Raw genomic sequence first — 57671 nt, forward strand, 5'->3', positions numbered from 1 at the left:
CCGCGACGGCGACCCCGAGCGGGTGCGTCTCGCCTTCGGCTCGGCCGATGCCGAGCACATCCACGACTGGCGCCGGCAGATGCGCTTCACCCCCGGCAAGCGGGCGGGGGGCGACTGGGAGTTCACCACCCCCAACACCCGCCTGCAGACGGCGACCCCCTCCCTGGTCAGCGTGCCGGGCAACGCGGCCTACGAGCTCTACGAGTATCCCGGCCGGTTCCTGTCGCCGGAGGCCGGCGAGGCGGCGACCCGCCTGCGGGTGCAGGCGACCGAGACCGACTTCGACCGCATCGAGGGCCGCTCGTCGGTGCGCGGCCTCGCGGCCGGGCACCGCTTCACCCCCTACGAGGTGGCGCACCCGGAGCACGTCTACGCGGCGCAGGTGGTGAGCCGGATCCTGCACCGGGCCGAGGACCCGACCTACGAGACGGGCGCGGGCACGCCGCATTACGAGAACGAGTTCGCGGTGATGCCCGCGCACCTGCCGGCSACGCCGCACCGGGGGACGSYGCGCCCGCGCATCGACGGGCTGCAGATCGCCCGGATCGCCGGCCCGCCGGGCGAGGAGATCCACACGGAYRCGTTCGGGCGSGTGAAGCTGACCTTTCCGTGGGACCGGCGGGCGAAGGCCGACGGGACCGACACCGGCTGGGTGCGGGTGTCGCAGAGCTGGGGTGGSGGCASCTGGGGCCAGCAGATCATCCCGCGCATCGGCATGGAGGCGCTGGTGGCCTACCAGGAGGGCGACCCCGACCGGCCGATCGTGGTCGGCATCGTSCCCAACCCCAACAATCCGGTCCCCTACAAGCTGCCGGCCAACAAGACCCGCATGACGTTCCGCTCCGACACCCATAAGGGCAAGGGCTTCAATGAGATGAGCCTGGAGGACGATGCCGGCCGGGAGAACATGTTCTTCCATGCCCAGAAGGACCACACCACCCGGGTGCTCAACGACAAGACCAAGCGGGTCGATGCCAACGAGGTGGCCTCGATCGGGGCGAACCGCTCGGTGGAGGTGGCCCGGAACCAGACCCACGAGATCGGCGGCTCGATGAACCTGACAGTGGGCGGGACCGGAGCCACGGCGGCCGCTCTGATGGCGCCGCTCGCCGGTATGGCCGGGCACACGGCCGGCCTGATGAGCCAGGCCGCGCAGGTCGCGGGTCTCGGCGGAGTGGCAGGCGAGGCGATGGGATTGATGGCCTCGGGCCTCGCTGGCTCCGTCCTGGGAATGCTCGGCGGAAGCGGTCTTCAAGCCAGGGATGGTGTGGTCAACGGGCCGAGTCCACGGGCGGACGCCGGCACCGCCCTGTCGCAGGCGGGCAGCGGCCTGGGCCAGGCTGCGGGCGGCCTGTTCTCGTTGCCGGGCATGATGAACACCMTCGTCGGATCGATGAGCATGCGCAGCGTCGGTGTTGCGGATGTCCAGCAGGTCGGCACCTCGAAGGTGACGCATGTCGGAGCGACGTTCCTGACGCAAGTCGGCAACTACTACAAAATCGCTGTCGGCGACGAATTCGTCATCGAGGTCGGTGCGTCGAAGTTCGTAATGAAGAAGGACGGCACAGTCCTGATCCTCGGCAAGACCTTCAACTTCATCGCCGACGATCACGTCCAGATCCGGGGCGCTCCGATCGACCTGAACTGAGCGGTCGGAGGATCCCGATGCAACTCGTCAACCGAACGGCCTTTTCCGCCTTCGCCTTCCGCCAGTTCGACCAGAACGGAGACCTCGACTGTGTCGTGTCGGTGCGGGGCACGTTTCGTTTCGAACCCGGCGGGACGCTCGCCGTGGCCGACCGGCAGGAGCCCTTCCAGTGGGAAGACGTCTACGACGGCGAGCCCCAACAGGGATCGCTGCTGCGTCAGGGCGATCTCGTCCCCTACAAGCCGGGCACCGACGTGACGCTTCTCGGGGACGCCGTGAACCCGAACCCGGATGGCGAACCCTTCGTCTGCCGCATCCGGATCGGCAACCAGATCGATGCAAGCCTTCGCGTCATGGGGCCGCGCCGCTGGCAGGCACGGACGCGCCGGACTTGGCGCGGGCTGCTCCAGCGCGATCCGCAGCCGGTCCTCGAAGGCTGGGACCTGAGCGGCCCGGAACCCGCCGCGCGCGTCCCGCTCACCTGGGCCTCGGCCGTCGGCGGGACGCTGCCCGGAGCGACGGGCGAGGTGCATCCCGACAACCCGCTCGGCCTCGGGCTCGTCGACCGCGCGCACTGTGATCATCGCGAGACCTACCCGGCCCCCACGATCGAGGCTGTCGATGCACCGGTCGAGCGCTGGAACGCATTGCCCGCCCCGGCCGGCTTCGGTCCCCTTCCGCCCTGGTGGCGCCCGCGTCAGCGTTATGCGGGCACCTACGACGAAGCATGGCTCGCCGAGCGCCACCCGCTGCTGCCGCGCGACTTCGACCCGCGCTTCTGGCAATGCGCCCCGACCGGGCTCGTCGCCACGCCGTGGCTCGCCGGAACCGAGGCCTTCRCCCTCGACAACCTGCATCCCGACGCGCCTCACCTGACCGGCRGCCTGCCGGGTATCATGCTGGGTGTCACCGCGCGGGATGACAGGGCCACGACGAAGCATCCGCTGGTCCTGGATGGCGTGCAGTTCGACCTGCGCRCGGGCCGCGACGCGGTTCTCCTGACCTGGCGCTGCCGCTTTCCGCTCCCCGAAGCGGAGCGCGCSGAGATCGTGCTGGCCGAGCGCGCCCGGCTGCGCAGGAAACAACCGGACGAGGAGGTCGCGGCATGAACGGGCCCGATCCCGATGATTCGTCCGGCGACGACTATGCCGGGGAGCCGCCGCGTCCCGATCCCTGGACCACGAACCGCCCGCTGGAGGGYATGCGCGACACGCACGAGGCGCGCGTCGTCTGCCTGTCGCCGGACGTGTGCCTGACGCCGCGGGGCTCGGCCCTGGTGCCGGTTCCCTACCCGATCGTGGACTACGGCGACCATTTCGACGGCTACGCGTCYTCGGTGCGGTTCACGGCGCAGACGGCGATGGTGCTGCGCTCGAGGACGACGCACGTGCACGGCGACGAAGCCGGCACGGGCGGCGGCGTGAAGTCGGGTACGCATCGGGACATCACCGAGCCGATCGGCCATGCGCCGCAGGTTCGGGCGGAGGGCTCGCCGGTGATCCGGCACCTCGACCGGTTCTGGATGAACCGGCGCAACACGGTGGGCGAGGCGGTCTACGTCAAGGACCAGCGGGCGCGACCGGCCCCTGAAGACGATGATCCGCTGCCCGGCTCGCTCCGCCGCGTGACCTGAGGACCAGCGCCGGCGGCAGGCTCCTGCCGGGCGAGCGATGACGGACCGATCCCGACGATGGCAGGAACAGCCGAACCGACTTGGAGCAAACCGCCACCCACGGCGTCGGCGAGCCCCAACCTGGAACGCTTGGGCAAGTGGGGACGGTGGCTGCTGAAGGGCGGTGGACCGATCGGCCGCGCGGCGACGGCGATCCTGGACTCGTCGCCGACGGCGATGCCGTGGTTCGACGAGGTTCCTCGAGACGATTTCGAGACGAGCCTGTTCGCCAAGGCACGGCAANCGACGGCGATCCTGGACTCGTCGCCGACGGCGATGCCGTGGTTCGACGAGGTTCCTCGAGACGATTTCGAGACGAGCCTGTTCGCCAAGGCACGGCAAYTGGAGGCGCAAGGCGTCGACAAGGACCGAATCCAGGACTGGTTCCGCGGCGAGAGGATGGCGCACGCCAAGACCAAGGCACAATCGGACTCGGAAGCGAAGGCCAAAGCGCAGGCGGCAGGGAAATCCGGCACCGTCCGGGTCACGCAGACGCAAATCCGGTGCTACAAACTAGATCGCCATCTAGGCGCCGACGCGAAAGAGAACAAAAAATTTACCAGAGAGGTCTGTCGCCAGCTCAAGGAACAGGAAGATGCAATCAACAAGATGACGCGGGAAGAATGGGAGGCTGCGCGTCAGCACTACAAAAAGTTCGGTCGAGACGGATCGGAGAAGGTGTTTCGCAAGAATGCGCAGCAAGATGCAATTGATGACTATACCAATCGCGGCAAATCCGTCGAGGAAGCGGAAAGACTTGCCAAAGAGAATCTTGAGCGCCAGTCGCCACTTCACGTTCCCGATCAGGTGCTTGGTGGCACCTTGTCGAAGATCCTTCGCATGGGGAACTCTCATGTCAACTCGATCATCGGCGGAGGTTGGCCCAGCCGATTGGCCGAGTTCGAGCGACATGCGAAAAGCTTGAAGCCTGGAGAGAAGATGAACGTGCGGCTTTGCGCCACGATCAAGGGGCAGGATGTCTGCAGTAATCGCGTATATTGATTGAAAAAATGAAAGTGAGAAAACAATGACGGCTGATAGATATAAGACCCTGTTCGATGAAGCGATCGAGCGGAAGCACCCCGAAATCTTGCGCCCATTTGAATATGGTGGGGGCAAAGCGCATGTTCCCGAAGTTCTGGCCTACATGTGGTCGAGGGTCGGCATCTCCATCTGGCTCAAAGGCACGTTCAGGACCTGCGACCCCGACATGGTCTGGCCGTCCATCGAAGATGCCCTCGAGGGCAAGAGCCTGCTGAACGCGGCCGATTGCGTGCCCTACCTCATCACGGCCTTCGGCAGTGTCTACGCCTGGAACCGCTCGCTCGGCGCGATCGAGTTCGATTTCCAGCGCGGCCGGATCACGATCCGCGCCGATCCTCGGGCCAAGGATCAAGAGGCGAGCCCTACCAAGTTCGTGACGCCGTTCCTGGCCGAGGAGGACAGTTACGACGACTACGACCTCTACGACGAGGCCGTGCGGAAGTTCGGGCCCTTGAACGAGGACCAGATCTTCTCGTTCGCACCGATCTTCGCCCTGGGAGGCCAGCCCAAGAAGGGCAACCTCATCATGACGAACGCCCGGGCCCACCTGGCGCTCCTGTCGCAGTCACAAGGGTTCGACATCCTTCACTTCGACCGGAAGCGGTATCCGGGCGGCTTCGAGCGAGTGGAATGATCTGACGCCACGAATTCGCGATCGAGGGCGATCTCGTCGTCCCTCGACCCGTGCCTGACGCCGCGGGGCTCGGCCCTGGTGCCGGCCCCCGACCCGATCGTCAACTACGGCGCCCATTTCGACGGCTACGCGTCTTCGGTGCGGTTCACGGCGCAGACGGCGATGGTGCTGCGCCGAGGACGACGCACGTGCACGGCGACGAAGCCGGCACGGGCGGCGGCGTGAAGTCGGGTACGCATCGGGACATCACCGAGCCGATCGGCCACGCGCCGCAGGTTCGGGCGGAGGGCTCGCCGGTGATCCGGAACCTCGACCGGTTCTGGATGAACCGGCGCAACACGGTGGGCGACGCGGTCTACGTCAAGGACCAGCGGGCGCGCCAGGCCCCTGAAGACGATGATCCGCTGTCCGGCTCGCTCCGCCGTGGGGCCCGACGATCGCAGGCTGGCTGGGCTGTGGTTTTCGCCATTCCTGACCTGGGTGTCTTGAGATCATGAGTGGGGGCAGTGCAGCACCTCCGGGCGGATCGGCAGGCGGTTGGGCAAATCCCCCGCCGGCAGCGCCGGCCAGACCGACCCTCGAACGCCTTGGCAATTGGGGTCGCATCATCGCGGGCTTGCGGTACGGTCCGTGGGTGACCGCCGCCAAGCTGGCCCTGTCGCCGACGTCTCTGGCGCCGGCATGGAGGGATGAGCTTCCCCAAGACGATTTCGAGCGCCAGCTTTTTCGGAAGGCGAGCGATCTCGAGAAGCAAGGGGTGCCGCAAGGCGAGGTGCAGGACTGCTTCGACAAGGAGCGTGCCGCGCGTCGGCGGCGGGACACCATCGTCGAGGAGAAGCAGTGTCCCAGGCCGATACCGCCGCCTCCTGGGACCGTTCGCATCAACAGGAGAGATCGGAAATGCCTGGTCGATGAATACAAGAAGCTTCTCAACGTCTGTGACGGCGACTCGCATCACATCGTTCCGGATATGGTCTACCGCCTGGGCGCGCGACCGAAAGGCGCCGGGATGAGTTCGACCGCCGATCGCATTCCGAATGCTCCGACGCTGAACGAGGGTATGGCGATCTGTTTAAGGAAGGCGCAACACGGAAGTGGCCTGGACGGCATTCACGCCGATCTTCGGAAATCGCTGAACGATCTTGGAGCGGACTATACGCCGTCGGGAACAGCGCCCCTTGGAGAAATCATTTCAGCAGCCAAGTTATCTATTCGTAATATTGAAGATTTTTCGGAAAGATGTAAGGATCTGGCGAAATAGAAATTCAGTTTTCAAATAGGACAAAGAGGTTTCGATTCGGAGCAGCCGGGTCGGACTCAGGAAAAACCGCTCCCGAGCGGGGCGGCGAAGAACGTCCTCCGACGCGGATACTATTGAAATATGTCTATGGAAAATGAAATGATCGATTGGAAACCAATGATAAACGCAGCCCACGCTACTGGTCGTGGACAGTTCTGCATCGCACTATGCGAATTGGAATATGATGATCCGTTCAGCGCGCTGCTCGATTACGATGAATCTTTCCCACAACCATGGTCGCGCACCGACATAGCACGAGAAATCTATTCTGTCACAGCCCCGGGAACCACAGAATATCCCGGATCTCGATTTGCTGCTCTTAGCAACGAAGGCGATGTTTACTGGGTCTGAGACCAAACGTCACTGGAGAAGATCCTCGGTGCAGGCGTGCAAAGTCCTGATGCTTCAGGCGCGGGTGCGCTCGCGGGTCTTGGGTTGATCGGAGGCCACCTATGGGCAGTCGGGCATGGCGCTCAGATCTATCGCAGGTCCGGCAGCCACCGTTGGGACAAGATACCTTTCACCAAAACGCCTAAGCTCGGCTTCGAGGTCGTGCGGTTTGGCCGTATCGTTAGCACCAACATTGATGACATATACGTTTCCGGAGTGTCTTTTCCGATGAAAGTCAAGATCGATAAAAAAACCCGGGAAGAGCTTCGTGAGAGCCGAAGCTGGGATGACTGGGACCGCGCTTACGAACTGGCCAGGAAGAACGCGCCGAGTAAGGGCCTATCCACGGAAGGACGGGCCTACCACTGGAACGGCGAAGCCTGGACAGAGATTCCGCTTCCAGGATCGAGCCCGTATGTCATCAAGGACATTTTCATCGAAACGCCCGACAAGGTTTGGATGGTCGGCAGTCGCGGCACCATACTGGTCGGAAATGCACGGAGTGGCTTCAGCAACGTAGGCTTTGCAGGCGACACCGAGACGCTCCTGTCGATCATCCGGTTCAAGGACAAGTACATTGTCGCGTCCGATTACGCCCTACACATCTTCGACGCCCACCATCTCACACCCCTGAAGCCGTGGCTGCGCCGGGGGGGAACACCGACGCCACTCAGGGTGCAGGCGGTGGACGACGTGCTGTTCTACTTCGACTACAAGCTCGGCGTTCATCGCTTCGACGGCATTCGCTGGGAGGAAATACCGATCCCATCCGAGTTGCTCGCGCGCGACTTCCGAGGCCTCATCGGGCGCGGACCGTGACACCCCGGCCCTGGCACCTGCGTCCTAGAGCGTTTTCGGGCTGCGCTGAATCGGGCGGGTGGGGTTCACGCGAAGCTGTTGGGCTGATTCACTGATCGCTCTGGAGGAGGAGCGACAGATGGGACGAGCCTACAGCCAGGATTTGCGCGAGCGGGTGGTGGCAGCCGCGGCAACTACCTCGCGCCGGCAGGCGGCGGCGCGGTTTGGAGTCGGCATCGCGACCTCGATCCGTTGGATGGCCGCGCTCACGACGACCGGGACGGTGGCCGTTCGTCCGCAAGGGCGGGCGCGCCGCTCGAAGCTCGATCCGCACGAGGCATTCCTGCGCGGCCTGATCGACACGAAGGTCGACATCACCCTGGAGGAGATGCGTGCCCGGCTTCGGGACGAGCACGATCTGACTGTCGGGCTTGGCACCCTGTGGAGCTTCCTCGACGCACGCGATCTCACCTACAAAAAAAAGACAGCTCACGCCGCCGAGCAAGAACGCCCGGACGTGAAGGCCGCGCGTGAGGCGTGGTTCGAGGGCCAACTCGATCTCGACCCTGCGCGCCTCGTGTTCCTCGACGAGACCTGGACCTCCACCAACATGGCTCGCACCCGCGGACGGTCGCCCCGTGGCGAACGGCTGCGCTCACCCGTGCCGCACGGCCATTGGAAGACCACGACCCTGGTGGCGGGCCTGCGCCTGTCCGGGATCGCTGCACCGTTCGTGCTCGACGGGCCGATCAACCGCGACACCTTCCAGGCTTACGTCGATCAGGTCTTGGTGCCTGAGCTTACCCCCGGCGACATCGTCGTCATGGACAACCTCGGCAGCCACAAGGGCCCGGAAGTGCGGGCGGCGATCGAGGCGGCAGGCGCGCGGCTGTTGTTCCTGCCGCCCGACTCGCCCGACTTCAACCCGATCGGGGGCTACCCCGACCGACGAGTCGGTTGGGGACCCCTCAGATGGCGTTCTCGAAGCTCAAAGCACTGCTCCGCAAGGCGGCCGAACGCACCGCCGAGGGACTATGGTCGGCCATCGGACGCCTCGTCGACACCGTCACACCCAACGAGTGCACCAACTTCTTCGCCGCATCAGGATACGAACCAGATTAAACCGAAAACGCTCTAGCGCGCTACGCAATCTTCAGTGGGAAAGGGAACGCTCCCCGTCGCGCATCGTGACGCTCGTCGCCTAAACCGCGCGCCCGGCCGAAGTCGGAAGACCACGCGGTCATCGACATCTCCGACTGCCGGGGATCCGTCGCGTTCGGACAAAGCGACGACTTCGGCGGATCGAAACGTTGCGAGGTCGATCGGTCGCCCTCACGGCTCCGGACCTCGATCCCGGACAGACCGTGAAGCACCGCGAACGCCGCCCGCAATCACGGGCGGCGTCGATCAGCGTTCGTCAGCCCTGGACCAGCACGTTCCGGAACTGCCACGGGTCGGTCTCGTCGATGTTCTCCGGGAACAGGCCCGGGCGGCCGGTCAGCGGGGTCCAGTCCGTGTAGACGCCGACCACTGGGCCGAGATACGGCATCTGCACTTCGAGGCAGCGGCGGAAGTCCATCTCGTCGGCCTCGACGATGCCGGACTCAGGGTTCTCGAGGGCCCAGACCATGCCGGCGAGGACGGCCGAGGTCACCTGAAGGCCCGTGGCGTTCTGGTAGGGGGCGATGCGGCGGGTCTCCTCGATGGAGAGCTGCGAGCCGAACCAGTAGGCGTTCTTCTCGTGACCGTAGAGCAGCACGCCGAGTTCATCGATGCCGTCGACGATCTCGGTCTCGTCGAGGATGTGGTGCTTCTCCTGGACGACGGCGGCCTTGCCGAACATCTCGTGCAGGGACAGCACGGCGTCGTCGGCCGGATGGTAGGCGTAGTGGCAGGTCGGCCGATAGGCGGCGCGCTCACCCTCCAGCACCGTATAGTAATCCGAGATCGACACCGCCTCGTTGTGGGTCACGAGGAAGCCGAACTGCGCCTGGGCCGTCGGCGTCCACGAGCGCACGCGGGTGTCGGCGCCGGGCTGGAGCAGGTAGATGGCGCAGCGCGACCCCTTCTCCTGATCGCGAGCGTTGTCCGGACGCCAGGTCTCGTGGGTGCCCCAGCCGAGTTCGGCCGGCTGGTTGCCCTCGGAGACGAAGCCTTCGACCGACCAGGTGTTGACGAAGACACCCCGGGGCTTCGGGTTCTTGGCGCGCTGGGTATCCCGCTCGGCGATGTGGATTCCCTTGACGCCGACTTCCTGCATGAGCTTCGCCCAGCCGGTCCTATCCGTCGGCTCCGCGGTCTTGAGGCCGATGTCGTTGGCGATGTTCAGAAGCGCCTGCTTGACGAACCACGACACCATGCCGGGATTGGCGCCGCAGCACGACACGGCGGTGGTGCCGCCGGGGCTGGCGGTGCGGGCATCGAGGATGTCCTGGCGCAGGGCATAATTTGTGCGGTCACCCTGACTCTTCGACTTGTCGAAGTAGAATCCGGGCCAGGGCTCGGCGACGGTGTCGATGTAGAAGGCGCCGAGCTCGCGGCACAGTTCCATGATGGCGCGGGACGAGGTGTCCACCGAGACGTTCACGCAGAAGCCCTGTCCTTCGCCCTCCGTGAGGAGCGGCGTCAGGATCGCGCGATAATTCTCCTTGGTCAGCGCCACCTGCTCGAAGCGCAGGCCATGCTGGTCGGCGAGCGCCTTGTGGGCATCGGACGGCTCGACGACGGTGAATCGGCTCTTGTCGTACGCGAAGTGGCGCTCGATCAGCGGCAGGGTGCCGCGTCCGATGGAGCCGAAGCCGATCATCACGATGGGTCCGGTGATGCGGCCGTGGACGGGCCAGGCGGTGGCGGCTTCGGTCATGGGCAGGCACTCCTAACAACTTGCTCGGGCGTCGCGATGCGCGCGGGTGGCCGACGCACCTAGCCGGCACAGATGACGCGCACGCGACGGGCTCAGTGGCGGCTGGCGTCCGGCGGGTCAACCACGTCCAGCTCGGTTCCTAAGGGAGCGTGAACCCGTCCATGCTCTCACCGCAGCCTTGCATCCCACTCGGCGGGATTGCGAGCCTCGGGACGTAAGCCGATATTGCACTGCAACAAAGCCGGAGGACGCGCCGCCCCATCGAACCCAAGGACCCCAGCCATGCTCGCAATCCTCACCGCAAACCTGCCCGCCCAGGCGGAAGAGCCCATCGACCGCGATCCCGGCATCATCACCCTGACCGCCGCTCTCCTGCGCGCCCTTAGCCGCCAGCGGGATGCCGCCTTCCGCCGCCGCTGCGATCTCGCCGGACAGACCAATCCCAATCGTTAGGACGAACCACCCCGACGTCAGGCTACCCGTCGTCGCGACGCCGCACCGGCGTCGCCGAAGGCCGGGGGCGGAGCGTCCGCATCGCCCCATGCGCCGGTCGCGCGCACGATGCCCTGGGTACCATCGAGGCCGCCCGGGCGGAGATTGAGCCCGAGGAAGCGCTCGCGCTCGAACGGACCCGGCATCGATAAGCCCGCCACGAGTTCCGGCGTGAAGCCGAAGCGCGCGTAGTACGGCGCGTCGCCGACCAGCAGCACGGCGCCGTGGCCGAGAATCGTCGCCCGTGTGAGCGCATGGCTCATCAACGTCGCACCGAGGCCATGGCCCTGAATTTCGGGATCGACCGCGAGGGGCCCGAGCAGGAGGGCCGGCCGGCGAAATCCGGCCTCGACGTGCCAGAGACGGACGGTGCCGCAGACATGACCGTTATACTCGGCCGTGAACGCGAGTCCCTCGGCCGGAAGCCGGCCTTCGCGCAGCCGCTCGGAGGTCTTCAGGCGTCGGGCAGCGCCGAAGCACAGGTCGAGGAGATGCTCACGGGCGAGAACATCGCCCGAACGTTCATGGCGGATCTGAAACAAGGCCACACCCTTTCCCGAAATCTGGGCGGGGGACGAACGATCCTCGCGTCGGGCACAGGCCCTCGGTTCGGGATGAGAACGCGGACGATCGAAGGTCGACCGTCCGCGATGCTGGTAGTCCGAATCAGATGACGAATTGCTGAAGGGGCGGGAAGCCGTTGAACGCCACAGCCGCGTACGTGGTCGTGTAGGCGCCGGCGCCCTCGATCAGCACCTTGTCGCCGATGGAAAGCGAGACGGGCAGGGGATACGGCACCTTCTCGTAGAGCACGTCGGCCGAATCGCAGGTCGGTCCGGCCAGCACGCATGGGCTCGTGCGATCCCCATCGTGATCCGTGCGGATCGCGTAGCGGATCGACTCGTCCATGGTCTCGGCCAACCCACCGAACTTGCCGATGTCGAGGTAGACCCAGCGAATCTCGTCCTCGGCTTGCGACTTCTTCGAGACCAGCACGACTTCGGCCTCGATCATCCCAGCATTGCCGACCATGCCGCGGCCCGGCTCGATGATGGTTTCGGGCAGGTGGTTGCCGAAGTGCTTGGTGAGCGCGCGGAAGATCGCGTCGCCGTAGGATTCCACGCCCGGCACCGCCTTGAGGTACTTGGTGGGGAAGCCGCCGCCGAGGTTGACCATCGACAGGGTGATGCCCCGGTCGGCGCACTCGCGGAAGATCGTGGAAGCGGAGGCCAGCGCGCCGTCCCAGGCTTCGGTGTTGCCCTGCTGCGAGCCGACGTGGAACGACACACCGTAGGCGTGCAGGCCCTGGCGGCAGGCATGCTCCAGCACGTCCACGGCCATCTCGGGCACGCATCCGAACTTTCGCGATAAGGGCCATTCCGCGCCTGCACCGTCGCAGAGGATCCGGCAGAACACCTGCACGTCCGCGGCCTCGACACCGGCGGCCTCGGCGGCCCGGGCGATCTTCTCGACCTCGACCTGGCAATCGACGGCGAACAGGCGCACGCCGAGCTTCAGCGCACGGCCGATGCAGCGCTCCTTCTTGATGGTGTTGCCGAAGGAAATCCGGTCGGCGGTCGCGCCAGCGGCGAGCGCCATCTCCACTTCGACCACCGAAGCCGTATCGAAGCACGAGCCCATCTCGGCGAGCAGCCGCAGCACTTCCGGCGCCGGATTCGCCTTCACGGCGTAGAACACCCGGGTGTCGGGAAGCGCGCGGGCGAAAGCGGTGTAGTTGTCGCGCACGACATCGAGGTCGAGAACCATCACGGGACCTTCGTCCTGGCCCATGTCACGGCGCGCGCGAAGGAAGTCGCGGATGCGATCGGTCATGCTGTTTCCAACCCACAGGTTCGCAAGCGCCCTCGCGTGGGGCGCGCTGTCGAATGTCAGGACGACGTCAGTCGTCCGGCGTCTGGGATCGATGCGACGCGGCGCGCGGCGTGCTTTGGAGACACGCTGTCGAGCGCGGGCGCAAACGCTCCCGGAAGCTGCCTTGGATTGGAAGGGAGATCCCCACCGCACGCCGGGCAAAGAGAAACAAGCCTCTTCGGTGCCGGCCTTTGGAGGGCCGACGAGACCAAAAAAGCCCGTTCGTCGTTGCTTTAAGCTGCGTCCCCCGTGGAGAGCGGGGTTCGCCGGTTTCGCCTCCGGCTGCCGGTTGTTGTCGGGGTCCGGTGTCGCCACCTGGATGCCGGCCGGAGGGAATCCACCCTATCGACCATCGATCCTTTAAGACCCCTGGCGGCTGTCCGGCAGTTGGCCGGATGCCCACCAACCGACACGCGGCCACAGGCACGTGCGAAATTGGGCAAGGGCGATATACGAGCATCGCGTTCCGGCGACAAGAAAAAACGCGGATCTTTTCGACGCGACAGGGTCGCGGACCGCGAATGTTGCACAAACGCCGCGTCGGCCTCCACGGCCTCTTTCCAAGCTCGGGCTGACGCGCCATCAAGCGGTCCATTCACCCTTCGACGGCCGTATCAGGGCGCAGGATCATGACAGAACCGAACCGCCGCGCCGTCATCACCGGTTTGAGCGTCACGAGTCTGGCCGCCATCGGGCTGCTCTCCGGTGCCGCGTCGGCACAACCGGGCGTGCCGCAGCCCTTTGGTTTTGCCGACGTGGAGCGGCGGGCCCGCGACTTGTCGAAAGTACCCCACGCCGCGAAAGCGCCGAACCTGCCACCTGCCATCGCCAGGCTCGACTACGATGCCTGGCGCGATATCCGCTTCAAACCCGACAAGGCGTTCCTGGGCGCCGAGGGCAGCCCGTTCCGGCTGCAATTGTTCCACCTCGGCTTCCTGTACGATCGACCCGTCACGGTGAACCTCGTGCGGGGCGGCGTCGCCACTCCCATCGCCTATCAGGCGAGCCTGTTCGACATGGGCCGGACCAAGGTCGACAAGCCCTTGCCGGTGGATCTTGGATTCGCCGGCCTACGCATCCACTCCTTCCTCAACAGCCCGAGCCTCCTCGATGAGCTCATCGTCTTCCTCGGCGCCAGCTACTATCGCTTCCTCGGCCGCGATGAACGCTACGGCCTGTCGGCGCGCGGGCTCGCGGTGAACGTCGAAGGCGAGGGCGGACCGGAGGAGTTTCCGGTGTTTCGGGAGTTCTGGGTAAGCATGCCGGAAGCGAACGCCGATGCCCTCGTCGTCGATGCGCTCCTCGACGGCCCCGGCCTTACCGGTGCGTTCCGGTTCACCGTGCATCCGGGGGACGAAACCACGGTGGCGGTGCAGACCACGCTCTATCCCCGCACGGACCTCACCACCCTCGGGCTGGCGCCGCTGACCTCGATGTTCTTCATCGGCGAGAACGACCGGCGCCATTCCGACGATTATCGGCCCGAACTCCACGATTCCGACGGTCTTCAGATCGCAGCCGGCAGCGGCGAGTGGCTGTGGCGCCCCCTCGACAACCCGAAGGAGCGGCGCATTTCGAGCTTCTTCGACACAGACCCGAAGGGTTTCGGCCTGCTCCAGCGCGACCGGCGCTTCGAGAGCTATCAGGATCTGGAAGCGGCCTACCATCGCCGGCCCGGTTACTTCGTCGAGCCCGACGGGGCCTGGGGGGAGGGGGCGGTGATGCTCATGGAACTGCCCACCGACACGGAGACCAACGACAACATCGTCGCCTGCTGGCGCCCACGCCAGCCCTACGCGGCCGGCGAGGCGGTGCGCTTGTCGTACCGCGTGCGCAGCGTCGGCGGCGACCCCCTCCATCCCGGGGCCTGCGTGGTCAACACCTTCGGGGCGGCGGCGATTGCCAGCGGCACCGCCAAGGCGGACGAGGTCAAGGGTGCGCTGAGCCGCCGCTTCCTCGTCGATTTCGCCGGCGGCGATCTCGCCTACTACGGCGCCGATCCGAGCCGGGTCGAGGTGATCGCCAGCGCATCGAACGCCAAGGTGACGGCGACCTCCCTCGTCGCCAATCCGCATACGGGTGGCCTGCGCGCGGCCATCGACGTCACGGTTTCCACCCCGGGTCAGGAAACGGATCTGCGGGCCTTTCTGCGGGCGGGGGGACGGACGCTCTCGGAAACCTGGGTCTATCCCTGGATCGCCGCGTGAGCGCGGCCTTGCCGTTGCTCGATACCGCGCCCGCCATCGCGATCCGCCCGGCGCGGATCGAGGATCTCGATGCGCTCGTCGCCCTCGAACATGCCGCTTTCTCCAGCGACCGCGCGGAGCGTCGGGCGATCCGTCACGCCATCCGCTCGCCCAGCATGACGGTTCTCGTGGCCTTGGCCGATGACGGGGAGGGGCCCGCGATGCTGGTGGGCGCCGCGACCCTGGAGCGCCGACGGGGCAGCCGCAACGCGCGGCTCTCCTCCATCGCCGTCTCGCCCGCGCGCGCCGGACTCGGGCTCGGCGGTCTCGTCCTCGATGCGGCGGAGGCGGACGCACGCGCCCATGGCTGCACGCACCTGCGCCTCGAAGTCCGCGCAGACAACGGCGCCGGCATCCGGCTTTACGAGCGCAGGGGCTACACGCGCTTTGCCGTGATCGAAGACTATTACGAGGACGGCATGGAGGCCTGGCGCTACGTCAAGGCGCTGTAGGCCGACGCGAAACGTAAAAACCCGCCCTGACGAAAGCCAGGACGGGTGTTGTGGACTTGTCATGCCCCGGCATCGCGCCGGAGCGGACGGATCAATCGCAGACTTCCTTCGTGACCGTCTTGCGGTCGCCGACGTCGTTTTCCTTCGTCACGGTCTTGGTGGCGCAGCCGTCGGCGCTCTCGCGGGTCTCGACGGTCTTGCGCTCGCTCGCGGGCCGCTCGACGACCACGTCCGGCGCATCGCGGCGGATGATTGTGGTCTCGGCCTGGGCCAGGGCCGGAGCACCGACGAGGAGCGCTAGGGTGGTGGCGGCGAAGAGGGTGTTGCGCATGGGGACCTCCGTGTCGAAAACGTCGGCATCCAACGACGAACCAAGCGGGACCGTTCCCCCGATCCGCCGCTGATCTTACGCAAACTTCTCGTTCTCGCGCAGGTCTCCCGAGATTCGGCGTGCTTCAACCTTCGATGCGCGAGAAATCCGCGACTTCCCGCGTCGCCGCCCGCAAGGCGTTGAGAAGGGCGAGGCGGTTTTCGCGCAAGGCCGGATCGTCCGAATTCACCGTCACCTTCTCGAAGAACGCATCCACGGGGGCGCGGAGCGTCGACAATGCCTGCATGGCGCCGGCGAAATCTTCCCGCTCGACCGCCGCCGAGGCGGCTGACCGCGCCGCCACGAGGGCTTCGGACAGGGCGCGCTCCTCGAGCTCGCCCCGTGCGGCGAGCGCCGCATCGGGCACGGCCTCGTAGGACCGTCCGTCCTTCTTCTCCTCGATCCGCAGGATGTTGGCCGCGCGCTTGTAGCCGGCGAGCAGGTTTTTTCCGTCGTCGGTCTCCAGCAACTTGCCGAGCGCCTCGACGCGGCGAACCACCATCAGGAGGTCGTCTTGTCCCGGCAGGGCGAACACGGCGTCGATGAGATCGTGGCGGGCGCCCTGGTCACGGAGGTAGACTTTCAGGCGGTCGGCGAAGAAGGCGAGTAGATCAGGAAGATACTGATCTTCCAGCTTCTCAGGAGCAGCAACACTCTTCTGGGAAAATCCGAAATCGGCGGTGTCGAAGTATTTCAGCAGCGGCAGTTTGACCTGGCGTTCATTGATAAGCCGAATGACACCCAACGCGGCACGACGCAAAGCATAAGGGTCTTTGCTGCCGGTCGGCTTTTCGTCGATGGCCCAAAAGCCGACGAGCGTGTCGAGCTTATCGGCGAGAGCCACCGCGACAGCGACGGGATCGGTCGGCACGCGGTCCGAGGGGCCGACCGGTTTGTAATGGTCCTCGACCGCCGCCGCGACGCTCGGGTTTTCGCCCTGCAAGGCAGCATACTTCCGGCCCATGAGCCCTTGAAGCTCGGGAAACTCTCCTACCATCTCGGTGACGAGATCGGCCTTGGCGAGGCGGGCGGCGCGCTCGGCGAGGTCGGGATCGGCTCCGACCAGAGGTGCCAGTTCGCGCGCGAGCGCCGCGATCCGCTTGACCCGCTCGCCCTGCGTGCCGAGCTTCTCGTGGAACACGATCGAATCGAGCTTCGGCAGCCGATCCTCCAACTCGATCGCCTTGTCGGTCTCCCAAAAGAACTTCGCGTCCGAGAGCCGCGCCCGCACCACCCGCTCGTTGCCGGCCGTGATGGCGAGCCCCCCGTCGCTGGCGACGAGGTTCGAGGTCAGGATGAAGGCCGGGGCGAGGCGTTCGGCGCCGGGCTCGCGCAGGACGAAACACTTCTGGTTGGCCTTGATGGTGGCGCGGATGGCCTCGGCCGGAATGTCGAGGAAGGCGGGGTCGAAGGTGCCGAGCAGCACCACGGGCCATTCCACGAGGCCCACGACCTCTTCGAGCAGGCCCTCGTCCTCCACGAGTTCGAGGCCGCGCGCGAAGGCGAGATCGCGGGCGTCGTGCAGGATGATGTCTTTGCGCCGATCGGCGTCGAGCACGACCTTCGCGCGTTCCAGGGCGGCGACGTAATCGTCGAAGCGGCGCACCTCGATGGCGTCCGGTGCGAGGAAGCGATGACCGTAGGTGGTCGTCCCGGCCACGATCCCGTCGACGTCGAACGGCACCACGTCGGGCGTCTCGGTCTCCGGCCCGAAGGTGGCGACGATGGACTGCAGCGGGCGCACCCAGCGTAAACTGCCGGGCTGAGCCGAAGCCTTGCCCCAGCGCATGGATTTCGGCCACGGAAAGCTGCGGACGATCTGGGGCAGGATCTCGGCCAGAACGTCGAGGGTTTCGCGCCCGGGCTTCTCGATGATGGCGACGTAGAATTCGCCCTTCTTCGGATCGGAGACGATGGTCGCCTGGTCGAGGCTGGCGAGGCCCGCACTCTTCAGGAAGCCCTGGACCGCTCCGTCCGGCGCGCCGACGCGGGGGCCCTTGCGCTCCTCACGCACGTCCTTGCCGCGGGGCGGCAGGCCGGCGACGTGAAGGGCGAGGCGGCGCGGCGTCGCGAAAGCCTTGGCGCCATCGTAGAGAAAGCCGCGCTCGACGAGGGCATCGGTGACGAGCTTGCGCAAGTCGTCGGCCGCACGCCGCTGCATGCGGGCGGGGATCTCTTCGGAGCGCAGTTCGAGGAGGAGGTCGGGCATGGGATCAGGCGGCGTCCGAGATGATTTTTCGAGGGTGTCGCTGGTGCGGCGGGAGCCGCCATCGACGTCGAGAGGCCAAGTCGCGGTGCGGCCCTCGGATCAGGCCGCGCCACCGCCGGCCGTCTTCAGATACGCGGCCCCGCAGGCCTTGGCGAGTTCGCGCACCCGCAGGATGTAGCTCTGCCGCTCGGTCACCGAGATCACGCCGCGGGCGTCGAGGAGGTTGAAGACGTGGCTCGCCTTGATGCACTGGTCGTAGGCCGGCTGCGCCATCCGGTGCAGCCCGGCCTCGCCCTCGGGGGCCCCGGCGTCGAGGTAGGTCCGGCAGGCCTTCTCCGCATCGGTGAACTGCCGGAACAGCATGGCGGTGTCGGCGGCCTGGAAATTGTGGCGCGAATATTCCTGCTCCGATTGCAGGAAGACGTCGCCGTAGGTGACCTTGTCGTCGCCGATGCCGCCGTTGAAATTGAGGTCGTAGACGTTCTCGACGCCCTGGACGTACATGGCCAGGCGTTCGAGCCCATAGGTCAGCTCTCCCGCGACCGGAGAGCATTCGACGCCGGCCACCTGCTGGAAGTAGGTGAACTGGCTCACCTCCATTCCGTCGCACCAACATTCCCAGCCCAGCCCCCAGGCACCGAGCGTCGGACTTTCCCAATCGTCCTCGACGAAGCGGATGTCATGGAGCTTGAGATCGACGCCGATGGCGTCGAGGGAGGCGAGATAGAGCTCCTGCAGGTTCGGGGGATTCGGCTTCAGGATCACCTGGAACTGGTAATAGTGCTGGAGCCGGTTCGGGTTCTCGCCATAGCGCCCGTCCTTCGGCCGGCGCGACGGCTGTACGTAGGCCGCCTTCCAGGGCTTCGGCCCCAGCGCCCGCAATGTCGTGGCCGGATGGAAGGTGCCCGCGCCCACCTCCATGTCGTAGGGCTGCAGGATCACGCAGCCCTGAGCGGCCCAGAACCGCTGCAGCGTCAGGATCAAGCCCTGGAACGAGGTCTGGGGCGCGAGATCGACGGCGCTCGACAGGTGGCTGGCGCTCGACATGGGCAATCCGGTCCGTGAAGGGGCCGCCAGCGTTTAAGAGGCGGGTCGGGGGTGTCAAGCGATGCCGGTGTGCGGGCGCACGCAATTTCGCCCCAATTCGGTCGGGTAGCCGGAACTGTCACGCTCACTGCCAAGTTGAGGCAACAATCAGGCAGTCTTCGCCGTCGCAGACCGACGGGCGACCATTTGGATCAACGCGCCATGCGCTCGTCTTTCGCAGTCTTCGCCGCCATCGCCGCCGCTTCGCTGGCTGCCACGCCCCTCGTGATGGGTGCCTCGAACGCCTTCGCGACGCAGGACTCCACCAACGTCGTCGCGATGCCAGCCCTCGTCACGCCCATCGACGTCGTCACCGTGCCGGCGCCGGTCCAGGCCGAGACCTGCACCCGCAAGGTTCGGGTGGTCTATGCGGGTTACGGTTCCGAGGGCTGCGCCCGCTAGAACCGCTGCAACGGCCGATCAGAGACCGTAGCGCGCCCATGCGGCGCGCTCCTCGATGACCGCCAGAGCCTCGGCGGCAAGACCGTCTGCCGCCAGACCGGCGGTGCTTCCGGGGTTCGCGCGCCGCAGCAGGCGGGCGACGAGTGAGCCGCGCTTCTCGGCCAACATGACGAGTTGGACATCCTCGCCGAAGCGCGCTCGAAGGGTCGAGCGCGCATCCCCCAACCCGTCGACGAGGCCGAGGCGCAGGGCCTGACGTCCGGTCCAGACGGCGCCAGTGAACAGGTTCTCGCCATTGAAATCGAGGCTCGGGCGCCGGCCTCGCACCAGGGTGGTGAACAGGTCCTGCACATCGGCCTGGATCTGCTTCAGTCTGACGATATCGTCGGGATTTTCTGGCCGGAACGGATCCAGCATAGCCTTGGCCTCGCCCTGGGTGTGGACGCGGCGCTCGACCCCGAGGCGTTCGATGAGGCGATCGAAGCCGAACCCCGCCGAGACAACCCCGATTGAGCCAATAAGGGACGTCGGATCGGCGACGATCTCGTCGGCTGCGCAAGCGATCATGTAGCCGCCGGACGCGGCGATGTCCTCGACGAAGGCGTAGACCGGCAAGCCCTTCTCCGCCGCGAGCGCCCGGATGCGCTGGTGGATGAGGTGTGACTGCGCCGGCGACCCGCCTGGCGAATTGATGACCAGCGCCACCGCCGCGACGTGCGGCATGGAAAAGGCCTGTTCCAGGGGACCGGCGAGCCCGGCAATGGAGAGCCCCGCCCGGAACGGCGAGGCGGCCCCGATGGCGCCGTTGAGGCGGACCACCGCCACCCGTGGCTTGCGCTTGCGCCAGCGCGCCGGAAGGAAGGCCCGCAGACCGGTCGGAATCGTGAGCGCCATCGTGTCTCGCTGGGATTTCGGGGAACCGGGCGCCGGATAGTCCAGTGCCGTTCCCGCAGAGATGGTGCGCCGATCGGGCTTCGCCAACGCGGCTTAGCAACGGCGACCCGTCGTCAATCCTGGCTCGGCCGCGTGCCGATCCAGGCCTTACCGGCGTTGAGTGCGGCCAGGATCGGCGTGAACGCGCCGTCGGCACCGTGCAGCACGAGGGGCGTCAGCAGGCTGAACGGCGCGCGGCTTCCCTTCACGGCGGTGATCAGGACCCGGATCGCCGGCTCCCCGGCCCGCGCCTGGACCGGCCGGACGCCGATGCCGCCGAAGCGTCCCCGCAGGGCGTCGAGGCAGTCCGGCAGAGCATCGGCCCGGTGAATCAGACCGAGATGCCCCCGGGGACGAAGGATCTCGACGCAGGTTCGCAGCCATCCGTCGAGTGAGCCCATCGGGAAAGTATGGGCGGCGGCCTTGTCGGCGATGGGAGAGATGCGGTGTCGGCCAGCCTCGAAATAGGGGGGGTTGGTGAGAACGAGATCGCAGCATTCCGGGACGAGGCCGGCGGCGCGGCGCGCGCCACCTTTGGCCAGGACGTCCGCCGCGACCACATCGACCCGACCGTCGAGACCGTTGAGCGTCGCGTTGAGGCGAGCGAGGTCCGCGAGGGCAGGATCACGCTCGACGAGGAGCATGCGGCAGGTCGGAGCACGCAACGCGACGGCGAGCCCCACCGCTCCCGTCGCCGCGCCGACATCGCAACACGTGGCACCCGGTGCGGGTCTGAGGAGCGCTGCCAGCAGCACCGCATCCGTGCCGGCCCGATGGGCGCCGCGGTCGGGCTGATACAACCGGAGGCGGCCGCCGAGCCACGCATCGGGGGAGCGCGGCTCAGGCGTCGCGCAGTTCATGGGCCAGACCCGCCTCCGTCAGCAGGCGGCGAGCCTGTACAGCGTGATCCGCCGGCACGAGGAGCCGGCGTGCGAAGGCCCCGATGGAGCCTTCCAGACCGCTCATGTGACCGTTGGCGACGAAGGCCGGAATCTCGGCGCTCGCGAGAAGGGATTCGGCGAAACCGATCAGGACGATGTCGTTGCTGCGGATGAGTTCGGTCATCGCGGTTCCTGGAGAGGGAGAACGGTTCGTCCCCGTTCCTTCCGGCCCTTGCGGCATGGTGCATGTTGCAGCGCCTCCGAGCCCATGCGATGGGGTGCCGCACGGAAGTCGGTCGCGCAAGACGGGGTTTGGTGTTCGGGTCGGCCGGTTGCGGCGCGCCCGCATCGAGCCTGTCGGGTTGGGAGGCAGCGGGGTTTGGGCGTCGTAATACCCTTGGAGGACACTCGTCCCGATCCGGAGGCGAGCCTGACGGACCTCGTGGCCCTCGTCGCCGCGGGGATGGAGCGCGTCAACGCGACCATCCTGTCGCGCACCGGATCGTCCGTGCAGATGATCCCGGAAGTCGCCAATCACCTGATCGCGTCCGGCGGCAAACGCCTGCGTCCGATTCTGACCCTCGCGACGGCGGACCTGTGCGCCTACGCGGGCGACGGGGCGGTCAAGCTCGCGGCCAGCGTCGAGTTCATGCACACAGCGACCCTGCTGCACGACGATGTGGTGGACGAAAGCGACATGCGTCGCGGCACCGTCGCGGCCCGGATCAAGTGGGGCAACGAGGCCAGCGTGCTGGTCGGTGACTTCCTCCTCGGTCAGGCGTTCCGGATGATGGTCGAGGTCGGCTCGCTGAAAGCCCTCGACATTCTGTCGGCCGCCGCCACGGTGATCGCCGAGGGCGAGGTGATGCAGCTCGCCGCCGCCAAGAATACCGAGACGACGGAGGACGAGTACCTCGCCGTCATCCGCGCCAAGACCGCCGAACTGTTCGCCGCCGCCTGCGAGGTCGGGCCGGTCATCGCCGAACGTCCCCGGGCCGAGCAGGCTGCGTGCCGCGCCTACGGCATGAACCTCGGCATCGCCTTCCAGCTCGTGGACGACGTGCTGGATTACGGCGGCACCAGCGCCAGCCTCGGCAAGAATGTCGGCGACGACTTTCGCGAGGGCAAGATCACCCTGCCGATCGTGCTGGCCTTCCGCCGCGGTACGGACGCGGAGCGGGTGTTCTGGAAGCGTGCGCTGGAAGACGGCGACGTCTCGGACGACGATCTCGCCACCGCGCTCGCGATCCTGCGCCGGCACCGCGCCCTCGAGGACACCATTGAGCGAGCCCGGCATTACGGTGCCATGGCCCGCGACGCTCTCGGGCTTTTCCCGAAAAGCCCGATGAAGCAGGCTTTGCTGCAGGTCGTGGATTTCTGCATCGCCCGCGCGCACTGAGCGCGCAGGCGGTGCGGAGCTTTCAGGCGGCGACCGCTTTCGGCAGCGTGAGTTGGTCCTTGCCGGTCTCCGCGATGACGATGTTGCCGGCAGCGTCAGACCATTGGGTCAGCAGGCCGTCCGTCGTCGCCTTGTTCATCGGTTTGCCGAACAGGTAGCCCTGCCCGTAGGTGCAGCCCTGATCCGCGAGCCAGCCGACGCTCGACGCGGTCTCGATGCCCTCGGCCGTGGTCGAGAGGCCGAGGCTCGATCCGAGGGCGATGATGGCATCCACGAGCTTGGCCCGATCCTCGCCGAGGGGAATCGAGGCCACGTAGCTGCGGTCGATCTTCAGCTTGTCGAACTGCAACTCGCGCAGGTGGTAGAGGCTCGAATAACCCGTGCCGAAATCGTCGAGGGCGATACGCACGCCGAAGTTCTGCAGGGATTTCAGGGCCACCCGCGCGGATTCCAGATCGTTGACCAGGGCGGTCTCCGTGATCTCGATCTCGAGACGGCCCGGGGCGAAGCCGGTCTCCGTCAGGATCGCGAGGATACGCTCCGGCAGCTGCTTGTCCTGAAGTTGCAGCGGCGAGATGTTGACGGCGAGTTGCAGGTGACCGGGCCACGACCGGGCGTCGGTGCAGGCCTTGCGCATGAGTGCCCAGCTCAGGTCGGCGATCATGCCGGTCTCTTCGGCCAGCGCGATGAACTCCGCCGGTCCCAGGAGACCCTGCTCGGGATGGCGCCATCGCGCAAGCACCTCGAATCCAATCAGCTCGCGGCCGGGGAGTTGCACCACGGGCTGGTAGAACGGCTCGATCTCGCCGCGCTCGATGCCGAGGCGCAGATCTGCCTCCATGCGGGCCCGAACCTTCAGGGCGTGGCCCATGTCGAGATGGAAGAACCGGAAGTTGCCGCGGCCTTCGCGCTTGCCCTGATACATGGCGACATCGGCGGCATGCAGGAGCGAGACGGCATCGGAGCCGCTCTCCGAGCCGAGGGCGATGCCGATGGTGGCACCGACCTCGACCCGGCTCTGCTCCCAGACGACCGGCTTCGACAGGGCGGAGATGATCTGCTGGGCGAACCGGGGAACGGCTTCGCTGTCCTCACCGTAGTCGATCATGACGACGAATTCGTCGCCGCCGAGACGCGCGATCAATCCGCCTTGCGGAACCAGGGCGCGCATCCGATCGGCGACGGCGCAGAGAACGGCATCACCCGCAGCATGGCCATGGACGTCGTTCACGGGCTTGAAGCGGTCGAGATCGATCAGGAGGACGGCGATGGCCGCCGATCCCGGCTTCGATAGACGACCGTCTAGGGTCTCCTTGAAGAACCGCCGGTTGGCGAGGCCTGTCAGCGCATCGTGCCGAGCGGCGGATTCCGCGCGATCGCGGGCGAAATCCCTGGCCATCATGGCCTGACGAAGCTTGAACGACTTGCGGATCGACGCGACCACCAGGCCGAAACTCATGCAGATCGCGAGCATGAGAAGGTCGTGGAGGTGATGAAAGGTCGTGAAATGCAGGAGGTAGTCGAACATCCCGAGCTGGGTGCCTGCAATCCAGATGCAGACGCCGATCATCATGAGGCACAGGGCCTCACGCAATTCCCCTTCGCCCCATGAGGCTTGCTTCATCTGACCCTCTGCCAATCCCGCAGAGTGACAGTGCCGACAAGACCCTTTCGTCTCGGTAAAAGACCGACTGTCCGGTGGACTTTGACCAATATTTCGTGGGCGATGGAACCGCTCTGCTAGCCTACCGTAGCAAGGACGGCTTCACCCACCATTGCGGATGACGGTCACGGATACGGCGCGCGGCCCGTACCGCGGCGGAGCGATCGACAAAGAGGCCGAACACCGTCGCACCCGACCCGGACATCCGCGCCAGTCGACAACCGGCCTCGACCGACAGGGCCTGGAGCGCCTCACCGATCACCGGGGCGAGACCGAGGGCCGGCGCCTCGAGATCGTTGCGGGCCGGGCCGATCGACGCCACCACCGCCTCGGCATCTGCGCCCTCGGCGATCTCCGGATGCGGCCCGGGTCGATACCGCTCACCCACCGTCAACCCCAAGGCGCGGAAAACCGGTGCCGTCTCGACGGGGATGCCGGGGTTGATGAGGATCGCCGGGAGGGGAGCGATCCCAAGGGCGGCCCCAATGGTCTCGCCAGCCCCTCGCATCATCCGGGCCCGGGGATCGAGACAGACGGGAACGTCGGCGCCCGTCGCGCGCGCGGCGTCCAGAAGATCGGGATCCGTGGGGTCGAGGCCGTTGCTGCGGCCGAGCAGCCGCAGGGCAGCGGCCGCATCCGACGAGCCGCCGCCGATGCCCGCCGCCACGGGGAGGCGCTTGACGAGATGGAACGTCCCGAGTCGAAGACCGGGCCGGCGCCTAGAGAGATGACGGGCGGCCCGGATCACCAGGTTGTCGTCGAGGGGGCCGGCCGGACCCGCCGTCGGCCCCGACACTTCGAGGGCGAGCGCTTCGCCCGGATGAAGCGACAGGGTATCGCCGGCGCCGGTGAACGCAACGAGGCTTTCGAGCTCGTGGTAACCGTCCCCGGCGCGGCGCCCGAGAACGTGCAGAGTGAGATTGATCTTCGCCGGAGCGCGGGTGACGAGGATTGGCACGGGCTCTCGACGGCTGTTCAGGGGATCGGGGCGCCGGTCTGGCCCTGCGCCCCTGCCCACGTCAAGTCCGATGCCGTGACGGACTTGATCAGCCGCCGCTCTTCTTGTCGGCCGCGCCCGGAGGCTCGCTCGGAGCCGGAGCGCCCTTGGGCAGTTCGGGATTGGCTTTCCCCTCGGGCGGATTCTCGGCCGTGGCGGCCGGCTTGTCGAGTTCCGGCAGGCCGTCCTTGAGCTTGGCGTTGATCTTCTCGAGTTCCTCCGGCTCGGGGTTCAGATCCTTGGCGTGCTGCCACTGGAACTTGCCCTCGAGACGGCGGCCGGCGCGCCAATAGGCATCGCCGAGGTGGTCGTTGATCGTCGGGTCGCCGGGCTTGAGCTCGATGGCCTTCTCCAGCTCACGCATGGCTTCATCCCAACGCCCGAGGCGGAAATAGGCCCAGCCAAGGCTGTCGATGATCATCCCGTCGCGCGGGCTGGCGTCCACGGCCTGCTTCAGCATGGTGAAGGCTTCGTCGATGTTGATGTTCTGGTCGACCCACGAATAGGCGAGGTAGTTCAGGACCTGGGCGCGGGCACCCGGCTGCGAGGCCGGCACGAGTTCCAGAGCCTTCTTCAGGTCGGCCTCGGCCTTACTCCACTGCTTGGCCCGCTCGTAGGCCGTTCCGCGGAAGTAGAACGTCGTCCAGTAGTTCGCCGCCGGCTGGTCGCCGATGAGGGCAATGGCGCGGCTGTAGGTCTCGGCCGCCTCTTCGTACTTCTTGCGCGAGCGCTGAACGTTGCCGAGCGCCGTGATCACGTCGATGTCGTTGGGATGAGCCTTCATGGCTGCATCGAGGTGCTGGATCGCCTCGTCGCCCTTGCCCATCTGCTCGAGATTGAGCCCGATCTGCACGTCGGCATTGAGGCGCAGCGGCGAGTTCGCCGGGATCTGGGCATAGGCCTCGTTGGCGCGCTCCGGCTGCTTCATCCGGTCGAGGATGTCGGCCAGGGTCAGGCGAGCCAGGGCGTGCTCGGGTGCGAGATAGAGGGCGAGGCGCAGATAGACCACCGCCGGCAGTTCGTCGCCCTGCGTCGAGCCCGCCGAACCGAGCCCATAGAGCACCTCGCCGGCTCCCTCCTGCGCCGTATTGACGAGGCGGGTGAGGGGCTTGCCCTCCTTCAGCTTGGTGAGCGCATCGCGAACGACGGGATGGCGTGGCAACAGCTTGTCGAACTCGGTGTAGGCCTGGATCGCCAGATCCGTGCGCCCCGCCTGAGCCTCGAACCGCGCATAGGCGTCGACCACCCGGAGGGTGTTGCGGTCGCCGTCGTAGGCCGCCTTGAGACGGCGCTCCGCCTCGGCCTGGTCACCAGTCAGCGCCGCGATCAGGCCAGCGTGGTAATCCCGGAACGTGTTGTAGGTTCGCTCGCCCTTGAGCTTGTTGATGGTCTCCTGGGCGCGCTTGCCGTCACCGGCCCCGGCGAAGGCCCAGGCCGTGAGGAGGGTGCCGGTGAGATCGGCGGCGGCACCCCGGCCGCTGCGGGCGAAGTTCTGACGGGCCTGGGCGAACTGACCGGCCTTGATCTGCCGGACGCCGAGCGCGAGCTGAGCGAGACCGTTGGCACCGTCGCGGGTCGTCAGGCGCTCTGCGGCGCGGAACGCGTCCGGTAGGGACCCGTCGGCCAGGAGCGACACGAAGGCGCGCTCCAGCAGTTCGGCGTTGCGCGGGTCGGCCTTCACAGCCTCGCGGTAGAAGCTCGCCGCCGCCGCCGTGTCCTTCGAGGCACCGGCGATGTAAGCCGCGAGGAAGTTGCCTTCCAGGGATTCCGCGGGCTCGAACTCCGGCAGCGGCGTCGATTCACGTGGTTGCGCCGCGTGCGTCGGCACAGTCGCCGCGAGGCAGAAAGCGAGGGCCGACAGGGCTCGGCGAGTCGCGGCGTTTCCGTTCATGGGCACCGTTCAGGGCTTCTGCGCACCGGCTCGATCGGGGCCGGCGCTCGATCGGGCGGGACACTGAACTCTTCCCATCATCCCTGCAAGGCATAAGGATGCCGCCCCGAGCGCGGGGACGGCGACCCCAAGGCCTCACCCATCCCTCCCGCGCGGCGATCACATATTTGGGTAGTTCGGACCGCCCGGGCCCTCCGGCGTCACCCAGTTGATGTTCTGGTTCGGGTCCTTGATATCGCAGGTCTTGCAGTGGACGCAGTTCTGCGCGTTGATCTGGTAGCGCACGCCGTCGCTCTGGGCCGCATCCGCCACCCACTCGTAGACGCCGGCCGGGCAATAGCGCGCCGACGGTCCGCCGTAGACATCGTGCTCGGATGCCTTCTGCAGGTCGAGGTTCTTCACGTTGAGGTGGGGCGGCTGATCCTCCTCGTGGTTGGTGTTGGACAGGTACACCGACGAGAGGCGGTCGAAAGTCAGCTTGCCGTCCGGCTTCGGGTAGACGATGGGCGTCACCTCGGCGAGCGGCTTGGTACAGGCGTGATCCGGCTTGCCGTGCTTGAGCGTGCCGAACAGGGACGTCCCGAGCAGGGTGTTGGCCCACATGTCGGCGCCGCCGAGGCCGACACCCACCAGGGTGCCGTACTTCGACCAGAGCGGCTTGACGTTGCGCACGCGCTTGAGGTCCTGGCCGATGGCGCTGTCGCGCCAGCCGTTCTCGTAGGCGGTGAGTTCGTCCCCCTGGCGGCCGGATTCGAGGGCCTGCGCGATGGCCTGCGCCGCCTGCATGCCCGAGAGCACGGCGTTGTGCGATCCCTTGATGCGCGGCACGTTCACGAAGCCGGCGGAATCGCCGACGAGGCAGCCGCCGGGGAACACGAGCTTCGGCACCGACTGCCAACCACCCTCCATGATGGCCCGCGCGCCGTAGCCGATGCGCTTGGCCCCCTCGAAGGTCTCGGCGATCATCGGGTGCGTCTTGAAGCGCTGGAACTCGTCGAACGGCGACAGGGTCGGGTTCTCGTAGTTCAGGTGCGTGACGAACCCCACCGAAAGCAGGTGGTCGTCGAAATGGTAGAGCCACGAGCCGCCGCCGGCCTTGTTCGGCAGGGGCCATCCCATGGTGTGCTGGACGAGGCCAGCCTGGAACTTGTCTGGGCTCAGCTGCCACAACTCCTTGACGCCGAGACCGTACTTCTGGTGGTCGCTGTCGGCGTTGAGCTTGAATCGGTCGATGAGCGTCTTCGTCAGGGAGCCGCGGGCGCCCTCTCCGAAGATCGTGTACTTGCCGCGCAGCTCCATGCCGCGGGTGTAGTCGTCCCGTGGCTCGCCCGAGCGGCCGATGCCGAGATCGCCCGTGGCGATGCCGACCACCACGCCCCGGTCGTCGTAGAGCACCTCGGAGGCCGGAAAGCCCGGGTAGATCTCGACGCCGAGCGCCTCGGCCTGGGCGCCGAGATACTTCGTCACGTTCGACAGCGAGCCGACGAAGTTGCCATGGTTGGACATGAATTTCGGGAAGAACAGGTTCGGCATCGTCAGGCCGCTGTTCTTCGTCAGGAACATGAACTCGTCGCGCTCGACCGCGGTCTTCAAGGGCCGGTCTGGATCGGTGCGCCACGCGGGCAGGAGGTCGTCGAGGCCCGCCGGATCAACGACGGCGCCCGACAGGATGTGCGCGCCGACCTCGGACCCCTTCTCGACCACCACGATGCTGACGTCGGAGGACAACTGCTTGAGGCGGATGGCGGCGGCGAGGCCCGCCGGCCCGGCGCCGACGATCACCACGTCGAAATCCATCCCCTCGCGTTCGGGCAGCGCCATTCCGTCATCCTCCTGTCACGCCCGCCGTCCGGCGGGTCCCGTGAATTGGTTCAGATCACTCTCAACCGATTCCAAGATGGGAACGCAAGCGGCCTGCGCTCCCTGCGCGGTGTCGTGATGAAGAGTCGCGCCGTGCGAAAGCGGAGGATCGGGTCGCCGGGACGCCGCGCCCCCGTTGTCCACAGGCGACGAACACGCCACATCTCACCTCATGACTGCGAGCGACGAACGCCAGCGTGATCTCATCGCCGCCCTCGACTTCCATGTCGCGGCGGGGGTCGATCTCATGCTCGACGAGCACCCCCACGACCGCTTCTCGGAAGCGGATGCCCCGGCACGTCCCATGGTGTCGACGCTGGAGCCAAAGCACAGCCCCCCCCTTGAGCATTCTGCGCGACGGGAGCCCGCCGCGACGGCGCTCAGTCGCGAATCGCCGCCACGCGGCGAGGCGCCTCCCCAAGCCGGGACCTACGGCCAATCCGCCGCTGCCCGTCCTGGCGAAGCGGCCGGCGATGCGCGGGCGCGGGCAAAGGACGTCACGTCCCTCGGGGAACTGGAAGCGCTTCTCGGCGGCTTTGACGGCTGTCCGCTCAAGTTCACGGCAAAGAACCTCGTCTTCGCCGACGGCAATCCGGCAGCGAAGCTCATGTTCATCGGCGAAGCGCCGGGCGCCGACGAGGACCGGGTCGGTAAGCCGTTCATGGGCCGCTCGGGCAAGTTGCTGGATCGGATGATGGCGGCGATCGGCCTCGACCGGACGAGCGCCTACGTGACCAACATCGTGCCGTGGCGCCCGCCCGGCAACCGCAACCCGACGCCCCAGGAGGTCGCAATCTGCAGGCCGTTCATCGAGCGGCAGATCGAACTCGCGGCGCCCGACCTCATCGTCTGCCTCGGCAGTCCCTCCACCCAGGCGATCACCGGCACCAAGGACGGGATCCTCAAGGCGCGGGGCCGGTTCTTCCCCTACCGGGTCGGGGATCGCGAGATCCGCGTTCTGGCAACCCTCCATCCGGCTTACCTGCTGCGCCAGCCGCTGCAGAAGCGGCTGGCCTGGCGAGATTTTCGCACCCTTCGTGCCGCCCTCGACGGCAAGGCCTAACCTCGGTACGGAGACCCCAAGCGGAACTGTATGTGACAGGCGGAGATTACTTCGCAGGGGTGGCGTCCGTCCGCGGTCCGGAACGAGTGGTGAGAGCACATGCGCTGGGAAGATTTCCGTAGTTCGGACAACGTCGAGGACCGTCGCGGCGAAGGTGGCGGCGGGGGCGGCTTCCCGGGCGGCGGCGCCGGCGGACTCGGCATCGGAACCATCGTCATCCTGTGCATCATCGGCTGGGTCACGGGCATCAATCCGGCGGTCCTCATCGGCGGGGCCGAGCAGATGACCGGGGGCGGGCGGCCGCGGCAGGAGCAGGTCGACCCTCAGACGCAGGCGCAGCGCAAGACCAAGCCAACGGACGAGAGCGGGCGCTTCGCCGCCGCGATCCTCGGCAACACCGAGGATGTCTGGCGTGAGATCCTTCCCAATCAGACCGGCAAGCAGTACCGGCCGACCGGCATGGTGCTGTACACCGGTGGCACCCGCAGCGGCTGCGGCTCGGCCCAGGCCGCCATGGGGCCGTTCTACTGCCCGCTCGACAAGAAGGTTTATCTCGACACGTCCTTCTTCAAGGAAATGGAGCAGAAGTTCGGCGTGAAGGGCGACTTCGCCTACGCCTACGTCATCGCTCACGAGGTCGGGCACCACGTCCAGGACGAGCTCGGCATCCTCGGCAAGGTCCAGGGCCGCCAGCAGGCCGCATCGAGCAAGGTCGAGTCGAACCAACTCTCCGTGCGTGTCGAGCTCATGGCCGATTGTCTCGCCGGCGTATGGGCCAAGAATTCCAACGACAAGTACAATTCCCTGGAGCCGGGCGACATCGAGGAGGCGATGAACGCCGCCAGCGCCATCGGCGACGACAGGCTGCAGAAGCAGTCGCAGGGCTACGCCGTGCCGGACTCGTTCACACACGGGTCGTCGGCGCAGCGCCAGCGCTGGTTCATGACCGGCTACAAGAGCGGCCAGACAAAATCCTGCGATACGTTCCGGGCCGCCCGGAACTGAATGCCCTCGGAGGTCACGAACGCCATGGTCGCATCCGACAAGACCCGCAGCTTCGTTCCCCTCGCCATCGCGGTGCTCACCGTATCGGACACGCGTTCCCTGGACGAGGATCGCTCCGGCGACACCCTGCGCGACCGCCTCACCGCGGCCGGTCACACCCTCGCGGCCCGTGCCGTGGTACCGGATGAGGTCGAACGGATCCGCGGGCAGGTCGATGCCTGGTCACGGGATCCGGCGGTGGACGTGATCCTCACCACGGGCGGGACGGGCTTCACCGGGCGCGACGTGACGCCGGAGGCCATCGAGCCGCTGTTCGAGAAACGGATGGACGGATTCTCGGCGGTGTTCCATCGGATCTCGTATGACAAGATCGGCACCTCGACCCTCCAGTCGCGGGCGACGGCGGGCGTCGTGAACGCCACTTACGTGTTCGTGCTGCCGGGCTCGCCCGGCGCATGCCGGGATGCCTGGGACGGCATCCTGGCCGCCCAACTCGATTACCGGCACCGGCCCTGCAACTTCGTCGAGATCATGCCGAGGCTGGACGAACATCTCCGGCGCGGAGCATCCATCACGGTCTGAGACGGGGCCTTAAGGAAGGGCGTGCATGGAGATGCACGCCCTTCCGCGTTTTCAGGCTGCTTTGCGGGCGGCCGCGTCGCCGTAGAACGTCCCGCCCCGCTCGGCCATGGCGAGGAGATTGTGCGGCACGGCGAAGCGTGGTCCGTGCTTGGCCTCCAGCCCCTGCGCCAGGGCCACGAAGGCCTTGGCGCCCATGAAATCGATGTACGACAGGGCGCCGCCGGTGAACGGGGCGAAACCGAAGCCGAGGATCGAGCCGACATCGGCCTCGCGCGGATCGGTGACGACGCCTTCGCCGACGGTGCGGGCCGCCTCCAACGCCTGGACCACGAGGAGGCGCTGCTTCAGTTCCGTGAAGTCGACGGCCTCCGCATCGACATGGGTCGCCTGTAGATCCTTGAGGCCGGGCCACAGGCGCTTCGGTGCCCCGTCCGGATAATCGTAGAAGCCACGCTTGTTCTTGCGCCCGAGGCGGCCCTCGCCCTCGACCAAGGTGGTGAGGAGCGCCTTCTGCGCCGGATCGATGGACCCGGCGCCGAGTTGCGCCTCCGTCGCCTTGACGATCTTCAAGGCCAGATCGACTGCCACCTCGTCCGTGAGCGACAGCGGTCCGACCGGCATCCCGGCCTGCCGTCCGGCATTCTCGATCATCGCCGCCGGGATACCCTCGTTGAGCATGGTGTGGCCTTCGAGAAGGTAGGCCCCGACGCAGCGGTTGGCGAAGAACCCGCGCGCATCGTTGACGACGATGGGGGTCTTCTTGATGGCGCGGGCGAAGTCGATGGCCGTGGCGAGGGCCGTGTCGCCGGTCTGGTCGCCCTTGATGATCTCGACGAGCATCATCTTTTCCACCGGCGAGAAGAAGTGGATGCCGACGAAGTTCTCCGGCCGCGCGGACGTCTTCGCGAGGCCGGTGATCGGCAACGTCGAGGTGTTGGAGGCGAAGATGGCGTCGGGACGGATCGCAGCTTCGACCCTGCCGATGACCTCCGCCTTCACCGCCGGATCCTCGAAGACCGCTTCGATGATGAGGTCGCACTCGGACAGGGCAGCGTAGTCCGCACTCGTCGTGATGCGCGCGAGGAGCGCATCGCGGTCTGCCGTCTTGGCCCGGCCCTTGTTGATCTGGTCGGTGACGAGCTTATGGGCGTAGGCCTTGCCCTTCTCGGCCGCCTCCGTGGACTGATCGACCAGCACCACGTCGAGGCCGGCATTGGCCGAGACGTAGGCGACGCCCGCCCCCATGAAGCCGGCGCCGACGACGCCGATCCGCTTCACCGCGGTGGGGGCGACATCCTTCGGCCGACGAGCCCCCTTGTTCAACTCGCCCATGGACAGGAACAGGGTGCGGATCATCGCCGCCGCTTCCGTGGACCGCAGGATCTTGGCGAAGTATCGGCTCTCGACCCGCAGGGCCAAGTCCATGGGCAGCTGCAATCCCTCGTAGACCGCGCCCAGGATCGCCTTGGCCGCGGGATAATTGTCGTGGGTCTCGCGACGGTAGATGGCATTGGCGGGCGGCCAGGTCATCATTCCGGCGGGCGAGTACACCTTGCCGGACGGCGCCTTGAATTTCGGCACGTCCCACGGAGCCACCGCCGAGCCGCCGCCGAGGATCCAGGCCTTGGCCTTCGCCACGATCTCGTCCTTGCCCGCGACCTCGTGGACGAGGCCCATGTTGCGAGCCATGAGCGGCCGGATCTGCTCGCCCTTGAACAGCATCTGCAGGGCATCGCCCGTCTGCATCAGGCGGGGCACGCGCTGGGTGCCGCCGGCGCCCGGGAACAGGCCGACCTTGATCTCCGGCAAGCCCACGCGGGTCTTCGGATCATCCGACAGGACGCGGTGATGGCAGGACAGCGCGAGTTCGAAGGCACCACCGAGGCAGATGCCGCTGACCGCCGCCGCGAAGGGCTTGCCGCAGGTCTCCAATTTGCGAAACAGCAGGGTGAGCTTTCGCGACTCCTCGAAGAAGTGCCGCATGGCTTCTTCCTCGCCGCGCTCGACCTTGAGCGCCTCGAAGGCGCGGCCGAGCCCCTGAAGCATGGTGAGATCGGCGCCACCGGAGAAGTTGTCCTTCCCCGAAGTCATGACGCAGCCCTTGATGGCGGGATCCGCCACCACCGCGTCGATGACAGCGTGCAGGTCGTCCATCACCGCATTCGTAAAGACGTTCATCGAGCGGCCAGGCATGTCCCACGTCGCCAGCGCAACACCGTCGGCATCGGTCTCGAAACGGAAATTGGTGAGATCCATGGCTGATCCTCGGGTTTGGGGTGGCCTCGGGCTGGCTGCCTTAAGCCAAAATCAAAACTTAGGGGTGCAGTCGGGTGGAGTAGGGGCCCATGCGAACCTTCAAGGGATCACGATGACAGGACGGATCGGCTGCCAGGGTTGCCGCGAGGGCGCCGAGCTCGATTTCACCTTCACCATGGCGTTCCAGCCGATTCTCGACATCGAGACGGAGCGCGTCTGGGGCTACGAAGCGCTCGTTCGCGGCACCGGCGGTGAATCCGCCGGTTCCATTCTGGCCCGCGTGACCCCGGAGACGGTCTACCGCTTCGACCAGGCGGCACGGGTCAAGGCGATCGAGTTGGCGGGCCGTCTGTTCCCCGCAGACGACTGGACCAAGCTGTCCATCAACTTCATGCCGAACGCGGTCTATGAGCCCGCAGCCTGCATCCGCTCGTCCCTGGAGGCCGCACGCCGGGCCGGATTCGCCCATGATCGGATCATGTTCGAGTTCACGGAGAACGAGAAGTTCCGCGATACGGCCCATGTCACCCGCATCGTCGCCGAGTACCGCAAGCAGGGCTTCCTCACGGCGCTCGACGATTTCGGCGCGGGCTTCGCCGGCCTGAGCCTGCTGGCCAACTTCCAGCCTGACCTCATCAAGATCGACATGGATCTGTTGCGCGGCATCGATACCGATCACCGTCGACAGATCATCGTCGGCGGCCTCATCGGGATCGCCCGGGGCCTCGGCTTGGCCGTGATCGCCGAGGGTATCGAGACAGAAGCCGAGTTCGCGACCCTCCGGGGCCTCGGCGCGACGCTGTTCCAGGGCTACCACTTCGCGCGGCCGCATCTCGAACACCTCCCGGCCGTGGCCGGTTTCCCGACCCACGTTGCGTTCGCCCAAGAACTTGCGTTCGCCCAAGACGTTGCGTTCGCCCGAGACATGGTCGCCTGAGCCGCCCGACCGGATTGGGCGAACCCGATCCAGTCCGCCCGGGTGGCGTGGGGTCTCGGTCATGGGCGAGGCCGACACGGGTGCCGGCGTGTCCTAGCGTGCCGGCATCGGCAGGGGCGGCGCGCCGGCCTTGCTGTCCCCCGCCTGCGCGATGGCGAGCATGTTGAGGAGCTTCGTCACCGAGGCCTGCGAAATCGCCGTGACGCTCGACGCCGGGTCGGCGTTGACCGCCTGGAACTTCTGGTAGGTCTTGTCGTCGTAGATGCCGCTGAGGTGCTTGAGTTCATCCAGGGTGAACTTCTCGGCGTAGGCCTTCGACAAACCCTCGATCATCACCTCGCGCTGCTTGTCGAACTCGGCGCGCACTTCCTTGCGCACGGCCTCGGCCTTGTCCTCGGGCATCGACGCGACGGTCTTCTCGAGGGCGCCGGTGAACCCGGTCTCGAGGTTCTTGATCAGGGTCTTCTGGACCAGATCCTTGGCCACCCCGACGCGGTCGGAGGCATCGTCCGCGCGGGCACTGAGCGGCAGGCACAGGGCGGTGGTCAGGCACAGGGTGGCGAGCAGGCGCGTCATCGTGGCGTTTCTCCCGATTGTTCTAGGCTTGCGCGCCATCGCGAAGAACGCGACGGGCGCCGCCGTCTACCAATGTTTCGAAGGGTTTGTCGCCCCGTGGCCGGGACCCGGCATCACACCCGTTCGATGATGGTCGCCGTGCCCATGCCCGCGCCGATGCAGAGCGTGACGAGGGCGCGCTCCTTCCCGGTGCGCTCCAGCTCGTCGAGGACGGTCCCGAGGATCATCGCCCCGGTGGCACCGAGCGGATGCCCCATGGCGATGGCGCCGCCGCAGACGTTGACCCGCGCCGGATCGAGGTCGAACGCCTGCTGAAAGCGGAGCACGACGGCGGCGAAGGCCTCGTTGACCTCGAACAGGTCGATGTCCGACAGGCTCAGGCCCGACCGCGCCAGCACCTTGCGGGTGACGTCGACGGGGCCGGTGAGCATCAGGGCCGGGTCGGAGCCGATGTTGGCGAAGGCACGGATCCGCGCCCGCGGCCTCAGGCCCGCAGCGTCGCCGGCCTCGCGCGAACCGATGAGCACGGCGGCCGCTCCGTCGACGATGCCCGACGAGTTGCCGGCATGGTGGACGTGGTCCACGGCCTCGACATCCGGGTGGGCATCGATGGCGACCGCGTCGAAGCCGCCCATCTGCCCCATCTGGACGAAGGACGCCTTGAGCTGTCCGAGCGACTGCATGTCGGTCGTGGGCCGCATGTGCTCATCGGTGGCGAGCAGGGTGATCCCGTTGATGTCGCGCACCGGCACGACGGCGTTGCCGAACCGCCCCTCGGCCCACGATGCGGTCGAGCGCTTCTGCGACTCGACGGCGTAGGCATCGCATTCGGCGCGGGAGAACCCGTACTTCGTCGCAATGAGGTCGGCCGACACGCCCTGGGGCATGAACCAGGACTTGATGGCGATGGCGGGGTCCACGGGCCAGGCGCCGCCCGAGGCGCCGAGGCCGACGCGGCTCATGGATTCGACGCCGCCGCCGATGGTCATGTCGTGCTGGCCGGCCATCACCTGGGCCGCGGCGAAGTTCACCGCATCGAGGCCCGAGGCGCAGAAGCGATTGATCTGCACACCGGGAACGTGAGTGCCGTAATCGGCCACGAGGGCTGCGGCACGGGCGATGTCGCCGCCGGCCTCGCCGACGGGATCGACGCAGCCGAGGATCACGTCGTCGACGCGCCTGGTGTCGAGGCCGTTGCGATCCTTGAGGGCACGCAGCGTGATCTCGGCGAGGCGCAGGGCCGTCACCTCGTGCAGCGCGCCATCGGGCTTGCCGCGACCGCGCGGGGTGCGGACGTGATCGTAGATATAGGCCTCGGGCATGCGCGCTTCCTTGTTTCCATCCTCCCTCCGCGGGGAGGGCGGCGAACGTCAGTGAGCCGGGCGAGGGGAGCGCGACATCTCCAGGGACGGCGCTCCCCCCAGCGACCCGGCCTTTCCGGCCGGGCCACCCTCTCCTGCAGAGAGGAGAGGCAACGGCGCCTTCTTAGAAAGCCTCGGCGCTCAGCGCCATGGTGGTTTCGGCACCGGCCTTGATTCGAACGAGCCGCATGGCCGTCTCGGGCAGCATCCGCTCCATGTAGAACCGCCCGACGACGAGCTTGTCGGCCATGCGGCTGGTCGCCGCCTCGGCCTGCTTGGCCAGCGCCGCTTTGGCGATGCGCGCCCACATGTAGCCCATGGCGACGAGGCCGAGGAGGTGCATGTAGTCGGTGGCACCCGCTCCCGCATTGTCGGGCTTCGAGAACGCGTTCTGCATGAACCACATCGTTGCGCCCTGCAGGTCGTCGAGCCCGGCCTGGAGCGGCGCCGCGAAGGGTTTCATGCCCTCGTCCTCGCCGTGATCCTTGAGGAAGGTCTGGACCTCGGACAGGAAGCCCATCATGGCGCGGCCGCCATCCTTGGGAAGCTTGCGCCCGATGAGGTCCATGGCCTGGATGCCGTTGGCGCCCTCGTAGATCATGGCGATGCGGGCATCGCGCACGAATTGCGACATGCCCCATTCCTCGATGTAGCCGTGGCCGCCGAAGAGCTGCTGGGCCTCCACGGCATTGGCGAAGCCCCGATCGGTGAGCACGCCCTTCACCACCGGGGTCATCAGGCCCATGTGGTCCTCTGCGCGCTGCCGCTCGGCCGCGTCCTCGGAGCGGTGGCCGATATCGGCCTGTAGCGCGGTCCACAGCACGAGGGCGCGACCGGCCTCGTTGAAGGCCCGGATCCCCATGAGGGTGCGGCGGACGTCGGGGTGGACGATGATCGGATCGGCCACCTTGTCGGGGGCCTTGGCACCGGTGAGGGACCGGCCCTGCAGGCGGTCCTTCGCGTAGGCCACGGCGTTCTGGTAGGCGACCTCGGACTGGCCGAGGCCTTGGACGCCGACGGCGAGGCGGGCCTCGTTCATCATTACGAACATGGCGTTGAGGCCGCGGTTCTCCTGGCCGACGAGCCAGCCCTTGGCGCCGTCGTAGTTCATCACGCAGGTCGAGTTGCCGTGGATGCCCATCTTGTGCTCGAGGGAGCCGCACGAGACCGGGTTGCGCTCACCCACCGAGCCGTCGGCGTTCACGAGGAATTTCGGCACCACGAAGAGCGAGATGCCCTTGGTGCCCGCCGGTGCGCCCTCGATGCGGGCGATGACGAGGTGCACGATGTTCTCGGACAGGTCGTGCTCGCCGGCCGAAATGAAGATCTTCGTGCCGGTGAGATTGAAGGAACCGTCGCCGTTCGGCACCGCCTTGGTCTTGAGGAGGCCCAGATCCGTGCCGCAATGGGGCTCGGTGAGGTTCATGGTACCGGTCCAGGCGCCCTCGACCATCTTGGGCAGGTACATCGCCTTCTGCGCGTCCGAACCGTGGACGAGCAGCGCCGCCATGGCACCCTGGGTCAGGCCCGGATACATGCCGAGCGCCAGGTTCGCGCCGGATACGAACTCCGAGATCGCCGTGTTGAGGGTATGGGGCAGGCCCTGTCCGCCGAACTCCTCCGGTACGGACAATCCCATCCAGCCGCCGGCCGCGTAGGTGTCGTAGCCGGCCTTGAACCCCTTCGGCGTGGTGACACCGGAATCGGCCTGGCGGGTACAGCCCTCGCGGTCGCCGACGGCGTTCAAGGGGGCGAACACCTCCTCGGCGAGCTTCGCCCCTTCGCCGAGGACGGCCTCGACCACGTCGGGCGAAGCATCGGAGAAGCCCCGGAGATTGCTGTAGCGTTGGAACCCTAGAACGTCGTTCAGAAGAAACAGAACGTCCTCGACCGGCGCCTTGTAGCTCGGCATCCCACAGCGTCCTTCCCTGGTCACGGCGACACGCGCATCCGACCGGATCGCGGTACCGCTCGATGGATGGTTCATATCTAAACCATCCTGAGGCGAGCGGAAAGAGGAAACGGTCGGGAAACCGAATGTCGAAGTCGGCCGCGGCGCGGCTTCGGAAGCGGCTTCGGTTAACCCGCTATTTACCAAGAAAGTTAAAGGTCGGGTCAGACGATCCGACGTGGACCCGCGCCATCATCCGCCGGGGGCCGGCGCCGCGCATCGAGACCGGACCTCGCCGCATCAGGTTAGACGATGACACGCTCCGCCCCCATCGATCTCGACGGCTTCGACCCGGACATCCTCGACGCCGCGCGCGATGTAGCCCGGCGGGCCGGCGTCCCCGTCGAGACCTGGATCGCCTCCATCGTCACCCCGGATGACGTGGCCGCGCCGCAACGCGACGCTTCTTCCGGAACGACCCGGGAAGCCCCCGCCACACCGTCCGGCGCGTCCCCCGCCAAAGCACCCCGACAGGGGACTGCGAAGGCGAGTCGCGAGAACCCGTCGAAGCCGGCACCGAAGACCGCGCCGCCGGCGCCACTCCCCGACGCAAAGCCGGCGCCCGGCGCCGAGGCCGCCGAAGCGGGCTCCGAGGCGCCCGCGACCGCAACGCCGACGCCCGACGTGACGGCGCAGGCGCTTGCGGAGATGATGCAGCGCCTCGATGCCATCGATCGACGGATCGCTCAGGAGCAGACGGCCACGCAGGCGGCGGCCAGCCGCACCATCGCCGACCTCCAACGACGCGTGGCGGAACTCGGCGAGCAGGTCGTCGCCCCCCGTCCCATCGGTCGGCGCGGCCGTTCGGCCGCCCTCGAAGTTCGGGATGCGGTGAGCGAGATCCGCCAGCGCCAGCGCGAACTCGATACCGGCCCTGCCCCCATTGCCACGGTCATCGGTGAACTGCGCAGCGAGACCAGCCGCCTGCGCGCCTCCCTCGACGGCGTGGCGACGGGCCATGAAGTCGGCGTCCTGGAGGAGGCGATGCACGCCCTCGCCACGGGCGTCGACGGCGCCCCGGCACAGGCCGACCTCTCCGCCGTGACGGCCCCCCTCGATCGAATCCGTGCCGAGGTCGGCCGCTTGTGCGGCGACACGGCCCGTGAGGTGCAGACCCGCCTCGCCGCCGACCTCGAGACCCTCGGAGCGCGGGTCGATGCCGTCCTGAGCAACGGCCCGGACGCCTTCGCCGATCGCGAGGCCCTCGACGAACTCTTTCGTGAACTCCACGACATCCGCACCGCAATCGCGGGGCTCGCCGCGCCCGAGCGCATCGAGACCCTGGCCTCCGGCGTCGCTGCGATCAGCGCCGAGATCGCCCGCCTCCAGACCGGCGTCGGGGCCGATTCGGGCGTGGCCTCACTGCGTCCTCTGCTGGAGGAGATCCGTTCGGGGTTGAACCGCCCCGCACCGGGCGGCCTCGAAGACCGGATCGACGCCATGGCGGCGAAGCTCGACGCCCTGCGCGACGGCTCCGCCCTGAATGGCGGCCCGAACTCGGACGCGATCATCCATCGGATCGATGCATTGTCGGCGAAGGTCGATGCCGTCCACGTCAACCCCGTCGGCGACCTCATCGAGCGTCTCGAAGGCCTCGGCGCGACCCTGCGCCGGCCCGTGTTGCCGGACGGCGACCTGGCGGCCATCCACGGTATGCTGCACGACCTTTCCGTGAAGGTCGACCGCATGGGGACGTCGGACACCGTCTCGGCGGAGGGGCTCGATTCCCTCGAGCATCAGGTTCTGGCGCTCGCCGCCCGTATCGACACCCGCGACAGCGACCCGGCCCTCGCCGGTTTGGAACGCACCATGGGTGACCTGCTGGCTCAAGTCTCCGCCCTGCGCGAGGAAGCGCCGCTGATCGAGCGGACCGGCCGCCACGGATCCGTCGAGACCCAGACGGATGGGAACGACCTCGTTCGCCTCCAGGCCGGCCTCGCCGACCTGCGCGACCAGCAATTCGCGTCCGAGCAGCGCCTGCAATCGACCCTGGTCGGAGTCCACTCGATCCTCGAACGCCTTGCCGGACGGGTCGGATCGACCGAATCCGGACCGATGTCGTCCGAGACGCAAACACCGGCCGAGCGTCTCCTCGGCACCGGTGGCATGCCCCCGACCAAGTCTGCGGCCAGATTCGCCGGCAAGCCGATCGCGCGAGCGAGCGTCCGCCCGACGGAACGTCCCATCGCCGACGCCGTTCTGGGCGACCTTCCCCTGGAGCCCGGGGCCCGGCGGCCCGGACGCGACCCGATCACCGAGGACGCGGAGCCCAACGCGTCCGCCGCCCTCGACGGCGACATCAAGTCCAGCTTCATCGCCGCCGCTCGTCGCGCCGCTCAGGTGGCGCAGGCGGAGGCATCCGGTACCGTGCAGGCGCCCCGTGCCCGGCACGGCTCCGATGCGTCCTCCTCGAGCGAGGCGGTCGCGTCGGCTCCGCTGAACGCCCGGTTCGCCCGCCTGCGCGCTGAACTCGATCGCCGCCGCAAGCCCCTGCTTCTCGGGCTCGCCGCCATCATCCTCGCCCTCGGTGCGCTTCAGGCCATCGGAACCCGAGGCCCGGCCCGCGAGACCGTCGCCGCATCGGCGGAGGCCCCGAGGACCGAAACACCCGCGGGCGCAGCCTCCGGCCTCCCGGACCCGGTCACCACCCAGTCACTCGCCGATCCGGCCTCGCTCAAGGAAGAGGTGGCCAAAGCCGACGCCACGAAGACGGATTCGACGAAGACCGACCCCGCCCGGGTCGATGGTACCAAGGCCGAAACCGTCCGATCGGGCACGAACCGGATCGTCCCGCAGGTGACTGCGATGGCGGCCCTGTCGCCCGATCTCACCGCCGTTCCGGCAAACTTGGCCTCCCTGCGTCAGGCCGCCATCGAGGGCGATGGCACGGCCGTCTACGACCTCGCCGCGCGCTTTGCCGACGGGCGCGGCGTGACGCGCGACCTCGCCCTGTCGCACAAGCTCTACGACAAGCTCGCGCAGGCCGGCTACGCGCCGGCCCAGTACAAGCTCGGCGGGCTCCATGAGAAGGGACTCGGCGTGCCCCGCGACCTCGCCCAGGCCAAACTCTGGTACGGACGCGCGGCGGAGCAGGGCAATGCCCGGGCGATGCACAACCTCGCGGTGATCCACGCGGAGACACCCACGGCCTCGGGCAAGCCGGACTACACCACGGCGGGGCAATGGTTCCGGCGCGCGGCCGAGTACGGCCTGCGCGACAGCCAGTACAACCTCGCGGTGCTCTACGCCCGCGGCCTCGGCGTGCAACAGGACCTCCAGCAATCCTTCCTGTGGTTCTCCGCTGCCGGTGCGCAGGGTGATGCCGACGCGGCCAAGAAGCGTGACGACGTGGCGGCCAAACTCGAACCGAAGGACCTCGCCACGGCGCGGGCCCTCGTCGCCGCGTTCAAGGCCAAGGTGCCCGATCCGGCCACCAACGAGGCCCCCACGGCTTCAACTGCGCCTCGGACGATGACCCTGCTCGGGGCGACGCCCCCGGCTCCGGTCACCCCGCCGCGACGCAGCTGAGAATTGTCACAACGCGTCCATCCTGTCGCGCGTGCGGGTATCTGCCGCCTTTCCTCGGGCGCCCCGAGGCGTTTGGATGGCGGATGCTTTCTCGCGGACGGCGGGGGCCGGCCCGAATGGGATTCACGGATGACGGGAGGGCCGAGGGTGCGGGTGACGACGGTGCCACCGGCGGCGGTGATCCTCGGGATCGCCGGCCTGATCCCGTTCCTCGGCTTCGCGTTTCTCTCCGTCAGCGGTGGCAATGCGGGCTTGAGCACCATCGGCCTCGATCCGCGCATGGTGTTGTCCACCTACGGGGCGGTGATCGCTTCGTTCCTCGGTGGAATCCGCTGGGGCGCCGCTGCGGCACGCGGCGGTGGCGGGGCCGATTACGCCATCGCCATCGTGCCGTCCCTCCTGGCCTGGGCGGCCCTGGCCATGCCGGCCCCATGGGACTTGCGGACGCTCGGCTGCCTCGTCCTGGCCTGGGGCTTCATTGATCAGGATCTTCCCCGCCGCGGCCTCGTGCCCGTGTGGCTGGGCCGTCTCCGGCTCGTCCTGTCGGTCGTGGCCGGGGCGTCCCTCCTCGTCGCGGCGTAGAACTCCGGTGTTAGAGCTTGTCGTCGGCTTCCGCGAGAGCCGATGGGAGAAACGGTGCCTCGCGTACCCTGACGATCAGTCCTTCGCCAGCATGGACTTCCCGATGGCGAAGACCCGCCCATCCCCCAGGAGATGCGCGGTGAAGCCCGCCGGAAACAGCGGCTCGAACACCGGATTGCGCACGTTGAGACCCCCCGCATAGGCGCCGAAGGCCGGCATGATGAGGCGGCGACCGTCGGTGACGAAGCAGCGGCGACGCACGGCCCGACCCCGCATGGCGACCTTGCCGCACGGATGCAGGTGACCGGACACCTCGCCGTCCACCGCGTCGGGGGTCGGCTCGTGGCGGAGCGTGAGGCCGCCGAGCGTCAGGATCTCGGCGTAGCGCCCGCCCACCCCCTCGGTCACGGCGTGATCGTGGTTGCCGGCGATCCAGACCCAGTCGCGCCCCTCCTGCAGGGCCGCCACCATGGCGCGGTCGCCCGGCTCCATGCGATCCGGCCCGCGCGCATCGTGAAACGAATCGCCCAGAGCCACGACGCGGGCCGGGTCGAGGCGGGCCACCACCTCGTGTAGACAGGCCAGGGTCTCGCGGGTGTCGTAGGGCGGCAGGAACTGGCCCGAGCGCGCCGCGAACGCCGAGCCCTTCTCCAAGTGGAGATCGGAGACGATGAGGGTGCCGTGGGCGGCCAGCCACAGGCCGCCGCACAGGTCGAGGGTGAGGTGTTCGCCGGCAAGCGTCAGGCCGGGGGCCTTCGTGGTCTTCTCGAGTCGTGCGCCGAGCGCCAAAACCGCATCCTCGTCATCGGGTGAGCAGGGCGACACGTCAGCCGAGCGCCTCTTCGAGAAGCTGCGCCTCGGCCTCGGCCAGGATCTCGTCCGCGCCCTCGCCGTAGACCTTCTCCCGCCCGATTTCGAGCATGACGGAGACGGACAGGGGCGAGACGCGGTCCAAGGCCTTGTGGACGATTCGCCCCTGGATGCGCCTCAACATCACACCGAGGCGCTTCACGTCGAGGAGTCCGGTTGCCGCATCCTGCCGCGCCGCGCGCAGGAGCAGGTGGTCGGGCTGGTGCTTACGCAGGACGTCGTAGACCAGATCCGTGGACATGGTGACCTGGCGCCCGGTCTTGGCCTGCCCCGGATAACGGCGCTCGATGAGCCCCGCGATGACGGCGCATTGCCGGAATGTGCGCTTCATCATCGCCGATTCGTCGAGCCATGCCTCGAGATCGTCGCCGAGCATGTCCTCGGCGAACAAGGCTTCGAGGAAGTCCGACCCGGTGGCGATGCGCGCGCTGAGATCGCGGGTCATCCAGATGGCGATGCCGTAATCGTTGGCGGCGAAGCCCAGAGGCCGCATCCGTGCGCGCTCCAGGCGGCGGGTGAGGAGCATGCCGAGGGTCTGGTGCGCGAGCCGCCCCTCGAACGGAAACGCCGTGAGGTAGTAGCGCCCCGAGCGCGGAAACGTCTCGACCAGCAGGCCCGTCGGGCCGGGCAGCACCGAGCGGGTGCGCTGCTGGACGAGGTAGTCCGAGACCTGTTTCGGCAGGCGGTCCCACTCGAACGGATCGGCGATCATCGCCCGCACCCGCGCGGCGAGGAAGGTCGAGATCGGGAACTTGGCCCCGGCATAGGACGGGATCGCCGGGTCGGTGCCGGGTCCGGCACGGGTGGCGAGCGCCTCGTCCTCCGTGAGGCCTTCGAAGCGCAGGACCTCGCCGGCGAACAGGAAAGTGTCGCCGGGGGTCAGCGTATCGGCGAAATCCTCCTCGATCTCGCCGAGGACCCGCCCGCCGCGCGGCAGCACGGCGCCGGGGCGTGCCCGGTTCGCCCGGGCGAGGCGGACCTTCACCTTGGCCGACTCGACGATGGTGCCGACGTTCATCCGGTATTGCTGCGCCGTGCGGGCGTCCCGCACCCGCCACAACCCGTCGGGACCGCGCAGGATCTTGGCGAAGCGTTCGTAGGCCCGCAGAGCGTAGCCACCGGTGGCGACGTAATCGACCACCGCCTCGAAATCCTCCCAACTCAGGGTAGCGTAGGGGGCGGCCGAGACGATCTCGTCGTAGAGCCGGAGCGGGTCGAACGCGTCGGCACAGGCCATGCCGAGGATGTGCTGGGCGAGCACGTCCGGGGCGCCGAGGCGCGCATCCGGCGTGTCCTGCGCGGCGGCCTCGACGGCGTCCAGGGCCGCCTGGCATTCGAGGATCTCGAAGCGGTTGGCCGGCACGAGATAGGCCTTCGAGGGCTCGTCCATGCGGTGGTTGGCACGGCCGATGCGCTGCATGATCCGGCTCGCCCCCTTCGGCGCGCCGATGTTGACCACGAGATCGACGTCGCCCCAATCGATGCCGAGGTCGAGGGTCGCGGTACAGACGATGGCGCGCAACTGGCCCGCCGCCATGGCGGCTTCGACCCGGCGGCGCTGGGTGGCGTCGAGGGAGCCGTGATGCAGCGCGATCGGATACGACTCCTCGTTGATCCGCCAGAGTTCCTGGAAGGTGTACTCGGCCTGGAGCCGGGTGTTGACGAAGACCAGTACCGTGCGGTGACGACCGATGAGATCGTAGATCGCCGGCATCGCCTGCCAGGCGGTGTGACCGGCGAGCGGGAGCGTGAGCCCGGTGTCGAGCATGTGAAGGTCGGGCGCCGCGCCGCCCCGTACGACGACGAGGTCGGCCATGGGAGGCTCGGGCACGCCGGCTTCGTCAGCACCACCGTGCTCCCGCTCCTGGAGGGAGAGGGTTGGGGACCCGCGCTCGTCCGCCGAGGCGTGGCGCTGCGGCACGAGATACCGCCGCAGATCGTCCGGCTCCCGTACGGTGGCGGAGAGGCCTATCGCCGTCAGGCCCGGGCTGAGCCGGTGCACCCGCGCCAAGGCCAGGGACAGGAGGTCGCCGCGCTTCGACGTCACCAGGGCGTGCAACTCGTCGAGCACGACGCAGGACAGATTGGAGAAGAGTTCGGACGCCTCGCGGTGAGCGATGAGGAGCGCAAGCTGTTCGGGCGTGGTCAGCAGGATGTCGGGCGGTCGCTCGACCTGCCGGGTGCGCTTATGGGACGGCGTGTCGCCCGTGCGGGTCTCGACACTGATCGACAGGCCCATCTCGGCAATCGGTGCTTCGAGGTTGCGGGCGATGTCGACGGCGAGCGCCTTCAGGGGCGAGATGTAGAGGGTGTGCAGGCCCCGTGATTTCTTTGCCGGCGGACGTTCCGCCAGGGCCGTGAGGCTCGGCAGGAAGCCCGCAAGGGTCTTGCCGGCGCCCGTGGGGGCGACCAGCAAGGCGGAGCGACCCGCGCGCACGATGGCGAGCAGGTCGAGCTGGTGCGGGCGGGGTGTCCAGCCGCGCGCGGTGAACCAATCCGCGAACCGGTCGGGCAGGACCTCGGGCAGCGCATGGTGCGGGGGGGTGGCGCTCAGGCGAGGGCCATGAGGAAACGATCGATGAGCTCCAGGGCCCGCTCCGTCAGGGCACCGGGATAGCGCACGAAGACGTGGCACCCACCGGGATAGATCGCCGTATGGCCGCCATTTCCGGCAGCGGCCCAGCGCGACGACATGTAGAGGGTGTCGTCGAGGAGGGGGTCGTGGGTGCCGACGGTGAACAGGGCCGGGGGCAGTCCGGCGAGGTCGGCGTAGAGCGGCGACACGTCGGGGCGACGGCGATCGATGCCATCCCGAACGTAGTCGTTGGCGAAAGTGGTCAGATCCTTGGTGTTCACCACGAGGCGCTCGTCGCCCCAATTGCGCACGCTCGGGGTCAGGCCGAGGTCGAAGAACCCGGCATTGAGGTTGGCACCCCGGAAAGCGCGCGGCAGACCGTGCCGGTCACGCAGGCGGAGGAGGGTCATAACGGCGAGATGGGCGCCGGCCGATTCGCCACCGATGGTGAGGGCCGTGATGCCGAGTTCCGCCCGACCCGGACCGGCGAGCCACAGGGCGGCGGCCTCGCAATCCTCCAGGGCCGCCGGATAGGGGTGCTCGGGCGCGAGCCGATACTCGACGGACAGACAGACGAAGCCGCAGGTGTCGGCAATCCGCTCAAGCCACGGGTCCTGCTCGTCGGCAGCGCCCCAGACCCAGCCGCCGCGATGGATGTGCAGATAGGCGCCGCGCGCCTTCGGCCACTTTCTGGCATCGGGGCGGATCATGCGAAGCGCGAGCGGACCGCCCGGCCCGTCGATGGTCACCGTTTCGGCTCGTACGCTGCGGGGCATGGCCGGCGAGGCCTTGGTGCCCTGGCGGCGGCGTTCGCGGACCGCCGCGATGGGGATCGACCACGGGTCGGCCTGGGCCGCATGTGCCGCGATGATCTCGGCGTTGAGCCGTTTGGTGTCCGGATCGATCGTCGCCGGGTCGAACAGGGCGTGGTCGATCATGAATCGCTTCGTTTCATCGTAAAAAGAGGTCGTTCCAACTTGGACCGCGCAGCCGGCATTGCCACCTGGGCTATCGACAGCAACCCGCCTAACGCCCGAGCGTCCGTCCGGTTTCGCCAAAGTGTGTCGATTCGGTCACGCTTCCGCCGGCTTCGGGGGGTTGAGAGACCGCATTCGCCGCGCGCCGCAAGGAAACCTTCGCCCGATGAGCCTCGATCACGATCCGCGCCGCCCGCAGCCGTTTCCCGGCCAGCCCTATGCCGGCGCCTATCCCGAACCGGGTCGTCGCTCGGCCCTTCGCCGTTTCCTCGGCGGTTCGCCGGCGGCGGTGTTCGCCAAACTGCTGTTCCTGTCGATCCTGGTCGGCGCCGTCATGGCCATGCTCGGGGTGACGCCGGGCCTGCTGTTCTGGCACGCTTACGATGCCGTTCGAGCCCTCGTCGATCTCGGCCTCGACACCTTCCACGATTTCGGACGCTGGATCCTGGCCGGCGCCGTGGTTGTGGTGCCCCTCTGGCTGCTGTCGCGATTCTTCGCCGTTTCGAAGTGAGGTCAAGAACGAAGAAAGGCCGGCGTTTCCACCGGCCTTTCTCGAATGCCCGCTCGTGAGCGAACCGTTCAGCGAACCACGATGACCTTCGCGCCGACCTTGGCGCGGGTGTAGAGGTCGGCCACGTCGTCGTTGGTCATGCGGATGCAGCCCGACGAGACGGCGGTGCCGATGGTTTCCGGCTCGTTGGAGCCGTGGATGCGGTAGATCGAATTGCCGAGATACATGGCGCGGGCGCCGAGGGGGTTCTCAAGGCCGCCCTTCATGAAGCGCGGCAGATCGGGACGGCGACGCAGCATCTCGGCCGGGGGACGCCAATCGGGCCATTCGCGCTTCATCGTGATGGTCTGAACGCCGCCCCAGGTGAAGCCGGGCCGGCCGACGCCGACGCCGTAGCGCAGGGCTTGGCCGTCACCGAGCACGTAGTACAGGCGACGCTCGGCCGTGGAGACTACGATGGTGCCGGGGGCGTAATTGCCGGAATAAGCCACCTGCTCGCGCTGGATCGCCGACATCTGCGGCACGGCCGAGGCCATGGGGTCGGCCGGCGACAGCGATGCGTTGGAGGTCGGCACGGCGACGACGGCCACCGGCTCGGCCTGCGGGCGCACCCGCAGGACCAGGGCGTTGTCCAGGGGCTGGCGGGTTAGAGGGTCGATCTCGTAGGCGGCAGCGGGCGATGCCCACGCGCCAAGCGCACAGGCGAGCCCGGTGAGGGCGGGGGCGAAACGGCGCATCGGGGCCTCTCGAGGGCAGTCGGAAATCACGGCGATCAGCTCGACGCACGGTACCGCGCGAAGAATGCCCAAGACGTAAACGCTGGGGTTTCAAAGCCAAGCTCTATCCGCGGTGCAGCATCGCTTGCCGCGACGTCGTGACTCCATGGCCACAGTGTGGCGCCTTGGCCGTAAGGTCCTTCGGTTTCAGGCCAAACCTTCAAGCATCGTCGAGACCGAGATCGATGATCGGCGCGCTGTGGGTGATCCAGCCGCAGGAGATCAGATCGACGCCAGACGCAGCCACCGCCCCGACGGTCTCGCGGGTGATCCGGCCCGAGGCCTCCGAAATGGCGCGCCCGTCGATCATCCGCACGGCCTCGCGCAGTTGATCCGGGTTCATGTTGTCGAGGAGCACGGCGTCGGCGCCGACGGAGAGGGCCTCTTCGAGTTGGGCCAGGGTGTCGACCTCGCACTCGATCTTGACGAGGTGGCCTGCATAGGCCCGCGCCCGGGTGATGGCCGGGACGATGCCGCCGGCCACCGCCACGTGGTTGTCCTTGATGAGCACGGCGTCGTCGAGGCCGAAGCGGTGGTTCGAGCCGCCGCCGGCCCGGACCGCATGCTTCTCGAGGGCGCGGAGGCCCGGTGTGGTCTTGCGGGTGCAGACGATGCTGGCCCTGCCGTGCGGCCGCGCCACCGTGACGAGGCCCGCCGTGGCCGTGGCGACACCCGAAAGACGGCACAGGAGATTGAGGGCCACCCGCTCGGCGGTGATGATCGCCCGCGCCGGGCCGGACAGGCGGATCACCACGTCGCCCGGCGCCACGGTGGCGCCGTCGCCGCGCACCACCGTCACCACCACGGCCGGATCGATGAGGCCGAAGGCGAGGACGGCGGCGTCGATGCCGGAGATCACGCCGTCCTGGCGGGCGGCGATGACGGCGTTCATCGTTAAGGATGCCGGCACGATGGCGTCGGTGGTGATGTCGCCGGCCCGGCCGAGATCCTCCAGCAGGGCTGCCCGCACGATGGGCTCGACCATGAGGCGGGGCAGGGGGACGAGGTGCAGATCGTCGGTCATGGAAGCCCTCCCGGGCGTTTCGGGCAGTGGGCCGGAATCAGGCGAAGGCGGGTGCGTCGACTGCCGAAGAGCTCAGGACTTCGGCCAAGGTCGTTTCGGTGTGCCGGACCGGAGCTTGATCGGGACAGTCGCTGCGCCAGTGCGCCCCCCGGCTCTCCCGACGCGACAGGGCCGATGTGGCGACCACGAGCCCGACGAGGGCGGCGTCGCAGCCGGCCTCGGCTGCTGGCATCAGCCGACGGACCGCCTCCGCGAGGCCGTCCGCATCGCGCACGACGCCGACGCGTTGCTCCATGATGGCGCGGATCGTCGGCAGATCCGACGCCGGACGGGGCTGCTCCGGCACCGCCTGCGCGGCCCCCGGGACCGGAACGGCCTCGATGGCCTCGGCGATCCAGGGCGCGAACGCCATGGCTTCGAGAAGCGAATTGCTGGCGAGGCGGTTGGCGCCGTGCAGGCCCGTGGACGCGACCTCGCCGCAGGCGAACAACCCCGGTACGGTGCTGGCGCCGCTGCCATCCACCCTCACGCCGCCCATGTGGTAGTGCGCCGCCGGCCGCACGGGGATCGCCTCGTGCTGCGGATCGATGCCGGCCGTCGCGCACAAACCGGCGACCGTGGGAAACCGCGTGGCCATGCGAGCGCCCAAGGCGCCGCGGCAGTCGAGGAACACCTGCGTGCCCCGTGCTTGCGCCTGAAAGATCGCCCGGGCGACGACGTCCCGTGGCGCCAGATCCCCACCCGTGATGCCGGCCATGATCGGGGCACCCAGTCCGTTGACGAGCCGCGCGCCCTCGCCGCGCAGGGCTTCGGTGGCAAGCGGCATCGGATCGGCGCCGACCGCGATGGCGGTGGGGTGGAACTGAACGAACTCCATGTCGCGCAGGCTGGCACCGGCCCGGGCCGCCAGGGCAAGGCCGGCCCCGGTGGCGCCGCGCGGATTGGTCGTCGATGCGTAGAGTGCACCGATCCCGCCGGTGGCGAGCACCACGGCGCGGGCCGCCAGACGCAGCCGCGTACCGCCGCGCTCGCACACAACGCCCGCGATCGCACCCTGACGGTCGTGCATCAGATGACGCGCCTGCGCCACGACCACGTCGATGGACGGCGTGGCGGACACGGCCCGTACCAGGGTCTCGAGGACGAGACGACCGGTCGAATCGCCGCCGGCTCGTACGATGCGACGGCGGGAATGGGCAGCCTCGAGCCCGAGCGCGAGGGCCCCGACGGTATCCCGGTCGAACGGGGCATTCAGGCCGACGAGCCATTCGATGAGGCCGGGGCCGGCCGCCGCGACGCGTTCGGCGACCTCCGGCTCGCTCAGGCCCGCGCCCGCCGCCAGGGTGTCGGCGGCGTGAAGGGCCGGTGCGTCGTCCTCACCCATGGCGGCGGCGATGCCGCCCTGCGCCCAGCCCGTGGCGGTGCCGAGCCCGAGGGGACTCGCCGTGACCAGTGTGACGGGACGCGGTGCGAGGCGAAGCGCCGTCGCGAGACCGGCGACGCCGGCTCCGATGACGATGACGCGGTCCGGCGTCGCGAAGGAGAAGGGTGCGTGCGCGTTCATCGCGGCCGCACCGCGAGCATGCGCTCCACCGCCAAGCGCGCCCGGTCGGCGAGTTCGGGTTCGACCGTGACCTCGTGAGTCAGGGTCTCGAGGGCGCGGCGGATGTTCTTCAGGCTCATGCGCTTCATGTGCGGGCACAGGTTGCACGGCTTGATGAACTCGATGTCCGGGTTGGCCGCCGCGATGTTGTCGCCCATCGAGCACTCGGTCACGAGCACCACCTGCCGGGGGCGCTTCTCGGTCACGAAGTTCATCATCATCGCCGTCGAGCCGGAGAAATCGGCTTCGGCCACCACGTCGGGCGGGCATTCGGGATGAGCGATGACCGTGACGCCCGGATAGCTCTCGCGCACGGCGTGGATATCCGCCGGGGTGAAGAGTTCATGGACTTCGCAATGACCGGCCCAGGTGAGGATCTCCACCTCGGGCACCAGGGCCTGCACGTTCTGGGCGAGGAACTCGTCGGGAATCATCAGAACGCGGGGCGCGTTGAGGGACCGAACCACGTCGACGGCATTGCCGGATGTGCAGCAGAGGTCGGATTCGGCCTTAACGGCCGCCGACGTGTTGACGTAGGTGACGATGGGAACGCCGGGATACTTTTCGCGCAGCCCCCGCACATCGGCGGCGGTGATCGAATCGGCGAGCGAGCAGCCGGCGGCCATGTCCGGAATGAGGACGGTCTTGCCCGGGTTGAGGAGCTTGGCGGTCTCGGCCATGAAATGCACGCCGGCCAGCACGATCACGTCGGCATCCACCGTCACGGCCTCGCGAGCCAGCGCCAAACTGTCGCCGACGATGTCCGCCACCGTATGGAAGATTTCCGGCGCCTGATAGTTGTGGGCGAGGATGACGGCGTTGCGCGTCTTCTTCAGTTCCAGGATCGCCGCAACGTCATCGGCGAGCGCCGGCCATTCGATGGCGGGCACGTGCCGGGCGACCCGCGCGTAGATATCGGGCAGAGGCAGGCCGGCATAAACCGCGGGCGCCGGAGTGATCGGAAGACTGGTGGCCGCCATGGATGCGTCCTCACTTATGCTCAAAATGAGCATTGTGCCGACTAACGTAGGGGCCCCATTCGCACTTGTCTAGATATGCTGGACTTGAGCATAACGTTTTTGCAGCGCACCCTCGATGGTGCGCCGCGGCTGTCAGGTGGGGCGTTTCGCCGGCCTGAGGCGGAAGCCCGGGGCAGGGCGTTCGAGGAGGACTTCGCGCCGGAACCGAACGAGGCGGGCCGGCCTGCCGGTGGCACCGCTGGTGACCCCATCGGTCTCTTCGACCAGACCCTGCTGAGCGACGAGCCGGCGGAAGTTCTGCTTGTGCAGATTGGTCCCCGACAGAGCCTCCACCGTGCGCTGAAGCTGGAACAGCGTGAAGGTCGGCGGCATCAGCTCGAAGACAACGGGCCGATACTTGATCTTGCCACGCAGGCGCCCGATGGCGGTGGCAAGCACCCGGCGATGGTCGAACGCCATGGGTTGTCCGGTCACCGGGAGGTCGGCGGGGCTCGCGGCACCCGACTGGCCTTGCGCCTCGGGAATCAGGCCGGCCTCGAACAGCAGTTCGTAGCGCTCCAGCACGCGCTCCTCGTTCCAGGTGCCGTCGCACAGGCCGAAGGTGAGGCTGAGGCGATCCTCGCGCCGGCGCTTCAGCTTCGGGTCGCCGGTCCCGCCGGCCCAGGCGAGGAGTTTCGGCTCGATCTCGGCCAGGGCCGCCGGCCGGCCCTCGCGAAAATCCTCCCAGGGCAGGTAGCGGTACCAGTTGCGCCACGAAGCCTCGGCGAGACCGCCGGGTCGAACCTCGCGAACCAGCGCGAGATAGGCCACCGACAGGGAATGCAGGCCCTGACTCTCGTCGCCCTGACGGTCGCGATCGCCGAAGGTGTAGAGCTGTTCGACGTAACCGAGGCGCTGATGGGTCTGGCGCTCGACCCACGCTCGCAGCCCACGTTCCAGGGTCGGGTGCTCGGGCACGAGGGGCCCGGCGGGCAGTCCGTCGGAACGGCCTGTCGCCTGCCCCTCGACCTGCACTGTCAGGGCCCGCGGCTCGCCGTCCGTCGCGGCGATGATGACGGCGACGAGCCCCACGGCGGACGGGTTGACGAGCGAGGCGTTGTCGCGCCCCTGCGAGTCCTTCACCGTCGTCACCTGGTCAGCCTCCATCTCGCACCGCGTGCATTTTGCACATCGTGCCGCGTGCTCATGGCACATCGCGCCGCCGTGATGAACGGCCAAACGGCATGGCCTATGGGTCAGGCTTCCTCCCGCCGAGGCAAGGGCCGGGCCGGGTTTCCCACCACCGTATCCCCCTCGGCCACGTCCCGGGTCACCACGCTGCCGGCGCCGACGATCGCGTGATCGCCGACGGTCACCCCCGGCAGGATGAGAGCGCCGCCGCCGATCCAGACGTTGCGGCCGATCCGGATCGACCGCGCGAACTCCAAACCGGCCTCGCGGGAAGCGGCATCGCGGGGATGATCCGCCGTGAGGATCTGGACCCCGGGTCCGATCTGCGTGCGCGCGCCGATATGGACCGGGGCACAATCGAGGATCACACAGCCGAAGTTGAGAAAGACATGGTCCTCCAGAGTGATGTGAAGGCCGTAATCGCAGTGGAAGGGCGGCCGGATGACGGACTCGTCGCCGACGGCTGCGAAGCGCTCGCGCAGGAGCGCGCGCCGGTCGCCGGGCGACAGACCGAGGGCCGCGTTGTAGCGCACCATCCAGGCCTTGCAGGCGCCGGCATCGGCCTGAATCTCGGGGTCGTCGGGATGATAGAGCTCGCCCGCGAGCATCTTCTGTTTCGGCGTACGGTCCATGCGGATCCCCCAATTGTGTTCGCCCCACCAACGCCGCCCCACCGGTCAAGCTCCCGAGCTTCCACCTTCGCGGGCCCTTGCGGCATGGGAACCAGCCCGTAAGACGAATGGGACGGGGCTGACCGGGGAGAACGCTGTGATCGGACGGGACGACGCGCCGGGGCGCACGGTGCCGGTGGATCTGCGCCTCTACGGAATCCTCGACACGGGATTCTGCGGCACCGATGTCGGGCGGCTCGCGGCACTGGCGAGCGCGGCGGCGCGCGGCGGCTGCACCCTCCTCCAGTATCGCGAAAAAACCATCGACGATGCCCGTGCCGCCCTGGCGCGCATCCGGGCGATCCACGAAGCCCTCGCGGGGAGCCATGTCCCGCTTCTCGTGAACGATCGCGTCGACCTCGCCCTCGCCGCGGGCGTCGAGGGCGTGCATCTCGGCCAGTCCGATCTCCATCCGGCCGATGCGCGCCGCCTCCTCGGGCGCTCGGCCATCGTCGGCCTGACCCTGAAGACCGGTGCGCAGGCCGACGAGCTCTACCGGCTGCCGGTGGATTACGCCTGCATCGGCGGTGTGTTCTCCACCGCGAGCAAGGACAACCCCGACCCGCCCGTCGGCCTCGATGGCCTCGGCCGCATCCTGTTCCGGGGCCGCCTCGCGCGGGGGCAGAACTTCCCCCTCGGGGCCATCGCGGGCATCGATTCGAGCAACGCGGCGGCCGTGATCGCGGCCGGAGCGGACGGAGTTGCGATCATCTCCGCCCTGTTCGCCGGGGATGATGTCGAGGCGCGGGCGCGCGACCTGCGCCACCGGGTCGATTCGGCCCTCGCCGCCCGCGCCGCGGTTCCGTAAGGTCGTCGCAGGACGCAAAGGCACGCCATGACCCCCATCGCCGTCACCATAGCGGGCTCGGATTCGGGCGGGGGCGCCGGCATCCAGGCGGACCTGAAGACCTTCGCGGCCCTGCGCGTCTACGGCGCCAGCGTCGTCACCGCGCTGACAGCCCAGAACACAGAGGGAGTCCAGGGCATCCACGACGTACCGGCGGCCTTCGTCGCGGCGCAGATGGACAGCGTCTTCGGCGACCTCGCGGTGACGGGGGTGAAGATCGGAATGCTGTCGCAGGTCGCGACCATCGAGGCCGTGGCGGCGGGTTTGCGCCGGCATGCCCGGGATATTCCCATCGTGCTGGATCCCGTGATGGTGGCGACGAGCGGCGACCGGCTCATCTCGGAGGACGCGGTGGAGGCCCTGCGCCACCTGCTCCTTCCGCTCGCCGATCTCGTCACCCCCAACCTGCCGGAAACCGGAACGCTGATCGGCGCCGCAGCGCCGAGGAGCGAGAACGAAGCCGTGGCGCAAGCACGGCAACTCCTGGCGCTCGGAGCCCGGGCGGTTCTGGTGAAGGGCGGCCATGGGGAGGGCGACGAGAGCGTGGATCATCTGCTGTGCGCCGATGGAACGTTGCGCCGGTTCGCCGCTCCCCGGGTCGCCACCCGCAACACTCACGGCACCGGCTGCACCCTGTCGGCGGCGGTGGCGGCAGGGCTTGCGCACAAGCGCCCCCTCGTCGAAGCGGTCAGGGACGCCAAATGCTACCTGACCGCCGCCCTCCAGGCGGCCGATACGATGCAGGTCGGGCGAGGACACGGACCGGTTCATCACTTCCACGCCCTGTGGACCTGAGACCACTGCCCGCCTTGCGCGTGTCCGAATTTTGCGTTTGAAGTACCGCACGTTCGTTCGATGTACGGAACGATCCGGCGGGTTACAGGGACAATGGACGATCAGGTGACGACCCCCGAGCGCGGGCGGCAGCGGGATATCCTGACGGGCGCCCAACTGCTTTCGGGTCAGCTCGGCAAGACGATCCAGCGCTTGCGCAAGGCCTACAACCTCTCGCTGTCCGAACTCGCGGAGCAATCGGGGGTCGCGAAGTCGATCATCTCCCAGATCGAGCGCAACGAGACCAACCCGACCCTGGCCACCATCTGGCGCTTGAGCCAGGCACTGGACGTGTCCATCGAGCGCGTGTTGGCGACCAGCGACGAAGAGCCGTTCATCGAGAAGACCTCGCGCGCCGACACGCCGATCCTCGTCTCGGACGACGGCAAGGTGCGGCTCGCCATCGTCGGGTGGATCAAGACCGTCGAGTGGCTGCAATGGTACGAGGTGTCGGCCGATCCCGGCGGCATCCTCGATTCCGATCCGCACCAGCGCGGCTCGGTCGAATCCCTCACGGTCACCACGGGGCAGCTCGAAGTCGAAGTCGCCGGCACGGTCCAGCGCGCCCGCGCGGGCGAGACCCTGCGCTATCGCTGCGACCGTCCGCACACGGTGCGCTGCATCGGTCCGGAGCCGGCCCGCGCCATCATGGTGGTGATCATGAAGGCGGCCGTGATGGAATGATCGTTTGGTGGACACACCGCTCTCGGGAATGAGCGCTACGTCCGCGAACGATCATCCGTCCGAAGGCCTCAGCGGCCGGAATTCACCCACACGACCATTTCGCCGAGCACCCGCGCGAGCGCCGCGTCGAGCCCCACGGCGGCCGAGGCGACATCGACCTTCGCCACCGGGATGCGGGCCGTGAACACCCGAGCGGCAACGACCTTTCCGGTGCCCTCGGCGATGATCTTGGCGGAGAGATCCACCACTGCCTCGCCCGAGCCCGCAGCGATGTCGAAGGCGCGGATCTCGGAGATGAGCTGGAAATCCGAGACGATCTTGTCGCCCGGCCGGCTCACGGACTTCAAGCGACCGGAATTTTCGAGGCTCTGGATCAGGCGCGTCTGGATCAGCCGCGGCAGCCGGTCGGCCCATTGGGCGCCGCCGAGGAAGGACAGGGCTCCGCCGGGCTCGCGCACGATGATGCGGTCGGCCTCGAACGGCTGGATACCGACGGGCTCGGCCACGGTGACGGAGCGCGCGGACGCGCTGACCCGACCCGAGGGCGGGAGCGCGGCGAGGTCGAAGGTGAGCGGCACGGCGCCGCCGCAGCCACCGAGGGCCACGGCGAGCAGGCTCACGCCGAGGGCGAGGGCCGGTGAAAAGTGGGTCATACGCGATCCGGACTTCGCAGCGCGACAGGCTGCGAGGGACAAACTACGGCAAAGCTCGTTTCGTGCCGTGCGCCGGGACACCCTCATCCCGGCAAAACAGCATTCAACGACCACCGTTGTATTCCGGCAACGACGGCTTGCCGCCGAAGATCACCTGGCTCGGGTCGCGCTCGAGGTTCTTCACCGTGCGGTTGAGGGTGTTGAGGGTGCGCTGCCCGTCCGTGGACAGGGCTTCGACCTCGCGCCGACCCGTGCCGCTGAGGCGGTTGAAGCTGGTTGCGATGTTCGACGTCCGTTTGTCGAGGTTCTCCGACAGGGTGCGGAACGCCTTGCCCGCGTCGCGAACGGAGATGGCGGCCTCACGCACCTCCGTGAACGTGCTGGTCCCGGCGGAACCCGAGGCCGAACCGAGGAAGCCCTCGGCCCCCTTCAGTACGGCGTCGACGCGGTCGGCCGAGGTATTGAGCTTGGCCATCATCCCGCGCGCGTCCCTGAGGGCGCCTTCGATGTCGGGACTGCCGGCCGCTAGCGCCGCCGAGAAGCGATCCGCATT

General features: G+C 67.8%; 51 protein-coding genes and 2 pseudogenes (1 of these 53 running past the window's edge). 25 read left to right on the forward strand and 28 right to left on the reverse strand.

Annotated features, from left to right (window positions below; translation table 11 throughout):
• From ASF52_RS02955 to ASF52_RS21835, 10 genes and pseudogenes are all read left to right on the forward strand, one after another.
• The coding region (locus ASF52_RS02955; protein ID WP_056167362.1) for a type VI secretion system Vgr family protein at positions 1-1648 on the forward strand (1648 nt) is incomplete at its 5' end.
• Between the two features lie 17 nt (positions 1649-1665).
• On the forward strand, positions 1666-2757 hold the full coding sequence (locus ASF52_RS02960; protein ID WP_056167365.1) for a DUF2169 family type VI secretion system accessory protein: 1092 nt from the start codon (positions 1666-1668) through the stop codon (positions 2755-2757).
• Positions 2754-3281 carry a DUF4150 domain-containing protein gene (locus ASF52_RS02965; RefSeq protein WP_056167369.1) on the forward strand — a complete coding sequence of 176 codons (528 nt, stop codon included), beginning with the start codon at positions 2754-2756 and terminating at the stop codon, positions 3279-3281. Before ASF52_RS02960 ends, ASF52_RS02965 begins: the two co-directional genes overlap by 4 nt.
• 57 nt (positions 3282-3338) lie before the next feature.
• Positions 3339-3563: pseudogene (locus ASF52_RS23045) on the forward strand (hypothetical protein); the annotation flags it as partial.
• 156 nt (positions 3564-3719) lie between these two features.
• Positions 3720-4322 (forward strand): polymorphic toxin type 15 domain-containing protein, encoded by a 603-nt coding sequence (locus tag ASF52_RS23685; protein WP_443136646.1) that lies wholly within the window; start codon positions 3720-3722, stop codon positions 4320-4322.
• A gap of 25 nt (positions 4323-4347) precedes the next feature.
• Entirely contained in the window at positions 4348-4998 is a 651-nt protein-coding gene (locus ASF52_RS02975) for a T6SS immunity protein Tdi1 domain-containing protein (protein ID WP_082515166.1), read from the forward strand.
• A gap of 188 nt (positions 4999-5186) precedes the next feature.
• Positions 5187-5495, forward strand: a complete 309-nt coding sequence (locus ASF52_RS22835) for a PAAR-like domain-containing protein (protein WP_056167379.1) — start codon at positions 5187-5189, stop codon at positions 5493-5495.
• Positions 5496-5632: 137 nt separating this feature from the next.
• Entirely contained in the window at positions 5633-6259 is a 627-nt protein-coding gene (locus tag ASF52_RS22385) for a hypothetical protein (RefSeq protein WP_156629949.1), read from the forward strand.
• A 657-nt stretch (positions 6260-6916) separates the two neighbouring features.
• A complete protein-coding gene (locus ASF52_RS02985) occupies positions 6917-7507 on the forward strand; it encodes a hypothetical protein (protein ID WP_244473676.1) in 591 nt (196 codons plus the stop codon).
• Between the two features lie 118 nt (positions 7508-7625).
• A pseudogene (locus tag ASF52_RS21835) lies at positions 7626-8608 on the forward strand (IS630 family transposase).
• A gap of 295 nt (positions 8609-8903) precedes the next feature.
• Here ASF52_RS21835 and ASF52_RS02995 read toward each other — a convergent pair.
• Entirely contained in the window at positions 8904-10349 is a 1446-nt protein-coding gene (locus tag ASF52_RS02995; RefSeq protein WP_056167382.1) for a homospermidine synthase, read from the reverse strand.
• A 282-nt stretch (positions 10350-10631) separates the two neighbouring features.
• Between ASF52_RS02995 and ASF52_RS22900 the strand changes: the two genes are divergently transcribed.
• Positions 10632-10802 (forward strand): hypothetical protein, encoded by a 171-nt coding sequence (locus tag ASF52_RS22900; RefSeq protein ID WP_200918694.1) that lies wholly within the window; start codon positions 10632-10634, stop codon positions 10800-10802.
• Between the two features lie 17 nt (positions 10803-10819).
• Here ASF52_RS22900 and ASF52_RS03000 read toward each other — a convergent pair whose 3' ends face one another.
• Positions 10820-11383 carry a GNAT family N-acetyltransferase gene (locus ASF52_RS03000; protein WP_056167730.1) on the reverse strand — a complete coding sequence of 188 codons (564 nt, stop codon included), beginning with the start codon at positions 11381-11383 and terminating at the stop codon, positions 10820-10822.
• 124 nt (positions 11384-11507) lie between these two features.
• Positions 11508-12674 (reverse strand): type III PLP-dependent enzyme, encoded by a 1167-nt coding sequence (locus ASF52_RS03005; protein WP_056167385.1) that lies wholly within the window; start codon positions 12672-12674, stop codon positions 11508-11510.
• Between the two features lie 668 nt (positions 12675-13342).
• On the opposite strand from ASF52_RS03005, the gene ASF52_RS03010 reads away from it, so the two are divergent.
• Complete coding sequence (locus tag ASF52_RS03010; RefSeq protein ID WP_056167387.1) at positions 13343-14920, forward strand: glucan biosynthesis protein; 1578 nt, start codon at positions 13343-13345, stop codon at positions 14918-14920.
• The gene (locus tag ASF52_RS03015; protein ID WP_200937377.1) at positions 14917-15411 is read left to right on the forward strand and encodes a GNAT family N-acetyltransferase; all 495 of its coding nucleotides are present in this window, start codon (positions 14917-14919) and stop codon (positions 15409-15411) included. The genes ASF52_RS03010 and ASF52_RS03015 overlap by 4 nt, the downstream gene beginning before the upstream one ends.
• A gap of 91 nt (positions 15412-15502) precedes the next feature.
• Here ASF52_RS03015 and ASF52_RS03020 read toward each other — a convergent pair whose 3' ends face one another.
• The 3 genes from ASF52_RS03020 to ASF52_RS03030 form a co-directional block, all read right to left on the reverse strand.
• Positions 15503-15742: a hypothetical protein gene (locus ASF52_RS03020; protein ID WP_056167736.1), complete on the reverse strand. Its 240-nt coding sequence runs from the start codon at positions 15740-15742 to the stop codon at positions 15503-15505.
• 124 nt (positions 15743-15866) lie between these two features.
• Positions 15867-17990 carry a glycine--tRNA ligase subunit beta gene (glyS, locus tag ASF52_RS03025; RefSeq protein WP_056167389.1) on the reverse strand — a complete coding sequence of 708 codons (2124 nt, stop codon included), beginning with the start codon at positions 17988-17990 and terminating at the stop codon, positions 15867-15869.
• A gap of 99 nt (positions 17991-18089) precedes the next feature.
• Positions 18090-19037: a glycine--tRNA ligase subunit alpha gene (locus ASF52_RS03030; RefSeq protein WP_056167394.1), complete on the reverse strand. Its 948-nt coding sequence runs from the start codon at positions 19035-19037 to the stop codon at positions 18090-18092.
• A gap of 201 nt (positions 19038-19238) precedes the next feature.
• Between ASF52_RS03030 and ASF52_RS03035 the strand changes: the two genes are divergently transcribed.
• Positions 19239-19478 carry a hypothetical protein gene (locus ASF52_RS03035; RefSeq protein ID WP_056167396.1) on the forward strand — a complete coding sequence of 80 codons (240 nt, stop codon included), beginning with the start codon at positions 19239-19241 and terminating at the stop codon, positions 19476-19478.
• An 18-nt stretch (positions 19479-19496) separates the two neighbouring features.
• Here the strand turns inward: ASF52_RS03035 and ASF52_RS03040 are convergent, their stop codons facing one another.
• The 3 genes from ASF52_RS03040 to ASF52_RS03050 form a co-directional block, all read right to left on the reverse strand.
• Entirely contained in the window at positions 19497-20372 is an 876-nt protein-coding gene (locus ASF52_RS03040; RefSeq protein WP_056167399.1) for a S49 family peptidase, read from the reverse strand.
• A 113-nt stretch (positions 20373-20485) separates the two neighbouring features.
• The gene (locus ASF52_RS03045; protein ID WP_056167403.1) at positions 20486-21271 is read right to left on the reverse strand and encodes a tRNA1(Val) (adenine(37)-N6)-methyltransferase; all 786 of its coding nucleotides are present in this window, start codon (positions 21269-21271) and stop codon (positions 20486-20488) included.
• A complete protein-coding gene (locus tag ASF52_RS03050; protein ID WP_056167406.1) occupies positions 21252-21476 on the reverse strand; it encodes a putative signal transducing protein in 225 nt (74 codons plus the stop codon). Before ASF52_RS03050 ends, ASF52_RS03045 begins: the two co-directional genes overlap by 20 nt.
• 195 nt (positions 21477-21671) lie before the next feature.
• Here ASF52_RS03050 and ASF52_RS03055 point away from each other — a divergent pair, with 195 nt between their 5' ends.
• Positions 21672-22691: a polyprenyl synthetase family protein gene (locus ASF52_RS03055; RefSeq protein WP_056167409.1), complete on the forward strand. Its 1020-nt coding sequence runs from the start codon at positions 21672-21674 to the stop codon at positions 22689-22691.
• 22 nt (positions 22692-22713) lie between these two features.
• On the opposite strand, the gene ASF52_RS03060 is transcribed toward ASF52_RS03055, so the two are convergent.
• From ASF52_RS03060 to ASF52_RS03075, 4 genes are all read right to left on the reverse strand, one after another.
• Positions 22714-24315 (reverse strand): putative bifunctional diguanylate cyclase/phosphodiesterase, encoded by a 1602-nt coding sequence (locus ASF52_RS03060; RefSeq protein ID WP_056167412.1) that lies wholly within the window; start codon positions 24313-24315, stop codon positions 22714-22716.
• A gap of 121 nt (positions 24316-24436) precedes the next feature.
• A complete protein-coding gene (locus ASF52_RS03065; protein WP_056167415.1) occupies positions 24437-25312 on the reverse strand; it encodes a 4-(cytidine 5'-diphospho)-2-C-methyl-D-erythritol kinase in 876 nt (291 codons plus the stop codon).
• Positions 25313-25400: 88 nt separating this feature from the next.
• On the reverse strand, positions 25401-27242 hold the full coding sequence (locus ASF52_RS03070) for a tetratricopeptide repeat protein (RefSeq protein ID WP_056167419.1): 1842 nt from the start codon (positions 27240-27242) through the stop codon (positions 25401-25403).
• 159 nt (positions 27243-27401) lie between these two features.
• Positions 27402-29063: an electron transfer flavoprotein-ubiquinone oxidoreductase gene (locus ASF52_RS03075; protein ID WP_056167423.1), complete on the reverse strand. Its 1662-nt coding sequence runs from the start codon at positions 29061-29063 to the stop codon at positions 27402-27404.
• 211 nt (positions 29064-29274) lie between these two features.
• Between ASF52_RS03075 and ASF52_RS03080 the strand changes: the two genes are divergently transcribed.
• The 3 genes from ASF52_RS03080 to moaB all read left to right on the forward strand — a co-directional run bounded on the left by ASF52_RS03080 (position 29275) and on the right by moaB (position 31752).
• Positions 29275-30165, forward strand: coding sequence for a uracil-DNA glycosylase (locus ASF52_RS03080; RefSeq protein WP_056167426.1), 891 nt, complete (start codon positions 29275-29277; stop codon positions 30163-30165).
• A gap of 99 nt (positions 30166-30264) precedes the next feature.
• Positions 30265-31170, forward strand: coding sequence for a KPN_02809 family neutral zinc metallopeptidase (ypfJ, locus tag ASF52_RS03085; RefSeq protein WP_056167429.1), 906 nt, complete (start codon positions 30265-30267; stop codon positions 31168-31170).
• Positions 31171-31194: 24 nt separating this feature from the next.
• Positions 31195-31752 carry a molybdenum cofactor biosynthesis protein B gene (moaB, locus tag ASF52_RS03090; protein WP_056167739.1) on the forward strand — a complete coding sequence of 186 codons (558 nt, stop codon included), beginning with the start codon at positions 31195-31197 and terminating at the stop codon, positions 31750-31752.
• Positions 31753-31803: 51 nt separating this feature from the next.
• Here the strand turns inward: moaB and ASF52_RS03095 are convergent, their stop codons facing one another.
• Entirely contained in the window at positions 31804-34008 is a 2205-nt protein-coding gene (locus tag ASF52_RS03095; protein WP_056167432.1) for a 3-hydroxyacyl-CoA dehydrogenase NAD-binding domain-containing protein, read from the reverse strand.
• A gap of 112 nt (positions 34009-34120) precedes the next feature.
• Here ASF52_RS03095 and ASF52_RS03100 point away from each other — a divergent pair, with 112 nt between their 5' ends.
• A complete protein-coding gene (locus tag ASF52_RS03100) occupies positions 34121-34945 on the forward strand; it encodes an EAL domain-containing protein (protein WP_056167435.1) in 825 nt (274 codons plus the stop codon).
• Positions 34946-35038: 93 nt separating this feature from the next.
• On the opposite strand, the gene ASF52_RS03105 is transcribed toward ASF52_RS03100, so the two are convergent.
• From ASF52_RS03105 to ASF52_RS03115, 3 genes are all read right to left on the reverse strand, one after another.
• Positions 35039-35521: a hypothetical protein gene (locus ASF52_RS03105; RefSeq protein ID WP_056167438.1), complete on the reverse strand. Its 483-nt coding sequence runs from the start codon at positions 35519-35521 to the stop codon at positions 35039-35041.
• Positions 35522-35634: 113 nt separating this feature from the next.
• Positions 35635-36843: an acetyl-CoA C-acetyltransferase gene (locus tag ASF52_RS03110; RefSeq protein WP_056167441.1), complete on the reverse strand. Its 1209-nt coding sequence runs from the start codon at positions 36841-36843 to the stop codon at positions 35635-35637.
• A gap of 163 nt (positions 36844-37006) precedes the next feature.
• Entirely contained in the window at positions 37007-38794 is a 1788-nt protein-coding gene (locus ASF52_RS03115) for an acyl-CoA dehydrogenase C-terminal domain-containing protein (RefSeq protein WP_056167443.1), read from the reverse strand.
• Positions 38795-39085: 291 nt separating this feature from the next.
• Between ASF52_RS03115 and ASF52_RS03120 the strand changes: the two genes are divergently transcribed.
• Both ASF52_RS03120 and ASF52_RS03125 read left to right on the forward strand, forming a co-directional pair.
• Positions 39086-42361: a tetratricopeptide repeat protein gene (locus ASF52_RS03120; protein WP_056167447.1), complete on the forward strand. Its 3276-nt coding sequence runs from the start codon at positions 39086-39088 to the stop codon at positions 42359-42361.
• 129 nt (positions 42362-42490) lie between these two features.
• The gene (locus ASF52_RS03125; RefSeq protein ID WP_056167449.1) at positions 42491-42943 is read left to right on the forward strand and encodes a DUF3429 domain-containing protein; all 453 of its coding nucleotides are present in this window, start codon (positions 42491-42493) and stop codon (positions 42941-42943) included.
• A gap of 75 nt (positions 42944-43018) precedes the next feature.
• Here ASF52_RS03125 and pdeM read toward each other — a convergent pair whose 3' ends face one another.
• Genes pdeM through ASF52_RS03140 form a run of 3 tightly spaced genes read right to left on the reverse strand, consistent with a single transcriptional unit; the run spans position 43019 to position 47326 of the window.
• On the reverse strand, positions 43019-43732 hold the full coding sequence (gene pdeM, locus ASF52_RS03130; protein ID WP_056167453.1) for a ligase-associated DNA damage response endonuclease PdeM: 714 nt from the start codon (positions 43730-43732) through the stop codon (positions 43019-43021).
• Positions 43733-43769: 37 nt separating this feature from the next.
• The gene (locus ASF52_RS03135) at positions 43770-46340 is read right to left on the reverse strand and encodes a ligase-associated DNA damage response DEXH box helicase (RefSeq protein ID WP_056167742.1); all 2571 of its coding nucleotides are present in this window, start codon (positions 46338-46340) and stop codon (positions 43770-43772) included.
• A gap of 23 nt (positions 46341-46363) precedes the next feature.
• Entirely contained in the window at positions 46364-47326 is a 963-nt protein-coding gene (locus tag ASF52_RS03140) for an alpha/beta hydrolase (RefSeq protein WP_056167456.1), read from the reverse strand.
• A gap of 205 nt (positions 47327-47531) precedes the next feature.
• On the opposite strand from ASF52_RS03140, the gene ASF52_RS03145 reads away from it, so the two are divergent.
• A complete protein-coding gene (locus tag ASF52_RS03145; RefSeq protein WP_056167460.1) occupies positions 47532-47876 on the forward strand; it encodes a DUF6460 domain-containing protein in 345 nt (114 codons plus the stop codon).
• A 68-nt stretch (positions 47877-47944) separates the two neighbouring features.
• Here ASF52_RS03145 and ASF52_RS03150 read toward each other — a convergent pair whose 3' ends face one another.
• The 6 genes from ASF52_RS03150 to ASF52_RS03175 all read right to left on the reverse strand — a co-directional run bounded on the left by ASF52_RS03150 (position 47945) and on the right by ASF52_RS03175 (position 54061).
• Positions 47945-48613: a L,D-transpeptidase gene (locus ASF52_RS03150; RefSeq protein WP_056167464.1), complete on the reverse strand. Its 669-nt coding sequence runs from the start codon at positions 48611-48613 to the stop codon at positions 47945-47947.
• A gap of 199 nt (positions 48614-48812) precedes the next feature.
• Positions 48813-49676 carry a carboxylating nicotinate-nucleotide diphosphorylase gene (nadC, locus tag ASF52_RS03155; protein WP_056167468.1) on the reverse strand — a complete coding sequence of 288 codons (864 nt, stop codon included), beginning with the start codon at positions 49674-49676 and terminating at the stop codon, positions 48813-48815.
• A gap of 37 nt (positions 49677-49713) precedes the next feature.
• A complete protein-coding gene (locus tag ASF52_RS03160) occupies positions 49714-51240 on the reverse strand; it encodes an L-aspartate oxidase (protein ID WP_056167469.1) in 1527 nt (508 codons plus the stop codon).
• Positions 51237-52259: a quinolinate synthase NadA gene (gene nadA / locus ASF52_RS03165; RefSeq protein ID WP_056167472.1), complete on the reverse strand. Its 1023-nt coding sequence runs from the start codon at positions 52257-52259 to the stop codon at positions 51237-51239. The genes ASF52_RS03160 and nadA overlap by 4 nt, the downstream gene beginning before the upstream one ends.
• Before the next feature lie 132 nt (positions 52260-52391).
• A complete protein-coding gene (locus ASF52_RS03170; protein ID WP_244473677.1) occupies positions 52392-53405 on the reverse strand; it encodes an NUDIX hydrolase in 1014 nt (337 codons plus the stop codon).
• Positions 53406-53494: 89 nt separating this feature from the next.
• Positions 53495-54061, reverse strand: a complete 567-nt coding sequence (locus ASF52_RS03175) for a sugar O-acetyltransferase (RefSeq protein ID WP_056167476.1) — start codon at positions 54059-54061, stop codon at positions 53495-53497.
• A 136-nt stretch (positions 54062-54197) separates the two neighbouring features.
• On the opposite strand from ASF52_RS03175, the gene thiE reads away from it, so the two are divergent.
• The 3 genes from thiE to ASF52_RS03190 all read left to right on the forward strand — a co-directional run bounded on the left by thiE (position 54198) and on the right by ASF52_RS03190 (position 56465).
• A complete protein-coding gene (gene thiE / locus ASF52_RS03180) occupies positions 54198-54908 on the forward strand; it encodes a thiamine phosphate synthase (RefSeq protein ID WP_056167479.1) in 711 nt (236 codons plus the stop codon).
• 27 nt (positions 54909-54935) lie between these two features.
• Positions 54936-55742 (forward strand): bifunctional hydroxymethylpyrimidine kinase/phosphomethylpyrimidine kinase, encoded by an 807-nt coding sequence (gene thiD / locus ASF52_RS03185; protein ID WP_056167481.1) that lies wholly within the window; start codon positions 54936-54938, stop codon positions 55740-55742.
• A 93-nt stretch (positions 55743-55835) separates the two neighbouring features.
• Positions 55836-56465: a helix-turn-helix domain-containing protein gene (locus tag ASF52_RS03190; protein WP_056167485.1), complete on the forward strand. Its 630-nt coding sequence runs from the start codon at positions 55836-55838 to the stop codon at positions 56463-56465.
• Between the two features lie 68 nt (positions 56466-56533).
• Here the strand turns inward: ASF52_RS03190 and ASF52_RS03195 are convergent, their stop codons facing one another.
• Both ASF52_RS03195 and ASF52_RS03200 read right to left on the reverse strand, forming a co-directional pair.
• Positions 56534-57118, reverse strand: a complete 585-nt coding sequence (locus ASF52_RS03195; RefSeq protein WP_056167489.1) for an ABC-type transport auxiliary lipoprotein family protein — start codon at positions 57116-57118, stop codon at positions 56534-56536.
• Between the two features lie 103 nt (positions 57119-57221).
• Positions 57222-57671 carry the 3' portion of an MlaD family protein gene (locus ASF52_RS03200; protein WP_056167491.1) on the reverse strand. The gene runs 633 nt beyond the window's last position, so 450 of the gene's 1083 nt are visible here — the last part of the coding sequence; its start codon lies off the right edge, out of view; its stop codon occupies positions 57222-57224.

Origin of the sequence: Methylobacterium sp. Leaf112 (genome assembly GCF_001423295.1) — a bacterium.
Taxonomy (GTDB): Bacteria; Pseudomonadota; Alphaproteobacteria; order Rhizobiales; family Beijerinckiaceae; genus Methylobacterium.

Coding starts and splice junctions, on each gene's coding strand:
- ASF52_RS23685 (WP_443136646.1), top strand. CDS start 3,720: ATGGCGCACGCCAAGACCAAGGCACAATCGGACTCGGAAGCGAAGGCC.
- ASF52_RS02975 (WP_082515166.1), top strand. CDS start 4,348: ATGACGGCTGATAGATATAAGACCCTGTTCGATGAAGCGATCGAGCGG.
- ASF52_RS02985 (WP_244473676.1), top strand. CDS start 6,917: ATGAAAGTCAAGATCGATAAAAAAACCCGGGAAGAGCTTCGTGAGAGC.
- ASF52_RS02995 (WP_056167382.1), bottom strand. CDS start 10,349: ATGACCGAAGCCGCCACCGCCTGGCCCGTCCACGGCCGCATCACCGGA.
- ASF52_RS22900 (WP_200918694.1), top strand. CDS start 10,632: ATGCTCGCAATCCTCACCGCAAACCTGCCCGCCCAGGCGGAAGAGCCC.
- ASF52_RS03005 (WP_056167385.1), bottom strand. CDS start 12,674: ATGACCGATCGCATCCGCGACTTCCTTCGCGCGCGCCGTGACATGGGC.
- ASF52_RS03010 (WP_056167387.1), top strand. CDS start 13,343: ATGACAGAACCGAACCGCCGCGCCGTCATCACCGGTTTGAGCGTCACG.
- ASF52_RS03020 (WP_056167736.1), bottom strand. CDS start 15,742: ATGCGCAACACCCTCTTCGCCGCCACCACCCTAGCGCTCCTCGTCGGT.
- glyS (WP_056167389.1), bottom strand. CDS start 17,990: ATGCCCGACCTCCTCCTCGAACTGCGCTCCGAAGAGATCCCCGCCCGC.
- ASF52_RS03030 (WP_056167394.1), bottom strand. CDS start 19,037: ATGTCGAGCGCCAGCCACCTGTCGAGCGCCGTCGATCTCGCGCCCCAG.
- ASF52_RS03035 (WP_056167396.1), top strand. CDS start 19,239: ATGCGCTCGTCTTTCGCAGTCTTCGCCGCCATCGCCGCCGCTTCGCTG.
- ASF52_RS03040 (WP_056167399.1), bottom strand. CDS start 20,372: ATGGCGCTCACGATTCCGACCGGTCTGCGGGCCTTCCTTCCGGCGCGC.
- ASF52_RS03045 (WP_056167403.1), bottom strand. CDS start 21,271: ATGAACTGCGCGACGCCTGAGCCGCGCTCCCCCGATGCGTGGCTCGGC.
- ASF52_RS03050 (WP_056167406.1), bottom strand. CDS start 21,476: ATGACCGAACTCATCCGCAGCAACGACATCGTCCTGATCGGTTTCGCC.
- ASF52_RS03060 (WP_056167412.1), bottom strand. CDS start 24,315: ATGAAGCAAGCCTCATGGGGCGAAGGGGAATTGCGTGAGGCCCTGTGC.
- ASF52_RS03070 (WP_056167419.1), bottom strand. CDS start 27,242: ATGAACGGAAACGCCGCGACTCGCCGAGCCCTGTCGGCCCTCGCTTTC.
- ASF52_RS03075 (WP_056167423.1), bottom strand. CDS start 29,063: ATGGCGCTGCCCGAACGCGAGGGGATGGATTTCGACGTGGTGATCGTC.
- ASF52_RS03080 (WP_056167426.1), top strand. CDS start 29,275: ATGACTGCGAGCGACGAACGCCAGCGTGATCTCATCGCCGCCCTCGAC.
- ypfJ (WP_056167429.1), top strand. CDS start 30,265: ATGCGCTGGGAAGATTTCCGTAGTTCGGACAACGTCGAGGACCGTCGC.
- moaB (WP_056167739.1), top strand. CDS start 31,195: ATGGTCGCATCCGACAAGACCCGCAGCTTCGTTCCCCTCGCCATCGCG.
- ASF52_RS03095 (WP_056167432.1), bottom strand. CDS start 34,008: ATGGATCTCACCAATTTCCGTTTCGAGACCGATGCCGACGGTGTTGCG.
- ASF52_RS03100 (WP_056167435.1), top strand. CDS start 34,121: ATGACAGGACGGATCGGCTGCCAGGGTTGCCGCGAGGGCGCCGAGCTC.
- ASF52_RS03105 (WP_056167438.1), bottom strand. CDS start 35,521: ATGACGCGCCTGCTCGCCACCCTGTGCCTGACCACCGCCCTGTGCCTG.
- ASF52_RS03110 (WP_056167441.1), bottom strand. CDS start 36,843: ATGCCCGAGGCCTATATCTACGATCACGTCCGCACCCCGCGCGGTCGC.
- ASF52_RS03115 (WP_056167443.1), bottom strand. CDS start 38,794: ATGCCGAGCTACAAGGCGCCGGTCGAGGACGTTCTGTTTCTTCTGAAC.
- ASF52_RS03120 (WP_056167447.1), top strand. CDS start 39,086: ATGACACGCTCCGCCCCCATCGATCTCGACGGCTTCGACCCGGACATC.
- ASF52_RS03125 (WP_056167449.1), top strand. CDS start 42,491: ATGACGGGAGGGCCGAGGGTGCGGGTGACGACGGTGCCACCGGCGGCG.
- ASF52_RS03140 (WP_056167456.1), bottom strand. CDS start 47,326: ATGATCGACCACGCCCTGTTCGACCCGGCGACGATCGATCCGGACACC.
- ASF52_RS03145 (WP_056167460.1), top strand. CDS start 47,532: ATGAGCCTCGATCACGATCCGCGCCGCCCGCAGCCGTTTCCCGGCCAG.
- ASF52_RS03150 (WP_056167464.1), bottom strand. CDS start 48,613: ATGCGCCGTTTCGCCCCCGCCCTCACCGGGCTCGCCTGTGCGCTTGGC.
- nadC (WP_056167468.1), bottom strand. CDS start 49,676: ATGACCGACGATCTGCACCTCGTCCCCCTGCCCCGCCTCATGGTCGAG.
- ASF52_RS03160 (WP_056167469.1), bottom strand. CDS start 51,240: ATGAACGCGCACGCACCCTTCTCCTTCGCGACGCCGGACCGCGTCATC.
- nadA (WP_056167472.1), bottom strand. CDS start 52,259: ATGGCGGCCACCAGTCTTCCGATCACTCCGGCGCCCGCGGTTTATGCC.
- ASF52_RS03170 (WP_244473677.1), bottom strand. CDS start 53,405: ATGGAGGCTGACCAGGTGACGACGGTGAAGGACTCGCAGGGGCGCGAC.
- ASF52_RS03175 (WP_056167476.1), bottom strand. CDS start 54,061: ATGGACCGTACGCCGAAACAGAAGATGCTCGCGGGCGAGCTCTATCAT.
- thiD (WP_056167481.1), top strand. CDS start 54,936: ATGACCCCCATCGCCGTCACCATAGCGGGCTCGGATTCGGGCGGGGGC.
- ASF52_RS03190 (WP_056167485.1), top strand. CDS start 55,836: ATGGACGATCAGGTGACGACCCCCGAGCGCGGGCGGCAGCGGGATATC.
- ASF52_RS03195 (WP_056167489.1), bottom strand. CDS start 57,118: ATGACCCACTTTTCACCGGCCCTCGCCCTCGGCGTGAGCCTGCTCGCC.